This window comes from Streptomyces atroolivaceus (assembly GCF_000717025.1).
Taxonomy (GTDB): Bacteria; Actinomycetota; Actinomycetes; order Streptomycetales; family Streptomycetaceae; genus Streptomyces; species Streptomyces atroolivaceus.
Genome location: NZ_JNXG01000001.1, coordinates 458,755 through 516,270, shown reverse-complemented (window position 1 = coordinate 516,270; position 57,516 = coordinate 458,755). Strand labels below are relative to the sequence as shown.

Sequence of the window (57,516 nt, the reverse complement as noted above, 5' to 3'; positions counted from 1 at the left end):
CTGAGGCCTCTTCCAGCAGTTCGTTTGCCGCTCCGAGTTGGACCGCTTCCATGCCATCGGCAAGGCGGGACATGTAGCTCTCCGGGTCGCCAGTGCTCAGGTAGCAGGGCCTGCCCCCGGGGCCCGACCCACAGGAGGAGTCGAAGTTCGTTCGGTGTTGTCATCCTTGGGTTGGCCTCTCGTTGAGCACGTGGTGGGCGGTGAAGGCGGCGTCGACTCGGTCTCCCGGAAAGGCCAGGAGCGCGGCTTCTACGACGCGGCCGTTGGTGTCGGTGGCGATGCGCGTGATCGCGAGAACGGCCATGTTGTTTCCGATGCGGAGGGCCGACGCTTCGTCTGGGGTGGGAGAGCGGGCGGAGACCGTCTCTCGGATGGTGGCCGGCGACGGGCCGAGGACGGCGAATCGCGTGGCTGCCTCCCGGCACACGGAGTCGTCGTCGAGGGCTCCGGCGGGGGCCAGGTCGCGCGGGATGTAGATACGGGCCAGGCCCTGCGGTGACCCGTGTTCGAGGCTGAGGCAGGTGTACTCCGCGAGAGGGCTGCCCGTTGGCACCTTCAGCAGCGTCGTCAGGTGCACGGAGGCCGGAACCGTGGTGCTGCGAACCGTGATGCGCAGCGTTGGCTCAGCCGCGGTCCAGGGGTCCAGCGTGCCCCAGCCTCCGACGTACATGATCTTGCGACGTGGGCGACGAACAAAGTTGCCCTTGCCGTGGATCTTCTCGACGAGTCCTTCGCCCTGGAGCAGGGCGAGAGCGCGTCGCAGGGTCACCGTGCTGACCCTGTACCTGGCGGCCAGACCGGCTTCGGACGGGAGGCGTTCGCCAGGCTTGATGCTGCCCGTCGTGATCTGGTGGCGTAGGTCGTCAGCGATGTCGTGGTGGCGTCGAGGCACTGAGCCGGTCACCGCCTTCTCCGGAGACGCAGGGCGATGAGCCGGGTGCGGGCGTGTAGGGCCAGTAGTTCGCCCGACTCGAAGACCAGTTGCTTGGCCCCCTGGGGGAGCTGGAAGAGGTCGCTCACCTGGCAGGCTCGGCCGCCGAGTTGGATGATGTCGCCGCGCTGCACGGTTGCCGCGGTGACCTCGACGGGGGAGGCCAGCGCACCGACGAGGGCTCGGTCCCTCACGCCGTCACCTCCACGTGCACCGACGAGTCTGGCATCGAGTGGCACGGGCAGTCACACACCTCATAGATCACCGGTACGTCAGTCGGTGCCAGAGCCGGGGAGGGCTCGATGCAGGAGTGGTGTGTGCCGATCCAGCACGCGATCGAGCGGTACGGGACGGGAGCTGCGCCCGTGGGGTGTGGTTGTCGGCGAGGTGGCATCAGTGGGCCCCCGCGAGGGCCGACCAGGCGTCGGCCGGCAGATGGGGGGCGACGAGCACTGTGCGCGTCCGGACTCGCTCTTCCCACGCCAGCAGGTACGGACGGACAAGCGCGACGTCCTCACCCCTCAGCGGGTAACGGTGGACCGCGCCGGCCGAAGCCCGACCCAGGGCGACGGTCGAAGCGTCAGCGGGCACAGGGAAGGTGAGAGGAGCCAGCGGCCGCGAGGGCGTTAAGGGGCGGCGATGCCGGCCCTTAGGGAAGCACCGCACTCTGGTGCGTGAGATGGCATGGCGGATACGGTTGAGCATGCTGTTCAGCTCCTATCGCTGATAGCCCGGTCCCCCGACGTCGCCTGTCGTGGGGACCGTTTTACGTACGACCGCCCATAAGGTGCGGCCGTGCAAGCTGGTGGCCAGGAGCCCGAATCGATCGGCCACGGCCACCGCATCCAGGACCTCCCGCCATGAATCGGCGGAGAGCGTGTCCGGTACTTCTGCCTCGACCGTCGTGAACTGGGTGTGCTCCTCCACGCGCGGGCGGAGGCCAGCGGCAGACAAGCGGGCGGCGATAGCCGCCGCGGTCTCTCCCGAAGCGGACACAGCGCAGCCTCCGTCACCAGCGATCACTTTCAGTGAAGCTAGTTAACTAGATTAGGGCTAGTGGACTAGATTTTCCATATGTCTGAGCAACCGCCGTATCTCCGCATCGCCGACGAACTCCGGCGGCGCATTGCGGAGCACGTCTGGGGGCCGGGGGAACGCCTCCCCTCCCGCGCCCAGATCGGCCAGGAGTGCGGCGTGGGCGAGAACGTGGTGCGCCGGGCACAGGAGCTGCTGATCTCCCAGGGCGTGCTGGAAGGCCGCGCCGGATCGGGTACATACGTCGCCGAGCCCCGGCAGCGAGTACGGGTCGTCCGGTCAACGGCGCGCGAGCAGCCTGGCGGAGCTCCGTTCCGCCAGGACATGAAGGCGCTCGGCAGACAGGGCGACTGGGAGAGCCGGACCGACGCGAAGGTGCCGGCCCCGGCGGAGATCGCGGCGCGGCTCGGGGTGGCCGAGGGCGAGCTGTGCGTGAAGACGACGTACGAGTTCCTGGCGGACGGCAGGCCGGTGCAGCTTTCGACCAGCTGGGAGCCCTACGACCTCACCGCTGGCACACTCGTCGTCCTCCCCGAGGGAGGGCCGCACGCCGGGGCAGGTGTCGTGAACCGCATGGCCGCGATCGGAGTCACCGTCAGCCACGCGGTGGAGCAGCCCGAACCACGGCACGCGACCGCCGAGGAAGCATCGCTACTCGGCATCCAGAAAGCCGCACTCGTGACGCACATCCGGCGGACGTACTACAGCGACGAGGGCCGCCCCGTGGAGACGGCGGACATCGTGGTGCCCGCAGCGCACTGCGAGATCGTCTACGAGATCCCGATCAGCCGCTGACGAGCTGACCCCGGCCGCTCCAACGCCGTGGCCCAGCCGTGCCCCCCGCGTGCCCCTTCCGTGCCCGAACGAGCGGGAAACCAGGGGGAACAGCGGTGCCCGACGGGATACGGGCATGGCAAAGGCCCCCGACCATACGTAATGGTCAGGGGCCTCTCGCCCGCGGTGGGTGTGGGATTTGAACCCACGGTGACATCGCTGCCACGACGGTTTTCAAGACCGTGCAGCCCAGACAACTAACACCGCGCTGACCTGCACTTACATTCAGGGGGTCTTCCCCGACATAAAGCTTGGCCCGCACATGGCCCACGCCTGGCCATGTGGCCGGCCCTCGCTGCGATCAACGCCACGTGTGGGCCATGCGATCGCCCCCCTCATCGCGCTGGCGGTGGCTTGGTGCATGAAGCGCCTCAGGTGGTCGCGACGAACCTATTCCGCCTCCGTCTCAGAGGTGCCCTTATCCACCAATGGGACTTCCTTGAGCACTTTGGGGCCCGTAGGTGCCGCGAACCAAGAAACCTCGTTAATGTCAAATAGCGGCACATTGAATTTTTTCGCAACGCGCAAGTCGAAGTCACCTACAATTCGTTTCGTGCATTTCATTACTTCTGGGAGCATGGATGGGGGAGACACGTAGCGTTCACCCGCAACTAGTGACACACCAAAGCTCGCCATGCTCCGAATGAAGCGCTCGTCAATTCGGGATCTGCGATGAACGATTAGGTTGCGAATTGCCACGGCTCGCTTAACTGTCTCCCAGTCGTCACGATTCGTATGCACCGGCAAGCCTAGGCGTTTCGCGATGTACTCAGCGATTTCCGATAGCCCCTTGAATGAAAGTCGTGCGACGTGTTGTTCAGCAGCCCAGTGAACAAATTCCTCGATGGAAGAATGCTCAAGAACGTCAGCCATCGTGACCTGCTCTTGCGACTTCAGTAGTTGAGGACATGCGATCATAGCTTCGGTCAGAACATCGGTAATGTAGCAAAGAAAGTTTTCAACCGTTCTGACGATCGCCACTTCTGCGCGAGTCGCTCGCGTCTCATTAATCTGCTCCCGGTAAGCCATCGTCTTAGAAAGATGCCTGCGCAAAGCTTCGGGATCGAAACCGCTTTGGTTGAATTCCCCGCGCGGCGAGAGAAAGAATTTTTCATGATGATTAGCCAGAAGTTCACTCGCACTAAAAAGCAACATATCGGACACATGCTGCTTATGAAACTCGGAGGAAGACTCCGTAACGTAGTCCGGAAAAGTGAGAAGCTCGCTCTCGCCCACAGTTAATCCCCATTGCCAGTTGATGCCGATTGGCATTGATACTAAATGACCGGGGGATCACGTGCGGGGGTTTGTCAACACTACGCTGCGCGTAAGCCCTGGATCGTGCCGGTGAGATCGAAGCGCAGAGCATTCTCGATCTGACTTCCTGACTTTCCGTCATCACGTCTGCCCCAAGCGACCACCCTCTCCTGCTCCCCTCCCGGCGGTTCTCAACCCACACGTCTGCTCGGCTCTACCCGGGTCGACCGGTGGACAGGGTGAGATGGGAGCCCACCATGCTCGCGGCCGGGAGCGGCGCCCCGTCAACATCCACCGTCCGAGACGTGCAATGCCTGGAAGAGAGAGTGCCGCATGGCCGAGGCATCCGTTCTACTCCACCGATACGCTGACGGTCACCAGACAACGACCCGGGAGAGTGCGCTGAGGATGGGACCCAAGACGCAGAGGGTCTACGAGACGATTCGAACCTGGATCGAGTCGGGCCGATACAGCGCCGGCGACAAGCTGCCGTCTGAGCGGGCGCTGAGTGCCGAGCTTGGAATCGGGCGCACGGCGCTGCGTCAGGTATTGGCGCGACTCGTTGGCGAGCACTTCATCAAGGCCCATGACCGCAGCTCCTATCGGGTTCTCGGCGGCGGCACCGCGCCCACGCCGACCGAGGGTGAACCCTGGAAGATCCATGGCTCCCGCGCCGTCTACGAGAATCCCTGGGTCACTTTGGATCTCGTCGACGTGGAGCCGCCCGGGGTGGAGCGCTTCGAGCATCACGTTGTCCGGCTCTTTCGCGTGGCCGTCACGGCCGTGATCGACGAGCAAGACCGCGTACTCATGCTGTGGCGGTACCGCTTCGTACCGCAGCAGTGGGGATGGGAGCTCCCCGGGGGCATCGTGGACGCCGGTGAGGATGCGGCCGCCACAGCTGTCCGCGAGACGGAAGAGGAGACGGGTTGGCGCCCGGGGCCCGTCGAACACGTTGTGAGCTATCAGCCGATGATCGGCATGGTGGACTCCCCTCACGAGATCTTCATCGCTCGGGGTGCTGAGAAGGTGGGCGACCCCACCGACGCGGAAGAAGCGGGGGAAGTCGCCTGGGTGCCCCTTGATGACATTCCGCGGCTGATGTCCGAGGGCAAGCTCATGGGATCCGGCACGCTCGTAGCGCTGCTCCACATCCTGGCGGCCCGCCCTAGAGGCGCCCAGTAAGAAGCTCCACACGTCGGCGATACCGCACGGAACCTGTGCGGTTCGCCAGCATCCTCGCCCGCTGCAGATGCACCCTCGCGTCTTCTAGCTCTCCCCGGGCCAGATGCGCCTGGGTGAGATCACAGTGCAGCCCGGAATTGGCGCGGACGAACGACGCATCCGTGCCAGTCAACGAGGTGTACAACTCCTCCATGGCAGAGGCGTCCCCCAGCTTCACAAGAACGTTGCCGCGCCACCGCGCCAAGTGATCCGTGTTGAGGAAGATGCTCAGCATGTCCGTGTCACGTAGCTCCCCATCATCGGGCAGCAAGGATGTCGCCCGATCGAGGGCCGCCCGTGCCTCTGACTCGTATCCGGCGGTCGCGCACAGCTCAGCCTCTGTGGCGGCAAGCCACGCCCGCAGTCGCGGCGACTGACGCTCTGGGTGCACGCGTTGCGCCTCTCTTGCCAGCTCAATTGCTAGCTTGGGACGGCCGGCCTCAGCGAGGACGTACGCCTGCTCACCCATGGCATGGGCCAGGTAGAGCGGAGAGTCAGCGTCCTGAGCCGCCTTCTTGGCTACCTCATACCTTCGCCAAGCCCTGTCCACGGCACCGCTGTCGAGCGCCTGCCATGCGGCCAGAGTGGACGCCCCCGCGAGGGCGGCGGCGATGGGCTTCCGCACGCCAGGCAGCACCGCGAAAGTAAGCGCGTCTTCCATAGCCGCCAGGTGGCCGGCCATCTGGTCCACCAAGCCCGCGGCGCCCATCTGACGGTCCATTGTGCGAAGCAGCTCGGTCTGAGCCAGGAACGACGGGATCAGGGACTCGCTAAGACTGCCCGCGGCATCGATTCGACTTAGCAGGTCCGCGTAGCCGTCGGCCTGCAACTCCTCGATGTCGGCCACGCCGCGCAGCTCGCTGTCCGTGACCCCCAGGAGCGGCCGGAGGATCGATGCGTACCGGTCCGTCACGGTGCGGCGCCCGTTCTCCCACTCCGACACGTACGTCTTGAGGCTCGCGGCCGAAGCGACGTCTAACAGTCGTTGCTCTGCGAAGCGTCGAATCTCGTAGACCAACCGGTCTTGCGACCACCCGCGCCCGATCCTGGCGATCTTCAGCCCGTTAGTCACGTCGCCTCCGAAAAGCGCAGGTGAAAGCCGGTTAACACCTCTGAGGTTAACCCCAGTTGGCTACCGAGGCACCCACCTTTGGCCGTTCTCTTGAGACACGCACCGACACCGACTCAGCACCAAAGGTTGCATCTGGTGCGCACCAGATGCCATTCTGTTGGTGCGCACCAGATGGGAATTCGGTTCCCAAGTGTGTCGCGCCTACAACTCCACAGCGTGATCCACCGCAGTACGGCGGCCGTGACCGTTCCGGCCGAGGCGAGTGGAGACCAGCCGATCGAGAACCGGCCCCCTTCACACCGGGGCCCACACCCCCTGACCGGGGAACGCCATCGGCTCTAAGAACCGCACGGCACACCTTCGAGACTGCGACGACTTCCGGGATTTCGGATCTCCCCGGAATGAGCAGCGCCGTGCGACATCAGGAGAACCGAAGCACCAGCGCTCACGGTGCCCGACACCGCAGCCCGCCCTACCGGCGGGCTGCGGTGTCGGGCCGCCGCGGTCGCTCGTAGCCCACGAACGACCCCAGACGGCACGAGGCCCCGGTGCGGACACACCGGGGCCTCACTTCGGGCCGTCCCACCACGCGAGGAGAAAACGACCCATGAAAAACATCGTTGCTGGTCGCGAGCCTGTTACCGCGACCGAGTTCATCGAGCTGGCTCTGGGCATCGACCTGGAACTGTTCACCGGTTCGGCCACGGAGTCCGCGATGGAGCGGGCGGCGCGGCTGGACGTCGCCCACGAGGTCCTCGCGGACCTGTGGGAGGACGACCCGGAGACCGCGGCCTACGCCGCGAGCCTGCTGCGGACGCTCCCGCTGATGACGCAGCCGCACGGCCGGCGTCCGCGCCGTACGGGCCGCCGCCAGCCCGCGACGGGTACCCGTACCGGGCTGGCGGCGGCCGCATGAGCGAGCACACCGCGCAGGTCTCCATCCGTGGCGGCCGGTGGTGCCTGTACGTGGCACTGATGGGTGTTCCGGTGTCGCAGTGGCCGGAGCACTCCTTCGGCCGGGCCGTTCAGGTGCCCACGGTGGACGAGCGTTCACGGGCGCTTACCGACCTCGGGTTCGTGTTCACGGACGGGGCCGAGTGGGAGTGGACGGAGTACAGCGAGAGGCCGGACGACGACACGTCGCCGGTGCGCCTGCTGGCTTCGGTTCAGGTGCGTTCACTGGACGGGGGCGCGCCGTGAACAGTGTTCAGATCCGTTCAGCGGAGAAGGCGCTGTCGGTCGGTACGTGGCTGATCGTGGCCGGGGCCATGCTCTTCTCCATCCTCACGGTGACCCCGCTCATGGCGCGACACACCCCGGACGGATGGAAGTGGACCGCGCCGATTCTGCCCCTGGTGGTGGACGCCGCGGTCGTGATCGTGGTCCGCCTCGATGCGGTCCTGGCCCGCCTCGGCGGGCACGGGGGCAGGTGGCCGGTGGTCCTGCGATGGATGACCGGCTGCATGACCCTGGCCCTGAACGTGGCCGACTCCGCTTTGAAGAAAGAGCTGGTCGGGGTAGCCGTGCACGCGGTCGCACCCCTCCTGCTCATCGTCACTGCGGAAACCGGGCTCGCCTACCGTCACGCCATCACCGCCGCCCAAGTCGCGCAGGAAGCCCGACAGAAAGCCGAGCAGGCTGAACGCGAGCAAGCCGCCACCGAACGTCGCGAGGCAGCCGAGCGGCGCGCCCGCGAGGAGCGCGAGCACGCCGCCCAGTTGGTGCGGGAGCAGCGTGAGCACGAAGCGCTCCTCGCCCGTGAACAGACAGCGCGGGAGGAGGCGGCGCGGCGTGAGGAGCGTGAGCGGGCCGAGGCTCGGGAGCGTGCCGAGCGTGAGGTTCGTGAACGCCGTGAACGAGAGCGTGAACAGCAGCAGGCCGAGCGTGAACGCCTCGAACGAGAGGGTGCCCAGCGTCGCGCGGCTGAGCGTCGTGAGCGCGAGGAGCGTGCACGACGGGACGAGGACGAGCGCCAGGAGCGGGCCGAGCGTGAACGCGCCGCGCTCCTCGCGGCCGGCCCCGCCACCGGGAAGCAGCCCGAAGAGCAGGCCCGGGCCACCGCCCGAGCCGCGTTCCAAGCCGAACTGTCGGTACGCGCCGCGGCCGAGCTGACCGGCTGGTCGATCGGCTGGATCTCCAGCCGCTACCAGGAACTCCGAGAAGAGTCGGCAGCCCGGAGGCTTGAAGGCGCGCACCAGTGAGCACGGTGCCGGTCTACCGGTGGCGCCTCGCGCCGCCCGGCTACGCAACCTTCCGTCAGCTCCGGGCCCAGGGGTTGCGGCCGGGCGGGCAGGACGTCGCCGCCGTGCTCGAGCGCCCGCGCAGGCGCCGCGGCCCGCTGGTCGCCTACCTCTACCGCGTCGACCGGGCCAAGCCCGTCCGGCCGATGACCCCGGCCCGGTGGGCGGCACTGGCCAAGGCGAACGCCGCCCAGCAGGTCTGCCCGAACTGCCACCAGGACGCCGGATACCGCATCCCGACTTCGCTCGGCATGTGCGTGACCTGCGCCTACCCCGAAGAACAGTGCGCCGCCTGAAAGTTCGCAGGGCCCGGCCCTCTCCACCACAGATCACGCCGGGCCCCTTACTCCGTGAAGGAGTGCACTCAGCATGACCGACACCACCATCACCCCGGTAGTGGCCCCCGAGGCCGCACCGGACACCCCGCCCCCCACGCCCGAGCCGAAGCCCGCGCCGGCCGATGCCGGGGTGGAGCACACCCCGGGCGGCTGGCCGGTCGTCCCGCTCGCGGTGACCGGCACCAACGCCACCACCTCCCTCCTCGCTGCCGCAGCCCTCGTCGGAGGCCCGGCCGCCCTGGCCGTCGCCGCCACAGGCGCCGTCGTGCTCGGCACGGCAGCAGCGACCCGCAAGCACCGCGACAAGAAGAAGCCCCACAGGACCACCGGCCGCACGTCCCGCTCCACGACCGGTACCGGATCGGCTGGCCGGAGCGTCCGTCACGGCGGGTCAGGTCGGGCGCCGGGTCAGGGCCGTAACGGGAGCGCCGGCACCAGTAAGAGCGCAGGTCGCGGCCGGGGTAAGTCCGGCCGCGGCGCCGCCGGTTCGCTGCTCGGCTCCGGCAAGTCGAGCCACCGGAAGAGCAGGCCGACCAGCCTGCGTGAGACGTCGGCCAAGCACGCTTCCGCCGGGGCTGCCCCGGGGAAGTCGGGGGGCCGTGTGGGGCAGGTCAGGGCGCTGCGCGAGTCGGCCCGCACGTCGCCCTCGTCCCGGTCGGGCCGCCGGTCCGAGACCACCGGGGCGCGTCGCTCTCTGGCGGATGCCCGCCGGGGTGCCAGGACGGCGGCCCGGTCGGCGTCCATGGACCGCAAGGGGCCGGTCGGCCGGTCGGTGAGCAGGGCCGCGGGTCGGGTCGGTGCGGCCAGGGGCAGGGCGATCGAGCGCAACCGCCAGGCCCGCGACCAGCGGGCCGCCGGGCAGGTCGCCGCACGGCGCGACGGCGTGCGTAAGGCCCCGGCCAGGAAGAAGGCGCGCAAGGCGCTGTGGCGGTCCGCCGCCCGGTTCCAGGGACGGCGCCTGTTCGCCGCCCTGCTCGCCGGAGCCCTCGGGCTCATCGGGATGGTCTCCACCCCGTTGGGCCGGAAGCTCGGTTGGGCCTGGCTCCAGTACCCCGGGCGCCGCCTCTACGCCCGCCTCACCCGTACCGCCGAGGAACAGCGCGAGGAGCGGGACGACGCGATAGTCGCCGCCCTGCAGGACGACGAAGCCACCGCCGACCAGGAGGCCGCAGAGAACAACGGGCAGATCAGCGACACGGTCGAGCGGCCCGAGGGTCCGACGCCGGCAGCACCCACCACCACCCCGGATGAGGGAGAGAACGTGTCTGGTTTCCGGTTCGAGGAGTACGCGGCCGAGATGGAATCCGCCGCTGGTCAGTACGACCCCGAGAACGCCATGGAGATCCTGGCCATGGTCGAAGGGCTCCCGGCCGCGCTCACGAGCGTGGCGAACGTGATGCGAGTCCTGGCCGAGCGCGCCGACAGCGAGTTCCCGCTGGAGAAGGACGTCGCGGACGGCTTCAACGACATCTTCGGCGCCGTCATGAGCGCGGTCGCGGTCGCCGAGGACATGGGCCCGCTGTTCCGCCAGTCCCACGAACAGGACATCGCCCGCCACGAGGACCCGCGCAACGGGTCCGAGGCCGAGAAGGGATGGAACGTCTGAGATGACCACCACCACACAGGCCAACAACGGGCCGGTGTGGGACTGGGCTGCCGGTCACGGACCCGTGACCGGCGCCTTGTCCGCCACCACCGGATGCCTCGCTGTCGCCACCACCGGAGCAGCCACCGGCATGCCCGCAGGCTGGGTCCTGACCGTGGGTGCGGCCGGGGCGATCGGCCACACCATCAGCAGCCTGCGCGAACGCCTCTCCGCCCGCACCATCGCCATGCGCTCAGCCTCCTGGCTCATCGGCGCCGGATGGACGACGTGGGCCATGACCACCGGACCGCTCACCTGGGCGGCCCTCGGATCTCTCGCCACGATCGGTGTCGGTATCGGCGCTGCAGCGCGCTCGACTCTCCTGTTCGAGGAGGCGCGGGAGCTGGAGGCCATCGCCGCCGATGAACGCCAGGTGTCCCGCGAGCTTAGTGCGGAGCGTCGGGCGATCGCTGCGGAGTGGGTGGACCGGGTGCAGCGGGTCTGCAACCTCACGCTGCGGATCCTCGCGGTGGAGATCTGGCCCACCGGCACCGGGTTCACGATCGACGCTGAACTCCCCGCCGGCGGGACGACGTACGACCGGATCGCGCAGCACTCGGCCGCGCTGTCGGCCGATGCACGCCTGCCTCACGGGTGCACCGCGGTCGCCTCGCAAGGGGTGCACCAGGGGCGGGTGCTCATCGACGTGACCACGGTCAACGTCCTGTCCGAAGAACGCACGTACCCCTCGGACTACAGCGCGCTGTCGATCTACACCGGGATCCCGTGGGGCTACCGCACCAACGCCGAAGAGATCTGCGTGTTCCTGCGCGAGCAGTGCGCCCTGGTCGTCGGCCCCACCGGATCCGGGAAGACGAACATGGTCCACGTCATCCTGGCCGGGTTCGCCCGCACCACCGACGTCCTCACCTGGGTCATTGACCTGAACGCCGGATCCGCCGGCCTCCCCTGGGCCCGCCCCGCGTTCGACCCCAACGGGGCACCGGTCGACGGGGTGCGGCCGGGCGTTGACTGGCTGGCCTCGACCCACGAAGAGGCCGCGCGGATGCTCGATGCCGCCCTGGCGATCGGCATGCGCCGCAAGGTCGCCTACCAGGACCTCATGGCCGAGCGGAACACCGACCAGCTCCCCATCAGCGCCAAGATTCCCCAGATCATGCTGGTCGTCGACGAGGGTGCGGAGATCCTGACCAGCACCGACCGGTCCATGAAGGATCTCGCGAAGAAGATCCTCGAAGTGATCCGCATGCTCCGAGCCATGGGCGTACGCACCGTCCTCACCGCGCTCGGTGCCACCGGGTCCGTGCTGGGGAACCTGATGATCCGCCGCGAGGCCAAGGCTCGGGTCTGCCTCACCGGCGGGGAAGTCGAAGGAATGGACCTGAGCAAGGTCTTCCCCGGGGCCCGGGGGCTCCGCGTGGACCAGGCTCCGTACAAGGGGGCCGGGTTCATGGGGACGCCGGAGTCCGCGGCGGCGCTGTTCAAGAACTGGCGGATCCTGCCCAACCAGATCCGCGACATCGTCCACGCCACCACCGACATGCACCCCACCCTGGACGACGTCTCGGCCAAGGCCGGGGGCGACGCCTACGCGAACCGATGGGCACCGGACCGCACCGCATGGATGCGAGACACCGCGCATGCCCCGACTGCCGGCACCGGAGCGGCCGAGCAGCCTACGGCCGGTAGAGGGCTGAACCTGTCCGCGCTCCGCAGCGACAAGGCGGCGCCGGTGACGGATGAGGACGCGGCTGTGCGCGCGTTCATGGAGCAGATCGACGCCCAGTTCGCCACCGCCCCCGAGCCCGGGACCGAGCCGGAGCCCTCGGCCGCGGCACCCGGGCTGAACCTGTCCGCACTCCGCGACAGCGACGACGACGGCGGCCCGACGTGGGTGGCCGACGCGGTCGCCGCGATCAAGGCAGCGGGCCCGGCCGGCATGAAGCCGTCCGCTGTCGCCGATCTCGTCCGCCGCAGCCGCCAGGCCGTGCGGGCGGCGCTGAAAGCGGCGGCCGAGCGGGGCGAACTGGTCTACCGGGACAACGGCCCGCACTCGGTCTACGTCCACCCCGATCACGCCTGAACGGCTCACAGAGCGCTACTGGCTACTGGTTACTGGTTACTTGCCACTAGCCAGTAGAAGCCCCTCCTACTGGCAACCAGAGGCTTCAACAGGGCCTTTTCTGCTTGCCAGTAACCAGTAGCCACTAACCACTACGACCACGCACCGTCACAACACGTCGGGCGGCATCCACCACCACGGGTGCCGCCCGGTCGCGTTGAAGGGAGCCCTTTGTGTACCCGGAGACCGCGTACGAGATCACCACCCTCACCCCCCAGCAGCCCACCGCACACCCCGCGATGCTGCCCCACGAGATCCCGCCCGGAGTCCAGATGGTCACCCTCCCCGGCGGCATCCGAACCCTCGCCTACACCCCACAGCAGGCCCCGCCCGCCCCGCCGGTACCGGTCGCGCAGCCGATCCCGACATGGGCCAAGACCACCGCCCTACTCACACCGACGATCGGCGGGGGCGTCGCCGCCGCCGGTGTCGGACTCTCCTACGCAGCCCCGGGACTGATCGCCATGAGTGAAGCCCTCTGGGCCGCCGTCGCCCTCATCGCCGCCGCAGCCATCGGCGTCCCGGTCCTGCTTCGGCTCGGCCGTAGCGCGGCCGGCACGGGGCGGGGCACGACGCACATCACGCAGAACATCAGCGCGACCGGGATGTTCGGCAAGGCCAACGGCACCATCAACCACCACTAACCCGGGGGTCGGTCGTGCCGCTCCTGGACTGGCGGGACGCCCGCCACTTCGACGCCTCCCGGAACCTGCCGTGCGTGCTCTGCGGCAAACCCACCCCCATGCGCTCCCACGACCGCGAACCGGTCCACAAGGTGTGCGCCGAGGACTGGTGCGACCACAACCCGACGTCCAACCGCTTCCACAACTGACCGAGGAACCGATCCATGCTCCGACTTCGCCTCCAGCGCGCCACCTGGCCACGCAACGCGCTGATTCTCACCGACACCCCCAACCCCGACTGCCGCACCTGCGGGGGATACGGCGGCATCGAGCACGAGTACGGCCACCCCGAGACCGGCGAGTACGACGGCAGCGACTGGGAGCCCTGCCACTGCTGGGACGAGACGCGCCGCTGGACCCTGCTCCCTCTCCCCGATCGGCCCAAGTGGCTGCGCCGACACCGCACCCCCACGGACCCGTGGGCCAGCAACGAACCGCCCTTCTAGGTACGCCGAGGGCGGCCCCCTCTCACGCCAATGAAGTCGGGGCCGCCCTCGTCTGCCAGCACCTGTCACAGAACTGGAGACATCCAGCATGACCCACCCCGTCCCGATCCGGCGAGCCCCGGACCACCGGCTCCGCTTACTGGATCTCTTCTGCTGCGCCGGCGGCGCGGCCATGGGCTACCACCGGGCCGGGTTCGAGGTGACCGGCGTGGACATCGCCGACCGCCCGAACTACCCCTTTACCTTCCACCGTGCAGACGCCCTCGAATACCTCGCGGCCCTCATCGCGTCCGGCGAGATCGAGCAGTACGCGGCCGTGCACACCTCCCCGCCCTGCCAGGCCGGATGCGCACTCACTGTGGGCACCAACGCCTCACGCGGCTGGGGCCGTACCCACGTCCAGCTCATCCCCGAACTCCGCACCCTGCTCGACGCGTCCGGCCTGCCGTACGTCATCGAGCAGCCCACCGGGAAAGCCCCGGTCCGGCGGGACGTGTGGCTGTGCGGGGAGATGTTCGGTCTCGGTGTCCTGCGCCACCGCAACTTCGAGCTGGGCGGCTGGCGCATGCCGCAGCCGGCACACCCGAAGCATCGCGGCTACGTGCGCGGCCACCGGCACGGCGTCTACCGCGACGGACCCTACGTCGCCCCGTACGGCGCCGGCGGCGGCAAGGCCACCGTCCCGGAGATGCAGCAGGCCATGGGCATCACCTGGACCGACGTCCGCGAGGAACTCACCGAAGCCATCCCGCCCGCCTACACCGAGCTAATCGGACGCACGTTCCTCAGCCGTACCCGGACCGGAGAGGTCGCAGCATGAGCACCCACCTCCTGACCGCCGCCCTCGACGCGGCCGAACGTGGCTGGCACGTCTTCCCGCTCCGGCCGGCCGACAAGCGGCCCGCGCTCCACGGTGAAGCCGTCTGCCCCCTGATCGGGGACTGCGCGGGCGGTCACCGCAAGTGGGAGGACCGGGCCACCATCGACCCGGACCGCATCCGCCGAGCGTGGGCCGACCGCCCGTTCAACATCGGCATCGCCACCGGCCCGTCCGGGCTGGTCGTCGTCGATCTCGACATGCCCAAGCAGAAGAGCAGCACGGGCACGCCTTGCGGCGTGACGACCTTTGGGGCGCTCTGCGAGCGCGCCGGACAGGCCGTCCCGACCACCTACCGGACCCGGACCGCGAGCGGGGGATACCACCTCTACTTCACCGCCCCGCCCGGCGTGCGGCTGGCGAACAGTGCGGGCAGGCTCGGCAAGCTCATCGACACCCGCGCCCACGGCGGATACGTCGTCGCCGCCGGAAGCTTCACCGCTACCGGCCCCTACACCGTCACCGACCCCACCCCACCCGCCCCTCTCCCGGACTGGCTGTACGCCCTCCTGGCACCCCGTCAGTCCTCACGGACCCTGGTGGCTGTGCCGTCGTCGTCGAAGTCGTCCCGGTACGCCGCAGCCGCGCTCAGGGCGGAATCCGCAACCGTGCGGGCCGCACCCCAAGGGGAGCGCGACTGGACGTTGTTGTCGGCGGCGCGAGCCCTGGGGCGGTTCATCGCGTGGGGCGACCTTCCCCGATCGGTGGTCGAGGAGGCTCTTCAGGAGGCGGGGGAGTCGGCCGGCCTGTCATCTCGCCAGTGCCGCTCGACCGTGCGCAGCGGTCTGAACTGGTCCATCGCACGCAACCCGCAGCGGAGGACGGCATGAACACCCCGCCCCGCCCCGCCCTGAAGAGCCTCCCTCCAACCACCACCGGCCCCCGCATCGCCGAACCGGCCCCGGGTGGATCCGGCAGTGGTGCGGCAAAGGTCGTCGCCGAAGGCGTCCGCGCTGCTGTTCTCCCTGACCCGCGCACGGTCACCGGCATCCGGCCCGGTCTGAGCGTGCGCGGGCTGGAGCGTCGCGGGTTCCCCGTAGCGGACTGGCTGTGCACCTGTGGCCACTACGAACGGGCCCGGGGCCGGAAGGCCGTCGCCGAACTCACCACCCGCGCATGCGTCCAGCAGTGCCCGCACACCGTCCCCACCGAATCCAGGAGGAGCGCCGCATGACTGCCCCCGCACAGACCACGGAACCCATCGACGGGGCCGCGCTGCTCAACGAGGTGGAGGCGTTCCACCGCCGGTTCAACGTCTTCCCCCGCGAGGCTGCCTACGTGGCCGTCGCACTCTGGGACGCCCACGCCCACCTTCTGGACGCGTTCGACTCCACCCCGCGGCTCGCGTTCCTCTCCCCGGAACCGGGGTCGGGGAAGTCCCGGGGACTGGAGATCGTGGAGACCTTGACCCCGAATCCCATGGTCGCGGTCAATGCGAGCGCTGCCGCGCTGTTCCGGGCCGTCTCCAGCTCGGAAGGGAGGCCCACGATCCTCTTCGACGAGATCGATACCGTCTTCGGCCCCAAGGCAGGAGACAACGAGGAACTCCGCGGCTTTCTCAACGCCGGACACCGGCGCTCCGGGGTCACCTACCGGTGCATCGGCGACGGCGGCAACCAGAGCGTGCAGGCGTTCCCCTCCTACACCGCCGTCGCGGTCGCCGGGCTCGGCTCCCTCCCGGACACGATCCTCACGCGATCCGTCATCATCCGCATGCGGCGCCGGGCCAGGAACGAGAAGGTCGAAGCGTTCCGGCAGCGGATCCACGAGAAGGAAGGCAATGCGCTGCGCGACCGCCTCGCCATCTGGGCCGATCAGGTGTGCGAGCAGATCACCGGAGCGTGGCCCGACATGCCCGAAGGAGTCACCGACCGGCCCGCCGACGTGTGGGAACCCCTCCTCGCCGTCGCCGACGCCGCCGGTGGAGACTGGCCCGCACGCGCCCGCACAGCGTGCGTGGAACTGGTAGCCGCCGCCCAGGTCGACGACAAAGGCTCACTCGGCATCCGGCTCCTGACCGACCTGCGCGACCACGTCATGGTCGGCGTCGACAGGCTCCCCACCATCGCCGTCATCGACCGCCTGAACGCGCTCGATGACGCCCCTTGGGCCGACATGGGCGGTCGCCCGCTGGACTCACGCCGCCTCTCGAAGATGCTCCGCGAGTACATGAACGGCGACAACGAACCGATCGTGACCCGCAACATCCGCACCGCCGGCGGCATCCTCAAGGGCTACTTCGCCGCCGACCTTGCCGACGCATGGGCCCGCTACTGCCCGCCCGCCCCCCAGCAAGCGCTACATCCGCTACAGCCGCTACACCCCAGCTCAGAAGGGGTGCCCGCGTAGCGGCAACCAACAGATGTAGCGGCTACGCCCTCGACCCCGTTCAGGCGCGTAGCCGCTACATCACGCACGTCCGCTACAAAAAACAACACGCTGACCTGCGATGTAGCGGATGTAGCGGATGTAGCGGACTTCCAAGAGGGGGCCGAGGAGCCCCAAGCCACTTCCCCAAGGAGTGCACCGCCATGGCACGCCCACAGATGCTCAAGCTGCCCGAAGTCCTCGCCGAACTCAACATGAGCCGTGCCGCCTTCTATCGCCTGCGCGCCCGGGGCCTCGCCCCCAAGCTCATCAAGCTTCCCAACCACCAGGTACGCGTACGCCGCGCCGACCTTGACGCCTGGCTCGCCAGGTACGAGGAAGCCGCCTGAGTCCGCACCGACCAGACCCGAGAGGGCCCGCTGCGGCGGGCCCTCTCTTCATGGAGAGACATGCTCACCTTCGAAGTCGTCATCTGGTCCATCCGGCAACGCAAAGGCCGGCCGAAGCCCTGGGAGGTCCGTTGGCGTGTGGGAGTCGAGGGCCATTCAAAGAGCTTCGCCCTTAAACCACAGGCAGACGGTCGCCGCTCCCAACTCATGGCCGCCCTTCGGGCAGGGCAGCAGTTCGACGAGGAAACCGGGCTCCCGGAGAAGGAGCTTGCCGCCCTCGCGATGCCGACGTGGTACGAACACGCCAAGGCGTATGCCCTGATGAAGTGGCCGGGAGCGGCAGCGAAACACCGAGCGAGCATCGCGGAATCCCTTGCGGTTGTGACGCCGGTCTTCACTGCCGGCACTGGCACACGCCCTGATACCCGAGTACTCCGTGCCGCCCTCTATCAGTGGGCGTTCCGGGCCGTAGACGGACCGAAGGGTCAGCTCGTCTCGCGAGCCGACGCCCAAGAGCCTCCCGACGACGTCCGGAAGGCGTTGGAGTGGGTGGGTCAGCATTCGATGCGGGTGAACGAAGCAGCGAAGCCCGAGCACGTGCGCGCGGCGCTGACGGCCCTCTCCAGGCTTCTGAACGGGAAGCCCGCGGCGGAGAACACTACGAACCGGAAGCGCATGGTGCTGAGCAACGCCTTCCGGTACGCGGTGGAGGAGCGAGGGCTCCTCACTCGTCACCCGTTCCTGTCAGTGGACTGGGCGGCTCCTAAGACCTCAGACGAAGTCGACTTCCGTTGGGTGCCCGGTCCTCGGCTCGCTCGGGCGCTGCTCGCCTCCGTGGCGGAGCAGAGTGACCGTGGCGAACATCTGAAGGCGTTCTACGGGGCCGTCTACTACGTGGCGACGCGCCCCGGTGAGGCCGTGGCGCTGCGGGAGTCGGATTTCGTCCTGCCCCCGGAGACCGAGCCGGAGGCATGGGGGGAAGTGCTGGTGTCGGAGAGTCATCCCGAGGTTGGGGGCGGCTGGACCGACAGCGGGAAGTCTCACGACGAACGCGGCCTGAAGCACCGGGCGCGGAAGGCCGTACGTGCCGTCCCAGTCCCGCCGGTCTACGTCCGCATGATCCGCTCCCATATCGAGCGCTTCGGTGTCGCGCCGGACGGCCGGTTGTTCCGGGCGGCACGTGGCGGTCGCCTCACGTCGAACGAGTACTCCGAGGTCTGGAGCGAGGCCCGCAAGACTGTGCTCAGCGACCAGGAGCTGCGCAGCCCGCTCGCGGACGTCCCCTACGCACTGCGGCACGCCGCGATCTCGCTGTGGATCAAGTCCGGCATGGATCCGGTGGAGGCCGCCTCCCGCGCCGGCCACAGCCTCGCGGTGCTCTACCGGTTCTACGCCAAGCTCCTCAAGGGCGGATCGGCAGCGGCTAACCGGCTCGTTGAGCTGGGGCTTCGCGCCGAGGAGTAGGACCGATCCTGGCCCGCGCATGGCCCACACGCCCCGGTCGGCATCGGGAATCAGGGGTATGGGGTGAGACAAGGTGAACACAGAGGGCGGGCCCCCGTACCGGAGACCCGCCCTCTGACCTGCTACTTCTCTGACCTGCTGCGGTGGGTGTGGGATTTGAACCCACGGTGACTCGCGCCACGACGGTTTTCAAGACCGTTCCCTTAGGCCGCTCGGGCAACCCACCCCGCGTCGGCGCCGGGCCCGGTGGCCGGGCCGGCTCGATGCGTGGGACAGCCTAGCCGGTCAGCTGTCGCCCTTGCGCTCGCCCAGGGTGAGTTCGGCCGTGGAGGTCTTTCCGTCACGGGTGTAGGTGAGCGTGACCTTGTCGCCCGGCTTGTGGGTCCAGATCTCACCGATCAGCGTCGGGCCGCTCTCGACCGTCGTGCCGTTGAACTTGGTGATCACGTCGCCGGCCTTCAGACCTGCCTTGGCCGCGGGCCCGTCCGGAGTCACGGCCGGGGTGCCGCCCGCGCCCTCTTCCGAGATGACGGCGCCGCCGGTCTTCTCCTCCATCGTCACCGTCGCGCCGATCACGGGGTAGACGGGCTGGCCCGTCTTGATCAGCTGCTCGGCGACGTTCCGGGCCTGGTTGACCGGGATCGCGAAGCCGAGACCGATGGAGCCGGCCTGGGACTGGCCGACGCCGCCACCGCTGGTGGACTGGATGGCCGAGTTGATGCCGATGACCGCGCCACCCGCGTCCAGCAGCGGCCCGCCCGAGTTGCCCGGGTTGATCGAGGCGTCGGTCTGCAGGGCGCTCATGTAGGAGTTCTTGTTGCTGGACCCGTCACCGGAGGCGACCGGGCGGTCCTTCGCACTGATGATGCCGGTGGTGACCGTGTTGGAGAGACCGAACGGCGCACCGATGGCGATGGTGGAATCGCCCACCGCGACCTTGTCGGAGTCTCCCAGCGCCAGCGGGGCCAGCCCGTCCGGCGCGTTCTTCAGCTTCAGCACGGCCACGTCGTAGCCCTGGGCCCGGCCGACGACCTCGGCGTCGTACTTCTTGCCGTTGGAGAACGTCGCGGTCAGCTGGCCGCTGTCCGCCGCGGAGGCCACCACATGGTTGTTCGTGAGGATGTGGCCCTCCTTGTCGTACACGAAGCCGGTGCCCGTGCCGCCCTCGCCGTCGCCGGCGCCGGACTGCGCGTCGATGGTGACCACACTGGGCAGCGCGCTCGCCGCGACGCCCGCGACCGTGCCCGCCTCGCGCTTGAAGTCCTTCGGGCTGTTGGAGGCGGCGACCGTGGTCGATCCGGACGAGGAGCCCGAGTCGTTGCTGTCGGCGGCCCAGTAGCCGAGGGCCCCGCCGACGCCGCCGGCGACCAGAGCGGCCGCCGCCACAGCGGCGACCAGACCGCGCGCGCGGCGCCTGCGCGGGGGCTCGGGCTCCGAGGGCGCCGGGGCTCCCCAGGCGGGAGGGCTGCCGCCGTCGGCGTACGAGGGGATGACGGGAGGGGGCGGCGGCCAGGCGGCCGAGCCGGCCGGAGGCTGCTGCGGCGAAGGCGGCGCGTACGGATACTGCTCGTGCCCGGCGGGTGACGGCTCCGCGCCCTGCTGGGGCGTCGCGGCCGGACCATGGGCCGTCGGCGCGTCCGCGGGAGCGGCAGGCGGGACCTCCGGCACGGAGTGACCTCCCTGCGGGGTGCTCTCAGGAGCGGCAGCCGGCACGGGAGGTACGGACGGAACAGACGGTACGGACGGACCCGCGGTGCCCTCGTTCTCGGTGCTCACAGCTCTTTACTCCTCGGTTCCACTCGGCATTCGGCAAGAGATCCGCTGTGCACGTGTCTGCAGTCAGCTTTTCCCACAGCACGTCAGGCCACTGTAAGCAGGACCTGTGCATCCGCACGCCAATCTTTACATCAGGCAAAAAGGTCCTACGCAACCAGATGTCGGCGCCCGGCACGTCTCGGTGACACGATGTCGCGGTGACCCACGCACGCCTACCCTCTCAACAGCCTGCCATCCAGGTCATCGCCCACCGCGGGGCCTCCGACGACGCTCCCGAGCACACCCTGGCCGCGTACCGGAAGGCCATCGAGGACGGGGCGGACGCCCTGGAGTGCGATGTGCGTCTCACGGCGGACGGGCAGCTCGTCTGTGTGCACGACCGCAGGGTGAATCGCACGTCGAACGGCCGGGGTGCCGTCTCCGCCCTCGAGCTCGCCGATCTCGCCGCGCTCGACTTCGGTTCCTGGAAGGACCACGAGGAGTCCCCCGACTGGGACCCGGTGCCGGGTGAGCTCACGTCCGTACTCACCCTGGAACGGCTCCTGGAACTCGCCCACGAGGTCCGCGCGGCCGGCCGGCCTCTGCAACTGGCCATCGAGACCAAACACCCCACACGCTGGGCCGGCCAGGTCGAGGAGCGGCTGCTCCACCTGCTCAAGCGGTTCGGCCTGGCCACTCCGCAAGCGGACGGCCCCTCCCCCGTCCGCGTCATGAGCTTCTCCGCGAGGTCCCTGTACCGCATCCGAGCCGCCGCCCCCACCCTGCCCACCGTCTTCCTGATGCAGTTCGTCTCACCGCGGCTGCGCGACGGGCGGCTCCCCGCCGGCGCAAGGATCGCCGGCCCGGGGATGCGGATCGTACGCAACAACCCCGGGTACATCGAGCGGCTGCACCAGGCGGGTCACCGGGTGCACGTCTGGACGGTGAACGAGCCGGAGGACGTCGAGCTCTGCGTGAGCCTCGGGGTGGAGGCGATCATCACGAACCGCCCGAAACAGGTTCTGTCGCAGCTTGGCCGCTCTTCACATTAGTTACAGGGGGTGCTCCGGCGCATTCGCTCCGCAATCGAGCGTTACGAGTGCATCACTGACAGGGCTTTGGCCGGTTTCCGGCGCAGTCCAGGAGGGCATCCAACCCGTGGCGTGGGGCAAAGGAGGTCTCGGGGGTGGCGTTTGTGGTGGCACAAGAAGTGCCGACGTCGTCGAGCATGGCTGTACCCCATGGCCCTGCGGGCGTGGGACAGGCGCGGCACCGTATGCGCGAGCAGCTGCGCAGCAACGGGGTCTCGGACACCGTGGTCGACGACGCTGTACTGATCCTTTCCGAACTCCTCAGCAATGCCTGCCGGCACGGCAGACCGCTGGGGCAGCACTCGGAGGTGGGGGACGGCGACATCCGCGCCGCATGGCGCGTGGACAGGAGAGGTGACCTGACCGTCGAGGTCACGGACGGCGGCGGGCCCACGAGGCCGGTGCCGGCCACACCGTCGGTCACCGCGCGTGGCGGGCGCGGACTCAACATCATCAGCACCCTCGCCCAGGAGTGGGGGGTACGGGACGACACCGTCGGTGAGGTCACCGTCTGGGCCCTGGTCTCCGCGGGCCACGGAAACGGCGGCTTCCCGACCGCGGTCCCGGGCCCCACGAGGTCCGCACGCCGCGAGCGGTCCGGGCTGAGCGGCCTGGACGGACTGAACGGCCTGAACGGCCTGGACGGACTGAACGGAATCAGTGGGTTCGGCTCCCTCGACGGGCTGGACCTCGCCGACGCTCTCGACGCCTTCGACGACGCGGACTGAGAGCGGTTCGGCGCGCGGCACGGCGGAATGGGCCGGGGGAGTGCCACGGCAGGTGTCCCCCGGCGATGACAGGGACGGCTAGGCTCGCGCCCGAGACCGCACTGTCGCAATCGGGAGATCGCCCACCATGGCCAAGAAGCGCCCTCAGTCCAAGGCCGGGAAGCCGCAGCTCAAGGACGGTGAAATCCCGGTCGTAGGGGCCCGTGAGCCCTGCCCGTGCGGTTCGGGCCGCCGCTACAAGGCGTGTCACGGACGAGCCGCCGCCCACGCCGTGACGGAGCTGGTCCAGCGTCCCTTCGAGGGAATCTCCGGAGAGTGCGACTGGATCGCCCTGCGCGAGCTGGTCCCCGCCGCCACCGTCGAGCTGACGCTGAAGGGCGGGCTGCCCGAGGGCGTGCCGTCCGTGTCGCTCGCGACCGTGCTTCCGATGGCATGGCCGGCACTGCGCCGTGACGACGGCTCCGTCCTGCTCGCGCTGCAGAACGACACCTCGTCCGGCGACCTCAGCCGCGATCTCGCGGACACCCTGCACCGTGCGCTGGAGGCCGATCCCGGGTCTCCGGTCACCGCCCGCCGGGTGCCCGCCGACGGCCCGCGTCTGCAGGACGTCCTCGACCCGGACGCCCCGTTCGAGCCGGTCGTACACACAGGCTTCGAGTTCTGGGTCCCGGACGCTTCGAACGCCACGGCGGAGGTGTCCGCCTCCCTGGAGCGTGCCAACGCGGCTGCCATCCCCACCACCCGGCTCTCCGGGGTGGACGCGGCCTACTGGTGCGAGACGCCGGAGAAGAACCACCTGCGCTGGGTCATGCCGCACCCCGAGGAGCAGCTCCTCGACGCCCTCGCCCGGCTGCACGCGGCGGGCACCTCTTCCCTCGGCGAAGGGACCCGTCTGGTGGGCTCGTTCCGCGCCCACGGGCTGATGGTCCCGGTCTGGGACCTGCCGAGCGCGATGGGAGCCGAGGAGTGCGAGAAGCCCGCGGCTCAGTTCGCGGAGCGGCTCGTGGAAGCCCTCGCCTCGGACGCTCCGCTGACGGGCGAGGAACGCCGGGCGCGCGGCGGGCTCACCAACCGCCAGGTGACGCTCAGCTGACGGTGACGAGAGCCGGGGAAGCGGCGGTGACTCCCGTCACAACTCCCCGTACCCGTCGGTAAATCGCTGTCCGAATAGGCGAGATCGAATTTGCTAACGGCAGATCTCTTGTTACGGTTCTGGAAGTCCGGTCGCTGGTGCATCCCCCGTCGCCAGCGGCCGGACGTCCTCGTTTCCGGGCCCGGACGCCTGGGGAGGACCCCGGAACGCTCAGCGCTTCGGCGGCCTGCGGCGACTTCCTCCCGCTTCTGCCTCCCGCCCTCGCGCGCCCGCCCCGCCGCAGGGCCGCTTGCCGGCAGCCACTGCTCTGGGGGCCGGTTCCGCTCCGCGCGCCTCAGCGACGCGAGCGACGGGCCTCCGGGCGTTCGCTTTCGGACAGAAAACCCTTCACCCCGCCGGCGCGTGGCGTGGGCCCGCGGCGTCCGGGAAGCGTCCACGCCGGCACCGGCGCGCGCCCCACTCCCGGCACCTGCGGAAAGGCAGTCAGGAAGGGCGCCTGCAAGGGTGTTTCGGGGGAAAGGAACTTCGGGGGACGGATGATGACATCACGGCCCACGTCACCCGCCCGGCCACGCGGGACCGGGCGGCCTCACACCTCTGGACGAGTGAGCCGCCCACGGTTCCCGCGTGAATGCACCGCCGGCGCTCAGTACGCGAGCCGGCTACCGCCGTCCGGCGCGCTGTTGCTCGCCTCGACGAGCGCGTCCAGGACCGATTCCACGTCCGGGAGCCACGGCGCGGCGTTCCCCGCCTCCGGCGCACGCTCCCAGCGCACCTGCCCCGCACCCACCTCGCAGGGAGGCAGGACGAGGTAGCCGCCCTCCCCGTGGAACCGCAGGGAGCTGGGCACCCGGTCCTGGGCGTGCAGCAGTTCGCCGAGCCGTTCGAGGGTGTACGGGGCGACCAGCAGCGACCATCTGGTCGGGGTCGCCACCACGGGGCCGAGCCGCAGTCCCATGCCGTCCAGTGCCGTCAGCGCCCGGGCGCCGGCGACAGCCGGCAGGCTCAGCGCGCACGGTGCCTGGCCGCCGGTGGCCAGGACGACGGGAGCGGTGGGCCGGTTGGTCCACCACCAGCGCACCATGCGCGCGTCGGTGGTCGCCGCGAGGAGACCGGGGTCGAAGGGATGTGCGCCGGGTACGGCGCACTCGGGGTCGGGACAGGCGCAGCCGCGGCCGCGTTCGCCGCGTACGGCTCCCGTCGCCAGGCCTGCTCCGGGGAGCACGGGCCACTTCCGGGCGGTGGCACAGATCAGCGCCGCGTCGAGCTGGGCGGAGCTTTCCTTGCGCCGTGGCCGGTGCCTGCGTCGCCTTCCGAGGATCTCGCGCATGAGCGCTCGTTCCTTTCCGTTGAACGCCGAGGTCCACATCGCACCACGCGTTCGTTACACCACGTGTGCGTCTCTTCGCCGTGCGCGCTCGCTCATCGGGCCTGCGGCACGGACGAGTGGCCGGGGCCGAGCGTGAGCCGAGCAGAGCAGAGTGGAACCGAACAGAATGGAGCTGAACCGAGTTGAACCGAGCCGAGTCCAGTCAAAACATCGCGCGGCCGGCGTGCGCATCGCGCGTGCCGTCCCTTGTGCAACCCCGCCGTCGGGGGTCGGCGGGCGGCCGTCACCAGTGAGGACGCCCGGGCTCGCTGTCGGGTTCCGGGGCGGTCGCAACCACCCCTGGCCATCCACGATTACGTACCCCGCATGCCCGGGATGACGCTCCCTCCGGCATTTCACCCCGAGGGTGCCCCTGTACAGCGCACCCAGTCGATCGCAAAAAGCGGCCCGGGGGTGCATTTTTCGGCCAAGTTAACTGTCTCACGGACACCATAAATACCGTAAGGACAATGCTGGACATCAGCTTACTTCTGCGTGTACATGTGGGTGCGTGTACATGTGGTTGCACCGATAGCGGCGCAGAGCGACATGGGGGTTTGCGATGCTATTCGACAGAACGCACCGGTCGGAAAGCCGACTGCCATGAGCGCGCCCCACCCTCCGAAAGTGGCTGGAATCGACCCCATGGTTCCCGTTTCAACGCACACTGCCGCGCCCCCGGAAGGTATGTCCTCCGCGCCGGGAGCCTTCATCCAGGACCGGCTGGCCGGCTGGGTCTCCGACCTGACCACACTGCACGAACTCACCGAGCGGCTGTCCGGAACCAGCACCCTCGACAGCGCCCTTCCTGAAGTCCTGGCAGCAGGGGCGGCCCTCGTGGGAGCCGGCCGGGGTCTCCTCGTTCTCGAACCCGCCGATGGCGGCGGGCCGTCCCGGACGATCGGGCTCGGCCTCACCCACGCCGAACTGGGACACATCGAGACGGTGCCCCGCAGCGCCACCGCGTACGGGCGTTTCCTCGAGGGCCTGCCGGATACCGACGGCCCCCTGGCCAGCCCCGACATCCTCGGTGAGGCCGGCCTCGACCCCCGCAGCCGCGAGGTCGCCGCCCGGCTCGGGTACGCCGCCAGCTACGCGCAGCCACTCGGCACCGAAACCGCGGGCCGGCTCGGTGCGGCCGTCTGGCTGTACGACGAACCGGCCGAACCGCTGGAACGCCAGTGCCATCTCGTCGGGGTGTACGCCCGCTACGCCGCCGGACATCTGACCCGTCTGCTCGAACTGGAACGCGCCAGGGCCGACATCGCGGTCATCGCCGAGGAACTCCTCCCCAGCAGGCTCCCCCGGATTCCCGGAGTCCGGCTGGCAGCCCGCCACCGGGCCGCACCCCAGGGGGGCGGCGACTGGTACGACGCGCTGTCCCTCCCGGACAACGCGCTCGGCCTGTCCGTCGGCTCGGCCGGCGGCTCCGGGCCGACCGCCCTGGCCGCCATGGGCCGGCTCCGCGCCGGACTGCGGGCCTACGCCGTGATGGAGGGCGAGGACCCCGTCGCCGTACTCTCCGATCTCGAACTGCTGCTGCGGCTGACCGAACCCGCCCGCGCGGCAACCGCCCTCTACGCGTACTGCGAACCCGACCGGCGGACGATCGTGCTCGCGGGCGCGGGGCACACCCCGCCGCTGGTGACCGGCGAGCGGCGCACCGAATTCGTCGAGACGACTCTCTCCGCGCCGCTGGGCATGCTCTCCTGCTGGGAGGCGCCGAGCGTGGAGTTCACGCCCCGCTCCGGCGAAACGGTGCTGTTCTACACCGACGGGCTGCTGCGCCGCACCGGAGCCACCATGGACCGCGCGTTCGCGCGCCTGCGCTCGGTGGCGGCGGGCGTACCGCAGGCACTGCGCCAGGATCCCGGAGCCCTCGCGGACCACGTCCTGCGCGCCGTGCTGCCCGACGGGACGGACCGGAGCGAGAGCGCCGAGGACATCGCACTGCTGGCCGCGCGCTTCGACTGAGGACGCTCACGGCTGCCGGGAGCGGCTCCGGAGCTGTAAGAGGTCTTCCGGCACTGGGCCCCCTTCCGTACGCCCGTACGATGGAGGGCGTCCAGTGTCGTACAAGGAGGACAAAACGTGTCTGAGGAGCTCGCCCCGGAGACCCCGGAAACAGCAGAAGCAGAGCCGATCAAGCAGCGGAAGAACGGCCTGTACCCGGGCATCTCCGATGAGCTTGCCGAGAACATGAAGTCCGGCTGGGCCGACACCGAGCTGCACGGCCTGGAGCCGATCGCCCAGGCCTCGTACACCGCCGCGCGCCGCGCCGCGCTCTCCGCGCGCTTCCCGGGCGAGCGGCTCGTCATTCCCGCGGGCAACCTGAAGACCCGCTCGAACGACACCGAGTACGCCTTCCGCGCCTCCACCGAGTACGCCTATCTCACCGGTGACCTGACCCAGGACGGCGTCCTGGTGCTCGAGCCGGCCGAGGGCGGGCACGAGGCGACGGTCTATCTGCTGCCCCGCTCCGACCGTGAGAACGGCGAGTTCTGGCTCGACGGCCAGGGCGAGCTCTGGGTCGGCCGCCGCAACTCCCTCACCGAGGCCGAGCAGCTGCTCGGCATCCCGGCGAAGGACGTCCGCGAGCTCCCCGCCGCGCTGACCGAGGCCACGGGCCCGGTGCGCAACGTCCGCGGACACGACGCGGGCATCGAAGCGGCCCTCACCGACAAGGTCACCGCGGAGCGCGACGAAGAGCTGCGCGTCTTCCTGTCCGAGGCCCGCCTGGTCAAGGACGCCTTCGAGATCGCCGAGCTGCAGAAGGCCTGCGACGCGACGGCACGCGGCTTCGAGGACGTCGTCAAGGTCCTCGACAGGGCCGAGGCCACGAGCGAGCGCTACATCGAGGGAACTTTCTTCCTGCGCGCCCGCGTGGACGGCAACGACATCGGCTACGGCTCGATCTGCGCGGCCGGCCCGCACGCCACCACGCTGCACTGGGTCCGTAACGACGGAGCGGTCCGCTCCGGTGAGCTCCTGCTGCTCGACGCGGGCGTCGAGACGAACGAGCTGTACACCGCCGACGTGACCCGGACGCTGCCCATCAACGGCACCTTCTCGCCGCTGCAGCGGAAGATCTACGACGCGGTGTACGAGGCCCAGGAGGCGGGCATCGCGGCTGTGAAGCCCGGCGCCGCCTTCCGTGACTTCCACGACGCCGCCCAGCGGGTCCTCACCGAGAAGCTGGTCGAGTGGGGCCTCCTCGGCGACCTGACCGTGGAGAAGGTCCTGGAGCTGGGCCTGCAGCGCCGCTGGACGCTGCACGGCACCGGTCACATGCTCGGCATGGACGTCCACGACTGCGCCGTCGCGCGCACGGAGTCGTACGTCAACGGCACCCTGGAGCCGGGGGTCTGCCTCACGGTCGAGCCCGGGCTGTACTTCCAGGCCGACGACCTGACCGTGCCCGAGGAGTACCGGGGGATCGGGGTCCGGATCGAGGACGACATCCTCGTGACCGAGGACGGCAACAGGAACCTCTCCGCCGCGCTGCCGCGCCGGTCGGACGAGGTCGAGGCGTGGATGGCCCGGCTCAAGGCCTGACACCGCCGGCGCGGAAGGCCGCGTCCCGTACGCCGGAGGGCGCGCCGCTCAGGACACCATGAGCAGCGCGCCCTCCCGCCATTTCAGGACCTTGTCGAAGCTCACCACCGCGCCACGGCCCGGCCGGTTGCCGAAATGGACGTGATCGGCGAGCTCCTCGATCAGGCAGAGTCCACGACCGCTCTCCGCCGTGGCCGGTGGGTGGACCGCGGTGCGCCCGTACGAAGGGTCGCCCGTCCTGTGCGCGGCGGGCGACGGCGAATTCCCGGCGGACTGCTGTGCGGCGGTGCGAAGCGTGTTCCGGGAGCCGAAACCGGGCCCCGAGTCGGCGACTTCGATACGGCACTTCTCGCCGTCCAGATAGGCGGTGACCCGGTACTGCCCGCAGGTGGGTCCGGACTGCTCGTCACCGGCGGGGACGGAACCCGCGTCTCCGGCCTTACCCACGTCCCGTCGGTCACCGCCGTGTTCGACGGCGTTCGCACAGGCTTCGCTGAGTGCGACCGAGAGGTCGTAGGAGATGTCCGGATCCACCCCCGCGGTCTCCATGGTGCCGAGGAGAAAGCGACGGGCGAGCGGAACGCTCGCAGCTTCGCGCCGCAAATGGAGTGACCACCACATGCTCATGCTCCAGCCTCCTGGCTGCGGCTCGACATAACGTTACGTATTGCCGCGATGAGTACGTCGTAAGCACGAATCCGCTGTGACAGCGCTCATTCGGCGGATGCGGATATTCCGTTCACGGGTGTATGTCCGGCCCGGATCACGGCCCGGGGCACCCATGAACAGGTGCAACACCGTCTGATCACGCCCTGATGCGGACGGATGCCGACCTTCCGGACCTGCCGTACGGAGACCGGGGGCTCAGTGGGATGATGACCCGGCCATGTCTATGCCTGTCGCACGCGCCGGAGCCGGTATGCGGCTTTTGAGGACCGCGGTGTTCACCGCGGTCTGCGTCGTGCTCGCTGCCGCCGGACATGGCATCGCCGCGGGCGGGAGTGTGTCCGGGTGGACCCTGCCGGCCGGTTTCGCCGGAGTGTTCGCCGTCGCGGCGGTGCTCGCCGGACGTGAGCGGACCCTGCTCTCGATCACCGGCGCCCTCGCGGCCGGACAGCTCGCCCTGCATGTCCTCTTCGGGCTCGGGCGCCACGCGCCGGCCGCCGCGGCGGGGTCCGGGGACGACTCGCTGATCCGCTTCGCCGCCGGGCTGGTCTGCGGTGCCGGGCCGGGGCAGCTGAGCGCCGGTGAGGCCCATCGCATCGTGACCACCGCGGGCCTGGACCCCGCGGCCGTGGCCCAGGGGCACACACACCTGTCCGGAGCCTCCGCCGCCCCGGACGCCGCTGCCGCGACCGACCCCACGTTCCTGGCCACACTGCTGACCGGTCTGCCCAGCCTGCCCATGTTCCTCGGGCACCTGCTCGCCGCGCTCGCCACCGGCTGGCTGTTGCGCCGCGGCGAGATCGCGCTCTTCAGGCTGGCCAGGCTCTCGGCTCAGGGAGGCCGCCAGCTCGCGGCCGGGGCCCGGCTCCGCGCGCTGCGAGCCGCGATGGCCCTCGTACGCGCACTGCGTGCGGGGCTGCCGGGGCGGGCCACGGCCGGGCCGCGCACCTTCCGCGACGTCTTCGACGCTCCCGCGCCGGCCACCGGGGACGCCCTGCAGCACATGGTGATCAGGCGCGGGCCGCCGCCCGTATACGTACGCGCAGCCTGACGCGACCCCTCCGCCGGGACCGGTGAAGAGGTGGTCGTGACGCCGTCGCGCCTCCGCGCGCCGGACCACCTTTTCCTCGTACCCGTGGAGTGATCCCTGCCATGAACGTTTCCCGCATCGCCCTCGCCGGTGGCGTCGCCGCCTCCACCGTCCTGCTGCTCGCCGGCACCGCCTCCGCGCACGTCAGCGTGCAGCCGCAGGGCGAGGCCGCCAAGGGCGGCTACGCCACCGTCAACTTCAAGGTCCCCAACGAGCGCGACAACGCCTCCACCGTCAAGCTCGAGATCAACTTCCCGACGGACCACCCGCTGGCGTCCGTCAGCCCTCAGCCGGTGGCCGGATGGAAGATCGACGTCACCAAGAGCAAGCTGGCCGAGCCGCTCGAGGTGCATGGCAAGAAGATCAACGAAGCGGTCTCCAAGGTCACCTGGACCGCGGACGGCAGCGGTATCGCGCCCGGCTTCTTCCAGCAGTTCCCGCTCTCGGTCGGACAGCTGCCCGAGGACGGCGACCAGCTCGTCTTCAAGGCGCTCCAGACGTACAGCAACAAGGAAGTCGTCCGCTGGATCGAGGAGCCCACCGAGGGCGGCGAAGAGCCCGAGAGCCCCGCCCCCGTCCTCGCCCTGACAGCCCCCGCGGCCGACGCCCACGGCGCCGCGGCGGACGACAAGAGCGGCGAGGCGGAGGAGGCGAAGGAGACGACGGCGTCCTCGGAGGACGCGTCCTCGTCGAACACCGACAGCACCGCCCGCGTCCTCGGCATCGTGGGCATCGTCGTCGGCGTCGCGGGGGTCGCCTTCGGAGTCCTCGCCGGCCGCCGCCGCAGCGCCTGATCCCACCGGCTCCACCACCCGTAACAGACAGATCAGGAATCAGTTCCATGCACAGCAAGAAGACGGTGCTGGCCGCGGCGTTCGCCGCCGTGGCCGCACTGACCCTGTCGGCATGCGGCAGCGGTGGGGACTCGGCCGACGACTCCGTCGCCGAGGTCTCCACCGGGACCGAGGCCAAGCCCGCGACCGTGCTCGACCAGCCGTTCACCAAGCCCGACCTCGTCCTCACCGACACGCACGGCAAGAAGTACGACCTGCGCGAGCAGACCAAGGGCAAGCCCACCCTCATCTACTTCGGGTACACCAACTGCCCCGACGTGTGTCCGCTGACCATGAGCAACATCGCCATCGCCAAGCGGGCCCTGCCCGAGGCCGACCAGGACAAGCTCCAGGTCGTCTTCGTCACGACGGACCCCGAGCGGGACACCCCGGCGTCCCTGGGCAGCTGGCTCAAGGCTCAGGACCCCGATTTCACCGGCCTCACCGGCGACTTCCCGACCATCCAGGCGGGAGCGCGGCAGATCGGCATCGGCATCGACCCGCCGAAGAAGGAGAAGGACGGCACGATCGTCTCGATGCACGGCGCCCAGGTCATCGCCTTCTCCCCGAAGACCGACAAGGGGTACGTGCTCTACAGCGAGGACACCACGGCCGAGGACTACACCGAGGACCTCCCGGAACTCGTCAAGGGGGAGACCCCGTGAACCGCCGCACGGCCGTCGCCGGGGCCCTGGCCCTCACCACCGGACTGGCGCTGACGGCATGTTCCTCGGACAGCGTGCCGCGGCTGGAGGTGACCGGCGCCTTCATGCCCCAGCCCGTCAGCGACATGGCGGCCGGCTTCCTCCTCGTGAAGAACAGCGGTGACACCACCGACCGGCTCACGTCGGTGACCAGCTCCCTCTCGGACCACGTCTCCATCCACGAGACGAAGGACCGGACGATGCGGATGGTCACGTCGTTCGAGGTGCCCGCCGGCGGGCAGCTCGATCTCGAACGCGGCGGCAACCACATCATGTTCACGGACCTGAAGCAGCGGCCCAAGCCGGGAGAGACCGTCTCCGTGGAACTGCACTTCGAGAAGGCCGACCCCATAACGGTCGACATTCCCGTGAAGGAGACCACCTACAACCCGAAGAAGCAGTGAGGTACTGACGCCCCATGACAGCCACCGCCCCGCGCTTCGGGCCCTCCCCCGTACGACGGCCGCTCGCCGCGGTCGCGCTCCTCGCCGCGCTGACCAGCCTGCTGTTCGGCCTGGTGCTGGCCGGCGCGAGCCCCGCGTCCGCGCACGCCGCTCTCACGGGGAGCGATCCGCAGGACGGGGCGGTGGTCGCCACCGCCCCCGAGGAAGTCACGCTCACGTTCTCCGAGCAGATCGCCTTGGACGACGACTCCATCCGGGTCCTCGACCCGACCGGGGAGAGGGCCGACACCGGCGCTCCCCGTGATCTGACGAGCGGCGGCGCCGTACGGTACGGCGTCCAGCTCCACAACGGCCTCCCCGACGGCACGTACACCGTGGCCTGGCAGGCCGTGTCCGCCGACAGCCACCCGGTCTCGGGAGCATTCACCTTCTCCGTCGGGGCCCCGTCGGAGACCACCGTCGCCCTGCCCTCGGGCGAAGCCGGCGGCGGTCTGGTGGGGGCGCTCTACGGCATCGCACGCTACGCGGCGTACGCCGGATTCATCCTGCTCGCGGGCGGGTCGGCCTTCGTGCTCGCCTGCTGGCAGCGCGGGGCGGGCGCCCGGCCGCTGCAGCGGCTCGTCGTACGCGGCTGGGTCACGCTCACCGCGGCCACCCTGGCCATGCTGTTCCTGCGCAACCCGTACACCGGCTCCGGCAAGCTCGCGGATGCCTTCGACCTCGACGGCCTCCAGTCCGTCCTCGACACGAAGCCGGGCGCGGCACTGGTCTCCCGGCTGCTGCTCCTCGGCGCGTCCGCGCTGTTCATCGCCGTACTGTTCGGGGCGTACGCCAAGCGGGAGGACGAGAAGGAGAAGCGGGACCTCACCTTCGGGCTCGCGACAGGCGGAGCGGTCATCGCCGCGGGGATCGCCGGTACGTGGGCCCTGGCCGAGCACGCGTCCACGGGGATCCAGCCGGGCATCGCCATGCCGGTCGACGTGCTCCACCTGCTCGCCGTCGCCGCCTGGCTGGGCGGGCTCACCGCGCTGCTGGTCGCCCTGTACCGGACGCCGGACGTCCCGAGTGCCGCGGTACGGCGCTTCTCCCGTGTGGCGTTCAGCAGTGTGGTCGTCCTCGCCGCGACCGGTCTCTACCAGTCCTGGCGGCAGGTCGGTTCGTGGTCCGCGCTGACCGGCACCCGGTACGGGCAGCTGCTGCTCGTCAAGGTGGCGCTCGTCGGCGTGCTCATCGGTGTCGCCTGGATATCCCGGCGGTGGACGGCGCGGCTGACCGAGCGCTCCGGCTCCGCCGACGACGCCGATAGCGCCGATGACGCCGATGACGCCGATCCGGCAGTTTCCCGGCCGCCGGGATCGGCTGATTCGGCTCCCCCGGCGGGGCCGTCGGTACCCGAGTCCGAGGGTGCCGAGGCCGTCGCCTCCGTCGAGGCCTCCGACGCTCCCGGGTCCGCGGGGGCCGACGAAGGGGTGGCCCCGGAGCGCGCCGCCCAGCTCTCCCGGCAGCGCGCCGCCCTGACAGCGACGAAGGAGAAGCGCGCGCGCGACGCCGACCCGGACCGCTCCGGTCTTCGGCGTTCGGTCATGGTGGAGACGGGCATCGCCGTGGTGCTCCTCGTGGTCACGACGATCCTGACGGCCACCGAGCCCGGCCGCACCGAGGAGGAGGCCGCCCGGGGAAACTCCACGGCGGCGGCCGCGCCGGTGACCGGCGGACAGGTGAATCTGAGCCTGCCCTTCGACACCGGCGGGCAGAGCGGCAAGGGGACGGTCCGCCTGGACATATCACCCGGTGGAACCGGCTCGAACAGCGTCCACCTCTGGATCGACGGGCCGGACGAACGCCCGATGGACGTCCCCGAGGTGAAGCTCGCGTTCACCCTGGAGTCCAAGGACATCGGTCCCCTGCCCGTCGTCCCTGACCGCCTCACCGAGGGGCACTGGTCCGCGAGCGGCGTACAGATCCCGATGGCGGGCGACTGGAAGGTCTCCGTGACGGTGCGCACCTCGGACATCGACCAGACAACCATCGACAAGAACGTGAAGATCGGCTGAGCAGGTTGAGCACGAAGAAGGACGACTCCAGGGGAAACGGCGCCGCCGCCCACCGCGACGGATCCGGTCCGGCCGGCGTCGGTGACGTCTCCCGGCGCCGGCTGCTCGGCAGCGCCGGAGCGGCCGGTGCGGCGGGCCTTGTCCTGGGCGCCGCGGGCGGCGCGGGCGTATATGCGGCGACGCGCAGCGAGGTGCCGACGCCACTGACCGCAGTCGGCTCGACCGAGGCGATGTTTCACGGGAAACACCAAGCGGGGATCACCACTCCGCTTCAGGCCCGCGGTCACCTGATCGCTTTCGACCTCGCGCCCGGCGCGGGGCGCAAGGAAGCAGCCGCTCTGATGCGCCGCTGGTCGGACGTGGCCGGGCGACTGATGGCCGGTGAACCGGCGGACACCGTCCAGGGGCACGACACCGGGGTGGCCCTGGACGCCGGACCGTCCTCCCTGACCGTCACCTTCGGATTCGGACGGACCTTCTTCACACGCACCGGTCTGACCGGACACAGGCCGCCCGCCCTTGACCCGCTGCCGGTCTTCTCCTCCGACCACCTCGACGCCAGACGCTCCGACGGCGACCTCTGGGTCCAGATCGGCGCCGACGACGCACTCGTCGCCTTCCACGCGCTGCGCGCCCTCCAGAAGGAGGCCGGCTCGGCGGCGCGGGTGCGGTGGCAGATGAACGGCTTCAACCGCACTCCGGGAGCCACCGGCCGGCCGATGACCACGCGCAACCTGATGGGCCAGGTCGACGGCACCAACAACCCGAAACCGGGCGAGAGCGACTTCGAGAAGCGGATCTTCGTGCCGGCCGGCGGATCGTCGGCGCACGCCTGGATGGCGGGGGGCTCGTACGCCGTCGTCCGTCGGATCAGGATGCTCCTGGACGACTGGGAAGAGCTCACCGTCAAGCGGCAGGAACAGGTCATAGGGCGGCGCAAGGCGGACGGCGCCCCGCTCAGCGGCGGCTCGGAGGACACCTCCATGGACCTGGACAAGGCGGGGCCGGACGGAAAGCTGCTGATCCCCGGCAACGCACACGCCCGGATCTCCTCTCCCGAGGAGAACGGTGGCGCGGCGATGCTGCGCCGCCCGTTCTCGTACCACGACGGCATCTCGGAGGACGGCACCCCGGACGCCGGCCTGCTCTTCATCTGCTGGCAGGCCGATCCGTTCAAGGGCTTCATCCCGGTCCAGCGCAAACTCGACCGCGGAGACGCGCTCTCCCCGTTCATCCGGCACGAGGCGAGCGGTCTCTTCGCCGTGCCCGGAGGTGCCGCGTCCGGAGAGTACGTAGGGCAGCGGCTGCTGGAGGCCTGAGCCGCCGCGGCCCCCGCCCGTCAGCAGGCGTGAGGCACACAGGCCCGCCCGTCGGCCCATTAGGGTGACCGTATGTCAGCCACGCGCTACGCCTACCTCGGTCCCGAAGGCACCTTCACCGAGGTGGCCCTCCGCACTCTCCCCGAAGCCGCCACCCGCGAACTCGTCCCGATGGTCTCGGTGCCGGCCGCGCTGGACGCGGTGCGCAACGGGGAGGCCGCGGCGGCCCTCGTCCCCATCGAGAACTCCGTGGAGGGCGGAATCACCGCGACGCTCGACGAGCTGACGACCGGCGCTCCGCTGATGATCTATCGTGAGGTGCTGCTCTCCATCACCTTCGCGCTGCTGGTGCGGCCCGGGACGAAGCTGTCGGACATCAAGACCGTCACCGCCCACCCGGCCGCGCAACCTCAGGTACGCAACTGGATGGCGGCCAACCTGCCCAACACGGTGTGGGAGTCCGCAGCCTCGAACGCCGACGGTGCCCGGCTGGTCCAGGAAGGGCGCTACGACGCCGCCTTCGCCGGTGAGTTCGCGGCGGCGACCTACGGGCTGGAACCGCTCGTGACGGAGATCCACGACGCGGAGAACGCCCAGACCCGGTTCGTGCTGGTGGGGCGCCCGGCCAGGCCGTCCGCGCCTACGGGAGCCGACAAGACCTCCGTGGTCATCTGGCTCGGCGACGACCGTCCGGGCGCCCTCCTCGAACTGCTCCAGGAGTTCGCCGTCCGCGGGGTGAACCTGATGCTGATCCAGTCCAGGCCCACCGGGGAGGGCATCGGGAACTACTGCTTCGCCGTGGACGCGGAGGGGCACATCGCGGACCGCCGGGTCGGCGAGGCGCTGATGGGGCTGAAGCGGATCTGCCCGAACGTGCGGTTCCTCGGTTCGTATCCTCGCGCAGGGGTGACGCCCGAAGAGGTGAGCGCCCTGCGCATCGGGACGTCGGACACGGACTTCACCGAGGCGTCCGACTGGCTCGCCCGCAGTCAGGACGGCAGGGTCTGATCCCTGCGGGCGAAGACCGGACCGCTTCCGGCCCACGCTCCCCTGCGGATCCTCGCCTCGCGCAAAAGTTATCCACAGGGCACCCCTGTGGCCTGGGGACAAGTCGACACCGCAATGCGACATGGTCGACAAATCACCCCAGTGTCCGTGGATCGCCCGTGAAGTCACAGCTCCCCCATGTCCCTCCAATTACGTTGATCAACTCATCGAGGTGCGGAATACCCACCCGAATGAGTGCACAGGTCAGGTTTGAGTCGCGAATCCCTGTCCCGTCATGTCGCTTTCGGAACGATCTCCTCCGGCATCCACAGATCTTCTTCACAGCCTGTGGATAACTAATTGGATCGACCGCATCCTGTGGACAACGCACCCCCCTCCCGGCTCCCCAACTCGCCGCACACGGACCGGCGATGCGCCCGGAGATCCGGAGCACTCACCCCTTTTTCGAGGCGATGGACCCATTCGGCGACGTTCCCCGCCCTCCGGCCGGACGGCGATTCTCCCCAGACTTATTGATTCCGGCAATTCGGGCAAAGCGCCACGCTCGGCAATATCGGTTCGAGTAGCGGATCCGCGCACCGGTAGCCTTGAGGGGTGATTGACCTTCGCCTGCTTCGTGAGGACCCCGACCGTGTTCGCGCCTCCCAGCGCGCCCGTGGAGAGGACGTCGCGCTCGTCGACGCCCTGCTCTCCGCCGATGAGCTACGCAGGTCGTCCGGCGTCCGCTTCGACGAACTCCGTTCCGAGCAGAAGTCACTCGGAAAGCTGATCCCGAAGGCCACCCCCGAGGAGCGTGCCGAGCTCCTCCAGAAGGCCGACCGGCTGAAGGCCGAGGTCAGGGCGGCGGACGCCGCACAGGACGAGGCCGACGCCGAGGCCAAGCGGCTGCTGCTGCTCCTCGGCAACATCGTCCACGAGGATGTGCCGGTCGGTGGCGAGGAGGACTTCGTCGTCCTCGAGACGCACGGCACGATCCGTGACTTCGGCGCGGAGGGCTTCGAGCCGAAGGACCACCTGGAGCTCGGCGAGGCGCTGGGCGCCATCGACATGGAGCGCGGCGCCAAGGTGTCCGGATCGCGCTTCTACTACCTGACCGGCGTCGGCGCGCTGCTCGAGCTGGCGCTGGTCAACGCTGCGATCGCGCAGGCCACCGAAGCCGGCTTCGTCCCCATGCTGACCCCCGCGCTGGTACGTCCACGCGCCATGGAGGGCACGGGATTCCTCGGCCAGGCCGCGGAGAACGTGTACCACCTGGAGAAGGACGACTACTACCTGGTCGGCACGTCGGAGGTGCCCCTCGCGGCGTACCACATGGACGAGATCATCGACGCCGACAAGCTGCCGCTGCGGTACGCGGGCTTCTCGCCCTGCTTCCGCCGTGAGGCGGGCACGTACGGCAAGGACACCCGGGGCATCTTCCGGGTCCACCAGTTCGACAAGGTCGAGATGTTCTCGTACGTCGACCCGGCGGACGCCGAGGCCGAGCACCGCAGGCTCCTGGACTGGGAGAAGCAGTGGCTCACCGGCCTTGAGCTGCCGTTCCAGGTGATCGACGTCGCGACCGGTGACCTGGGGTCCTCGGCCTCGCGGAAGTTCGACTGCGAGGCGTGGATCCCGACCCAGGGCAAGTACCGCGAGCTGACCTCCGCGTCGAACTGCGACGGCTTCCAGGCGCGCAGGCTCTCCGTCCGCATGCGGGACGGCAAGAAGGTCCAGCCGCTGGCCACGCTGAACGGCACGCTCTGCGCCGTACCGCGCACGATCGTGGCGATCCTGGAGAACCACCAGCTGCCCGACGGCTCGGTGCGGGTGCCTGAGGTTCTCCGTCCGTACCTGGGCGGGCGCGAGCTTCTGGAGCCGGTCTCCAAGTGACGTTCTCCTACAAGCTCGTCGCGACCGATCTCGACGGCACCCTGCTGCGCGACGACCACACGGTCTCGGACCGCACGAAGGAGGCGCTGGCCGCGGTGACCGCGGCCGGCGCCGCGCACATCGTCGTCACCGGTCGTGCGGTGCCGTGGACCCGGCACATCCTGGACGACCTGGGTTACGAAGGCCTCGCGGTGTGCGGTCAGGGTGCGCAGGTCTACCACGCGGGCGAGCACAAGCTGCTGACCTCCCTCACTCTGGACCGGCAGCTCGCAGGGCTGGCGCTGTCCAAGATCGAGGCGGAGGTCGGCCCGCTGGCCCTGGCGGCGAGCCGTGACGGGCTCGAGGGCGAGGTGCTGGTCGGGCCCGGTTACCAGGTGCAGGAGGGTCCGCTTCCCGCCCTCTACATGAGCGACCCCGCCGAGATGTGGACCGCTCCCCTGAACAAGGTCTACATACAGCACCCCGAGCTCGACGACGACGCCCTTACCGAGGCCGCCCGGCAGGCCGTAGGCAGCCTGGTGAACGTGGTCATGGCAGGCCCTGGTGTGGTGGAGATCCTGCCCCTGGGACTGAGCAAGGCCACCGGGCTCTCACTCGCCGCGCGCCGTCTGGGACTCAAGGCGGCGGACACGCTGGCGTTCGGTGACATGCCGAACGACATCCCCATGTTCGGCTGGGCGGAGCACGGCGTCGCCATGGCCAACGCGCACGACGAGCTGAAGGCCGTGGCGCACGAGATCACCGCGTCGAACGAGCACGACGGCATCGCGGTGGTACTGGAGGAGCTGCTCCGGACGCCCACACGAGCCTGAGCGGGCCGGTTCTTAGAGCTCCGGCGGAGGATGCGCGGATCGAACGCGCGCGGGGATGTGCCCCGACGACGGCTTAGCAAGCCGCTGCCTTACCACTCGGCCAATCCTCCGGGGGGGGGTGGCCGCGCGCGACGCGCGAAGGGCCACCCGGGGGTCCTGCCGCGGGCGACTGCGGGCAGCTGATGAAGCTACCGCGGTGCCGGCTGCGGACCGCCCTGTCGGGAACACGACGGACTCGGACTCCTGGTCATCGCCGCACTCCTCTCCCGGTCTGTGAAACGGCGCCTTCCCGCACCGTCCCCCTCACTGTGCCCGAGACCGGCGTCCGGGGGCCACCCGTTTTCCGGTGGCCCCCGGACGGAGGTCAGCCGCTCGCGCGGCGGCCCAGATCCCTCAGCCGGTGCGCGAGGTCGTCCATGCGGGCATCGAGGCGGATGACGTCATGGGATACGTCGGTGAGCCGGGTGCTGATGGCACCGACGACCTGATGCGTGACATCGAGTTTCCGGTCGAGGGAGTCGAGCCGCTGCGACATCCGGCCGAGCACGGGGCCGAGCTCCTGGAGCGCGCTTCCCACGCCGGCGTGGCAGCCCTCGATGCGGGTGACGCGCCGGTCCAGCGAGACGTAGGAGGCCCTGAGGTCCTCCTCCGCGTCGAGCAGGTGGGTCCGGACGCTGCGCGCGATGTCGCTGTCGCGAAGAAGCAAGGCGACGTTGAGCACGGTCCTGCGGGTGTAGAGCCGGAGCTGCGTGGCTGCCTGTGGATAACTTCCCGCCCCCTCGCCCTCCCATCGCGACACCATGTCGCTCTGGAAGGAGTGCAGCTCAGCACCTCGCAGCACCCTCATGCCGTTGCTGACCAGCTCCTTCTGGTGCCGGTCCGTCAGCCTCCTGACAGAGATTGTGGATACTTCGAAGTAGCGAGCCACTTCCTCTGTGCGAAGGTGAATTCCATCCGGGAGCATGACAAGGCTCTTGACCTTGTCGAGGACTTCGACGCGCCCCATCTGTTCGACCCGGAGGGCTTGGGATTCGAGCAGGGCGACTTCCGTGGGCATGGGTGTGCCTCTCGTACGGGGAATGGCAAGGAGAGCCCTGTCCCCGGGCTGCGAGGGCGGAGGTCGCTCACGGTTGCCACTACTCGATGACCGGTCGGGCGGGCGATCGCCTCACCGCTGCCGGCATTCCCCGCATTCACGAAAGCTCGACGCCACGGATTCCAGTTGCCTCCACGCGCCCTGTACAACGAGCCGACAACCGTACAGTCACGCGATCCGCCCGCCGCACACGGAACAACCCCCGCCCGGTGGGCGGGGGTTGCAGGGGGTACACGGCGGCCGGTCTCACTCCTCGCCGGCGAGCTTCAGCGCCCGCAGCTTCTGACCCGCGTACCACGTCGCCGCGACCGTGACGCCGATCAGCAGGACGGTCGCGAGCGGCAGGCCCACGTCCGAGGTGACCACTCCGTCCCCTGCGACCTTCTCGGCGACCGAGAGGGACCACTGCTGCACGCTGAGCGTCCGGGCTCCCGGGACCAGGCTGCCGAAGAGCGCCTCCCACACCAGGGCGTACACGAGGCCGAAGACCACGGCGTGCCGGCTGACCGTGCCGAGCAGCAGGAACAGAGCGCTGTACGCGATCGAGGCGACCAGCGCCGCGATCGTGTAGGCCACGGCGATCTGCCCGCCGTTGCCGTTGAGGATCAGGCCCGCGACGAACGTGGGCAGCGCCGAGAACAGCATCGTCACGGCGACGGCGACGATCAGCTTGGTGAAGATGATCGTGGGCCGCTTCACCGGCTTGGCCAGCAGGTAGACGATCGAGCCGTCGTCGATCTCCGGTCCGATGGCACCCGTCCCCGCGATGACCCCGATGAGCGGGACCATCGTGGCGATGGCGAAACCGCCCAGCACGCCGGAGGCGACGCCGTCATCGGCTCCGGCGAACGCCCGTACCGCCACGGCGATGGCCACCAGGAGGACCGGCAGGACGAACAGGATGGCGGCCCGGCGCCGGCCGAGCAGGGCCCGGTAGGTGAGCCGGGCGACTGTGGGGTCGTACATGACGCTTCACAGCTCCTTTCAGGCCACTACTCAGGCCGCTACGAGATAGGAAAAGACCGATTCGAGGGACTCGTCGGACGGGGAGACGGTGAGCAGCCGGATGCCGTTCTCGCGCGCGACCTTCGGCAGCAGCGTCGTGAACCGCCCGAAGTCGACCGCCTGGATGCGCAGGGCCTTCTCCGTCACGTCCACCTCGATCCCCGCAGTCGAGGGGTCCGCGATGAGCGCGGCCGCGAGGGCACGGTCGTCGCTGGAACGGACGAGGTAGCGGTGCGGCCGGTCCGTCATCAGCCGGCGGATCTTCCGGAAGTCACCGGACGCGGCGTGGCGGCCCGCCACGATCACCTCGATGTGCGAGGCGAGCTGCTCGACCTCCTCCAGGATGTGGGAGGAGAAGAGCACCGTGCGGCCCTCCGCACCCATCCGTCGCAACAGCTCCATCAGCTGCATCCGCTGACGCGGGTCCATGCCGTTGAACGGCTCGTCGAGGAGCAGCACCGACGGGTCGTGGACCAGCGCGGACGCCATCTTCACGCGCTGGCGCATGCCCTTGCTGTACGTCGAGATCTTGCGGTCCTGCGCGTACTCCATCTCGACCGTGGCCAGCGCCTTGTGCGCGGCCGCGTCGCCGAGCCCGTGCAGCTCGGCGTTGGCGACGACGAACTCGCGGCCGGTCAGGAAGTCGTACATCCCCTCCCGCTCCGGCACGATCCCGATCGACTTGTAGACCGTCTCGTTGCGCCAGATCTGTGTGCCGTCGAGCGTCACCTTGCCGGTCGAGGGCTCCAGGAATCCGGCCATCATGTTGATCAGCGTGGACTTCCCGGCTCCGTTGGGGCCGAGCAGCCCGGTCACTCCGGGGCCCACGGTCATGCTCACGTCGTTGACGGCGACCACGTTGCCGAACCAGCGGGAGGTGTGGTCGATCTCGATGGTGGTCACAGCCCGACCCTCCGGTAGCGGCGCATCAGGACGGCGTACGAGCCGGCGACGAGCGCGAGGACAACGATCAGATAGACCACACCGGCGGCGGCTCCGGGCCCTTCACCGCCGGGGAAGGCGGATGAGGCGCCGAGGAAGGCCGTCTGCACCCCGTCGATCAACGTGATGGGCGAGAACAGTCCGAGCCAGGTGACGGCACCGGCCGAACCGGTGTCCCAGGCGATGGCCTGGACGGTGGAGACCGCGCCGTACGTGATGGTCAGTACGGCGATCACGGCGGCGACTCCGAAGCCCCGGCGCGGTGTCAGGGCGGCGACCACCAGTCCGAGACCGGCGAACAGCACGGAGAGCAGTGCCACCGAGACCATCCCCTGTCCGAAGCCCTCGGTCTGATCGGCGAGATCGAACTTGGCCAGCAGCGCACCCACGTAGAGGATGACGAGGGGCAGCCCGGTGAGGATGAGCAGGGCCGACGCCATGGCGGCGAACTTGGCGAGTACGTAGTCGACGCGCTCGATCGGCCGCGAGAAGTACAGCGGCACGCTCTTGAACCGGAGGTCCCTCGACACCGACTGAGGCGCCTGGGACGCGATGAAGAGTCCGATCACGGCCTGCAGGTAGATCGCGAAGTCCGTGTACCTGATGGGGAGCTTCGTCATGTTGGGCGTGGCGATGGCGACCGCGACGAGGATCAGCGCCACCAGGCACATCACTCCGCACAGAAGCATCGGCAGCACCTTGGACTTGGCGGACCTGCCCAGCCCGAACGAACCCCGCAGGGACTGCGAGTACAGCGACCGGCGGGCATAGGCCCGGCCCAGGCGGGCCCCGTCGTAGGAGCGGTATCCGATGTTGTGGATCCGGGAGGTTTCGCTCCCGGCCGCGGTCCCGGTCTCAGTGCTCATCGCGACCGCTCCCCTTCTGCTCTCCGGCACCCGCTGTCGCGGCCACGGCCGCCCGCGGTGCCTCTTCGGTGCGGAAGACCTCGGCGATGTGGTGGCGCCGCTGTTCCATCCGGATGAGACCCAGCCCGAGGCCGGCGACGCTGTCGCGGACCACGTCGTACGTCTCCTCGCCCGTAGCCTCCACCAGGAGGATGTGGCCGGCGCCCGGCAGCCCCTCGGCGTCGAGGCCGTCGTGTCCGACGAGCTTGATCCCCGCCCCGGTGAGGGCCCTGCGCAGAGCGTCCGTGCCGTCCGGGTGGGCGTCGCTGTCGGTGACCTCGACCGCCAGCGTCGTGGTGGTCCGGGTGAAGTCGCTGGTGGAGCTGGAGCGCAGCAGCGCACCGCCGTCGATGACGACGACGTGGTCACAGGTCCGCTCGAGTTCTCCGAGGAGGTGCGAGGTGACCAGCACCGAGATGCCGAAGTCGGTGTGGACACGGCGGATCAGACCGAGCATCTCGTCGCGGCCGACGGGGTCCAGGCCGTTGGTCGGCTCGTCGAGGAGGACCAGCTTCGGGTCGTGGACCAGCGCCTGGGCCAGTTTCACCCGCTGCTTCATACCGGTCGAGTAGCCGCCGATGGGGCGGTAGCGCTCCTCGTACAGGCCCACGTGTCGCAGGGTGTCCGCGGTGCGCTCGCGCGCCGCGGTGGGCGGGAGCCCGGACATCCGCGCCATGTGGACGACGAACTCGGTCGCCGAGACGTCGGGGGGCAGGCAGTCGTGCTCGGGCATGTACCCGACCCGCTCCCGGATGGCGGCGCCCTCGGTGGCGACGTCGAGCCCGAGCACCGCGGCCCGGCCTTCGGTGGCGGGGGACAGACCCAGCAGGATCTTGATCAGTGTGGACTTGCCGGCCCCGTTGGAACCCACCAGGCCGGTTACGCCCGGTCCGATGTCCAAGGAGAGCCGGTCAAGCGCGGTCACCCTCGGGAACCGCTTGCTCAGGCTTTCGGTTGCGATCACAGTCACGTGTTCGAAGGTAGTGGTCCGCGCCACAGGAGTCGTCAGACCTGGCGGCTGTATCTGCGTCCGACTCCAGGCGTACGGACCCGTAGGGGGACCCCACGAAGGAGGAGAGTGACGCACGGGGCACCGGGAGCGGGAACGGCTGAAGGCCGCTGGGCAGGGAGGGGGGCAGGGGGAGAGCAGGGGGAGGCGACGGCTGACGGTGTGCGCGGGATGCCGACCGGTTGCCCGCACCGCACGGCTCCGGCTTGTCCACACGGTGTCGTCCACAGGTTCGGGGCATCCCTTGACGCGACCGTCCGACGGTTGCCACATTCAGCGGTGTCACGTTACGGGCGCGTTCCGCGACGTCGGGCACTGGACGAGGAGGCGGCGTGGAACCACGAGGCGTGCGTGAGCGCTGGGTGCGGACGGGCGGGATCGAGCTGTGTGTCGCCGAGTCCGGTGACCCGTCGAAGCCGACGGTCATGCTGGTGCACGGCTACCCGGACAGCAAGGAGGTCTGGTCCGAGGTCGCGGGACGGCTGGCGGAGCGGTGGCATGTGGTGTTCTACGACGTGCGGGGGCACGGCAGGTCGACGGCGCCCCAGCCGCTGCGCGGTGGCTTCACACTGGAAAAACTCACCGATGACTTCCTGGCCGTCGCGGACACCGTGAGTCCGGACCGGCCGGTGCATGTCGTCGGCCATGACTGGGGTTCGGTCCAGTCGTGGGAATTCGCGACGGTGGACCGGACCAAGGGCCGTATCGCGTCGTTCACCTCGATGTCCGGCCCCTCCCTCGACCACTTCGGGCACTGGATCAAGCGACGGCTGTCCGACCCGAGCCCTCGCCGGGTGGGGCAGTTGCTCGGCCAGGGTGCGAAATCCTGGTACGTGTACGCGCTGCACACGCCGGTTCTGCCCGAGATGGCCTGGCGCGGGGCGCTGGGCAGGCAGTGGCCGCGGATCCTGCAGCGGATGGAGAAGGTGCCCACGGACGGGTATCCGACGAAGTCGCTCCCCCAGGACGCGGCGCACGGAGCCTGGCTCTACCGTGACAACGTCCGGTCGCGCCTGCGACGTCCGCGTCCGGACGCGTACGCACATGTCCCGGTCCAGCTGATCACTCCGACCGGTGACGCCTTCCTCTCACCGTCGCTCCACGACGAACTGGACACGTGGGCACCCCAGTTGGTGCGCCGCACCCTGCCGGCGAAGCACTGGGTGCCTCGCACCAGGCCGGACCAGCTGTCCGCCTGGATCGACGACTTCGTCGGCGGTGTGGAAGACGGGCACCCGGAGGATTCCGCTGCGGCCGGCGCACCCGTCAAGGCGCCCACGGGTCCCCATGCGCACCGTTTCGGCGGCCAGTTGGTCCTCGTGACGGGAGCGGCTGCGGGAATCGGGCGAGCCACGGCCCTGTCGTTCGCCCAGGCGGGCGCGCGGGTGGTGGCCGTGGACCGGGACGCGGAAGGTGTTGCCCGGACGGCGGAGACGGCGCGGTCTCTCGGCGCCCCCGTCGCTCGGGGAGAGGTGGTGGACGTCGGGGACGAGCAGGCGATGGAGAAGCTCGCCGAGAAGGTCGCCGCCGAACTCGGCGTCGTGGACGTACTGGTGAACAACGCCGGCATCGGACTGGCGGGTTCGTTCCTCGACACGACGAGCGAGGACTGGCACAGGGTCCTCGACGTGAATCTCTGGGGAGTCATCCACGGCTGCCGGATCTTCGGCAGGCAGATGGCTGACCGGGGGCAGGGTGGCCACATCGTCAACGTCGCTTCGGCGGCGGCCTATCAGCCTTCCCGCGCGCTGCCCGCCTACAGCACGTCCAAGGCGGCGGTACTGATGCTCAGCGAGTGTCTGCGGGCGGAACTGGCCGACCGGTCGATCGGGGTCAGCGCCGTCTGCCCGGGCTTCATCAACACCGCCATCACCGGAACCGCCCACTTCGCCGGAGCCGACGAGGCGGAGGAGGAGCGCCTCCGAAAGCGCACGACCCGGCTGTACTCCCTCCGCAACTACCCGGCGGAGAAGGTCGCTAGGGCGATTCTCGATGCAGTGGTGCACAACCGGGCGGTGGTGCCGGTTACACCCGAGGCCCGCGGCGTACGGCTGCTGTCACGAATCAGCCCTCGCCTCCTGCGAGGCATCGCCCGGGTGAAGCCACCCCTGTGAGCTGATCGACGAGTTCGGGCGACGGCGCCGCAACGGCGCCCGCCGGACGCCGGGTTGAGCTGGCGCGCCACGGGCGGGACCCAACTCGGCGACGACGGCGCGTGGTTCGTTATTCGAGCCTGGCCGCAGTCGAGTTGTTTCACAAAGCGCCCAGAAACGCACATATAGCCTGCAATCGGGCGTAGTTGCACAACTCTCCCTTTTGCCCTTGCACTTGTCCACAGAGACGCCAAATTCCCTGTGGATAAAGCTAGTTAGCTGTGGATCAAACCTGGTCACGGCAACCGATGCCGCGAACGTCGGGTGAAATCGAGGTGCGCCGTGAGACGCGACGCGGGCACTCTGACGGGATGGACGAACGACGCACCGTCAAGGTGTCCAAGTATCTGTCGAAGCATCTGCGACACGAACCCGGCCGGATCGGAATCAGTCTGGACGCCCACGGCTGGGTGGCCGTCGACGAACTGCTGCGGGCCTGCGCCCAGCACGGCTTCGCCCTCACCCGGGAGGAGCTCGAACACGTCGTGGCGGTCAGTGACAAGCAGCGCTTCGCCGTGGCCGACGACCGCATCCGGGCGAACCAAGGCCACTCCGTCACCGTCGACCTCGGCCTTCCCCCGGCCGAACCGCCTGCGTACCTCTATCACGGCACGGTGGCACGCGTGCTCGACTCCATCCGCGCCGAAGGGCTTCGGCCGATGGACCGCCACCATGTCCATCTCTCACCCGACCGCGAGACAGCGGTCCGTGTCGGCGCAAGGCGCGGCGCCCCTGTGGTCCTGTCCGTGGACGCGGGAGCCATGCACCGGGCAGGCCATCTCTTCCATGTGAGCGCCAACGGGGTATGGCTCACCGACTCCGTACCGCCGGCCTTCCTGCGCTTGCGTGCCTGACACGCCGGGCAGGTCAGCGCTTCATGTCCCCGAGCCCCACCCTCAGGTCGTCGAGGTTCATGACCGGCGGGAGGCCGATCTTGGAACCCGCGTGGAACAGGGGCTCCAACAGCGGCGGCATACGGGCGGAGTCCTCACCGCGCAGATGGACACCGAGATCGCGAACCGCTCGGTGTCCGAAGGGACCATGTCCAAGGTGATGGAGGAGGTCGTCGAGCAGCTCAAGCCCGAGGCCGCGTACTTCACCGTCCAGAACGGTCAACCCACCTGTCTGATGGTCTTCGACATGGAGCTCGGCCCGGCCAGGCGCCCCGGCAACCACTGTCACCCTCCCCGGCAGCGTTCCTCCCGTGCGCCTCTCCGCCGGGGGACGACGGAGACAGCACCGGGTGACCGCCGCGCAGACGACGCCTGGCGGAGACACCCCTCGGCGGAGACCGCCGCCCGGCACTTCCGGACCACCGTGAACCTCTGCGAGCTCGCCGGCCCATCGTCTCTCGTAAGGTCGTCCCCATGCGACTGAGCACTGTGATCCTGCCGATCTACCGCTGGCACGACGAAGGCCGAGAGGTGTGGAGGCGCGCGCAGGAGCTCGGCTTCCACGCCGCGTACACCTACGACCACCTCTCCTGGCGCACTTTCCGCGACGGCCCGTGGTTCGGTGCCGTCCCGACCCTGACGGCCGCTGCCGGGGCCACGGACCGCCTGCGCCTCGGCACACTGGTCACCTCGCCCAACTTCCGGCACCCGGTGACGCTCGCCAAGGACCTCATCACTCTGGACGACGTCTCCGACGGGCGGATCACGCTCGGCATCGGCGCCGGCGGCAGCGGCTTCGACGCCACGACCCTGCGCGGGAAGGACGAGGAGCCGTGGAATCCGCGCGAACGTGCCGACCACTTCGACGAGTTCGTACCCATGCTCGACCAGCTCCTCCGGGAGCCCTCCGTGACGTGGGAAGGCCGGTTCTACGTCGCGAACGAGGCGCGGAACATCCCGGGCTGCGTACAGCGTCCCCGACTGCCGTTCGCGGTTGCCGCCACCGGGCCGCGCGGACTGAAGCTCGCCGCACAGTACGGCCAGGCATGGGTGACCACGGGTGATCCGAAGCTGTTCGAGGCAGGGACCGCTGAGCAGTCCGTGGCAGCCCTTCGCGGACAGATCGCCCGTCTCGGCACGGCGTGCGAGCAGGCGGGCCGGGACGTCTCCGCACTGGACAAGATCCTGCTCACCGGCTTCACCCCTGGCAACCCGCTGCAGTCCTTCGACGCGTTCGTGGACTTCGCGGGTACGCACTTCGACCTCGGGTTCACCGAGATCGTCGTCCACTGGCCGGTGCAGGACTCCGGCTTCGCTCTGGACACCAAGCTGTTCGAGCGGATCGCCACCGAGGCCCTGGCCCAGTTCGGCTGAATGCTCCCCGCCCTCTCCGGCCGGGGACGGGAGGGGCTCCGGGCCGCTCCAGGCCCGACGGGCGACGCCTTGACCTGGGGCGTCGCCCTCCAGGGCCATCGGCATATGCCCGCGTCAGGTTCCGCAGTTCAAGGACGCGCCCTCTCAGATGTGCGCCCCTCTGCACGCACGTGCGACTCCGTACGGAAGAATGACGGGGTGACCTCAGCTACCGACTCGCCTCTGCCTGCCGTGACCCGGCTGATCGCCACCGATCTCGACGGCACCCTCCTACGCGACGACAAGACCCTGTCGGACCGTACGGTCGCCGCTCTGGCCGCGGCGGAGGAGGCGGGGATCGATGTCTTCTTCGTCACGGGACGGCCCGCCCGTTGGATGGAGGTCGTGAGTCCTCATGTGCAGGTCCACGGCATGGCGATCTGCGCGAACGGTGCCGCGGTCGTCGATCTCCACGACGGCCGGCTGCTCGGGGTCCATCCGCTGGACCGCGCGATCGCCCTGGATGTGGTCGACGTCCTGCGCGAGGCCGCGCCCGGGGTGTCCTTCGCCGTCGAACTGGCCACCGGCATCCACTACGAACCGGCCTACCCCCCCTTCCACATGGACCCGGGTGCCACGGTCGCCGTCGCGGAGAAGCTGCTCCACGAGGAGGCCCCGGGCGCAGGTACGCCGGTCCTGAAGGTCCTCGCCCATCACCCCGAGCTGGCCCCGGACGCCTTCCTCGCCCTGGCCCGTGGCCTCGCGGGGGACCGCGCGTCGTTCACCCGGTCCAGCCCCACCGCGCTGCTGGAGATCAGTGGCCTCGGGGTCTCGAAGGCCCGCACACTCGCAGCGTGCTGCGCGGAGCGCGGGATCACCCCGGACGAGGTGGTCGCGTTCGGGGACATGCCCAACGACGTGGAGATGCTGAGCTGGGCCGGCGCCTCGTTCGCCATGGGCAACGCACATCCGGCCGCTCTGGCCGCCGCGTCCGGCGTGACACTCACGAACGACGAGGACGGCGTCGCGGTCGTCATCGAACGGATCCTCGCCGCGCGCTGAGGCCGCCGGCCCTGAGCGGCAACGCCTGACCACGCCACGGCCCGGAGCGCACGCCTGCCCACGCCGAAGCCGACGGCCCGGAGCGCACGCCTGCCCACGCCGAAGCCCCCCGGCGGCTGCCACCGCACACCGGACCGCGCCTCGAAGCAACCGGCTCGGAACTCACACCGGGGCGGCTCTCGAGGAGCGCACCTCGGGGCCGCGCATCCTGGCTCACCGCGTCGTCAGAGCAGTACCTCCCTCGTCAGAGCGGTACCTCCCAGGTCACCGTGGTGCCACCGCCGTCCTCCCCCGCCCCCGGCCCGAACCAGCTCGCGCCGCCCAGCGACTCGGCACGCCTGGCGAGGTTGCGCAGCCCGCTGCGACGACCGCCGTCCGGGATCCCCACCCCGTCGTCCGCGACCGTCAGACGTACCGCGTCCCGCCCGTCGGGCAGCACCGCGGTCGCGTCCACCCTCACGTCGACGCGTGAGGCTCTCGCGTGACGGAACGTGTTGGACAGCGCCTCACGGAGAGCAGCGATGAGGTTCTTACCGGCCAGCTCCCCCACCAGCGCGTCGACCGGACCCAGGAATCGGTGCGCCGGCATGAACCCCAGGGGCACGGCGGCCATGTTGATCTCCCGCAGCACCCGGGTCCGCAGCCCCGACGGCGCCTCAGCCGGCTCCTGCTGCAACGCGAAGATCGCGGTACGGATCTCCTGGATGGTCACATCCAGTTCGTCGACGGCCCGTCCGATGCCGGCTTGCACCGCGGGGACCGGAGAACGCCGCTGCGCGCCCTCGAGCATGATCCCGGTGGCGAACAGGCGTTGGATGACCAGGTCGTGGAGGTCCCGGGCGATCCGGTCCCGGTCCTCGTAGACGGCCAGCCTCTCCCGATCCTGCTGGGTCTCCGCCAGCTTCAGGGCGAGTGCGGCCTGTGCGGCGAAGTGAGTGGCCAGCGTCCGTTCCGCCTGGGTGAACGGCCGGCCGCCCCGGACCCGCGGGATGGAGAGGGCTCCGAGCACCCGGCCCCCGCTGCGCAGGGGCAGCAGCATGTGCGGGCCGAACTGGTCGGCCAGCCTGGTGATCATGCGTGGGTCCGTCGCCGGATCGTCCAGAAAGACCTCCTCGCCCCTCAGGAGCGCCGCCACGACGGGACTCTGCGGCGGGATGATCACCCCGAGGGAGGCGGACGGCGTCTCCCCGGCGACGGCGACGATCTCCAGACCGCCCTCCACGGCCGGAAGCAGCACGATGCCGACCGCTGCGTCGGCGAGACGGCGCGCCTGTTCGGCGACGACGGCAAGTGCCTCGTCGGCGTCCCCGCCCGAGAGGAGGGCGGTGGTGACGGCCACCGAGCCGTCGATCCACTGTTCGCGCTGACGGGCGGCCTCGTACGTCCGCGCGTGGCCGATGGCGATCCCCGCCTCCGTGGCCAGCACCCGGAGCATGTGCAGTTCGTCGTCCCCGAACGCGCCCCCGCCGTGCTTCTCCATCACATAGAGGTTGCCGAAGATCTGGCCCTGGACCCGGATCGGGACCCCCAGGAACGTACGCATCTCCGGGTGTGCGGGCGGGAACCCGGCGAAGCGCGGGTCGGCCGCCAGATCCTCCAGCCGAATGGGCACACCCTCCTGGATCAGTGCGCCGAGGAGACCGGTGTGGCCGTCGGGTGGGCGGCCGATCGCCCGGGCGGTCTCGTCCGGCACTCCATGGGTGATGAAGTCACTGAGGCTTTCACCGGGCCGCTCGACGACGCCGATGGCCGCATACCGGGCGTGGGCGAGTTCGGCCGCCGTCTCACAGATGCGTTCGAGGGTGGAGTGGAGCTCGAGACCCGTACCGACGGACCTCGTTGCTTCCAGCAGCTGCGGAACACGTGCGGTCAGCTCCGCGGAGAGCCCTCGCAGGGTTCCGGTCGTCTGCTGCGCCGCTCCGGGTGAGGCCTTCGGGTCCGGCTGGGACATGCCACGAGCCTAATAAGCGCCGGTCGGTCCGGAAAGTCGGCGATGGTCTGTGCTCGACGCCCTCAGCCCCGAACGGGCACCGCCCCCATCGGCCGCATCTGCTCCGGCCCGGTACGCACCGCTTCCTGCTCGCGTTCCAGCATGCGCCGCAGTGGGCCGTCCTGTGCGGCCAGGGCGGCGTACGGACCTCGCTGGACCACGCGGCCCCCGTCCAGCACCAGGACCTCGTCCACCGCGTCGAGCCCCGCCAGCCGATGGGTGATCAGCACGGTCGTGCGCCCCTGCGTGGCAGCCAGCAGGTCCACGGTCAGCGCGTCCGCCGTCGCCAGGTCGAGGTGTTCCGCGGGCTCGTCGAGCACGAGTACGGGGAAGTCGGCGAGGAGGGCACGGGCCAGCGCCAGCCGCTGCCGCTGGCCGCCGGACAGCCGCGCCCCGTGTTCACCCACCAGTGTGTCGAGACCGTCGGGAAGCGACTGGACCCAGTCCAGCAGCCGGGCCGCGGAGAGCGCGTCCCGCAGCCGGCCGTCCGTGGCCCCGGTGCGGGCGAGCCGCAGATTCTCGCGGATGGAACTGTCGAAGACGTGGGCGTCCTGGGCGCACAGCCCTACGAAGGTCCGGACCGTCTCCCCGTCCAGCGCGGAAGCCTCGACACCGCCGAGACGGTACGCCCCCTCCCGGACCTCCAGGAAGCGGAGCAGGACTTGGGCGAGCGTGGACTTCCCCGAACCGGACGGGCCGACGACGGCGACCCGCTTGCCGGGGTGCAGCGTCAGATCGACGGAGTGCAGCGCATCGCGCTCCATACCCTCGTACCGGGCCGACAGGCCTCGTACGTCGAGGGGGAAGGGCGAAGCCGGCGCCTCGGCCGGTTCAGCCGGTTCCTCGACCGGTACCGGCGCGTCCAGCACTTCGAAGACCCGCTCCGCGCTCCGCTCGATCCGCTGGCGGTACTGCACCGCGAGCGGTAGTCCGGTCACGGCCTCGAACGCCGCCAGGGGCGTGAGCACGACCACGGCGAGTTCCACGCCTTCCAGCCGTCCGTCCAGCACCGCGGGCAGCGCGACGAGCGCCGTGCCCACGACGGTGAGCCCGCATATCAGGGCGGAGAGCCCGCCCCCCAGTGCGGTCGCGGCCGCAGCGCGCGAGGCGATCCGCGTGAGGACGCTGTCCGCGGTGCGCACCTGCTCCTTACGGGCGGGCAGCGCACCCGCCACCGCCAGCTCGGCCGTCCCGCCGAGAAGATCGGCGACCCGTACGGCGAGTGCGGCCCGGGCGGGCGCCAGCCGGCGTTCCGCGCGCCGGGCGCAGGCACCGCTCAGCAGCGGCACGCCGACGCCGGCGAGGAGCAGCCCGGCGGCCAGGACGGCGCCTGCCTCGGGCAGCATCCAGCAGGTGAAGGCGACGGACCCCGCCCCGACCGTGAGCGCGGTTCCCGCGGGCAGCAGCCAGCGCAGCCAGTAGTCCTGCAACGCGTCCACGTCGGAGACCAGCCGGGAGAGCAGGTCACCTCGTCGCGTGGCCCGGAGGCCGGCGGGGGCGATCCGCTCCAGCCCGCCGTACACGGCCACCCTGAGCTCGGCCAGCATCCTCAGCACGGCATCGTGGGACACCAGCCGCTCCGCGTAGCGGAACACGGCCCGGCCGATGCCGAAGGCCCGGGTCGCGGTGACCGCGACCATCAGATACATCACCGGGGGCTGTTCGGAGGCGCGTGAGATCAGCCATCCGGAAACGGCCATGAGACCGACCGACGAGCCGACGGCGAGGCTCCCCAGCAACAGGGCCAGCCCCAGCTTCCCGCGCTGGGGCCCGGCGGCTTCCCGGACCCTGGCCAGCATGCGTCCGCCGGCCCGGGGGGCGGTCTCCTTGAGCAGCGCGGGCTCCCCCGCACTCAGACGTCCGGCGTCGTCCTCCACGCGTGAGACCGCGGACCCTGCGGAAGCCGTCCCACCGTCGGGCCGCGTAAGCCCGGCAGCCACCCTGTCCGGCCCCGGCTCCAGCGCCACCACACGGTCCGCGACCGAGAGCAGCGCCGGCCGGTGCACGACCAGCAGCACGGTGCGTCCCGCGGCCAGCCTCCGTACCGCGTCGACGATGCCCGCCTCCGTCTCACCGTCCAGGCTCGCCGTCGGCTCGTCGAGCAGCAGCAGCGGCCGGTCGGCGAGGAACGCCCTGGCGAGCGCGATCCGCTGGCGCTGGCCCGCGGAGAGCCCTGCGCCGTCCTCGCCCAGCGGTGTCGCGGCGCCGTCCGGCAGCGCGTCCACGAAGGCGTACGCCCCTGCTTCCCGCAGCGCGGCCATGACCGCCTCGTCGTCCGCGTCCGGACGCGCCAGACGTACGTTCTCCGCGATCGTGCCCGCGAAGAGATGCGGGCGCTGGGGCACCCAGGCGATCTGCTCCCGCCAGCGTTCGGGGGAGAGGGCGGACAGGTCGGTTCCGCCGACCCGCACGAACCCCTCGTCGGGCGCCGTGAATCCCAGCACCACGGAGAGAAGCGTGGACTTACCGACCCCACTGGGACCGACCAGGGCGACGGTCTCCCCCGGCTCGACCACGAGAGAGGCGGCGTCCAGCGACGGCTCGGTCCGGCCCTGGTGCCGGACCGTCACCCTCTCCAGCTCCAGCCGCAGGGACTGAGGTACGCCCTGGGTGCCGGCGGCCGGCGGCTCTGTCTCCAGCACCGCGAAGATCTCCTCCGCGGCCGAGAGGCCCTCCGCGGCCGCGTGGTACTGCGCGCCTACCTGGCGGATCGGCAGATAGGCCTCCGGCGCCAGGATGAGGACGACGAGCCCGGTGTAGAGGTCGAGCTCTCCGTGGACGAGCCGCATCCCGATCGTCACCGCGACCAGAGCCACGGAAAGAGTGGCCAGCAGCTCCAGAGCGAAGGAAGAGAGAAAGGCGATCCGGAGCGTCTTCAGCGTGGCCCGGCGGTATTGCGAGGTGATGCTGCGGATCGATTCGGCCTGCGCCTTGGCGCGGCCGAAGACCTTCAGCGTCGGCAGCCCGGCGACGACGTCGAGGAAGTGCCCGGAGAGCCGTGAGAGCAGTTTCCACTGACGGTCCATCCGGGACTGGGTGGCCCAGCCGATCAGAATCATGAAGAGCGGGATCAGCGGCAGCGTCACCACGATGATCGCCGCGGAGACCCAGTCCTCGGTGACGATCCGAGCCAGCACCGCCACCGGGACGACGACCGCGAGCCCGAGCTGCGGGAGATAGCGCGAGAAGTAGTCGTCGAGGGCATCCACGCCCCGGGTGGCCAGGGCGATCAGAGATCCGGTGCGCTGACCACTCAGCCAGTCCGGCCCCAGGCCGGAGGCCTGTTCCATGAGCCGACCGCGCAGTTCGGACTTGACCGCGGCACTCGCCCTGTACGCGGCCAGTTCGGTCAGCCAGGCCACGAACGCCCGCCCCAGCGCGACGGCGGCGAGCAGAAGGAGTGGCGTGCGGAGCGCGGCAGCGCTCAGTCCGCCCTCGAACCCGCCCACCACCACCTCGGCGACCAGCATGGCCTGGGCGATGACCAGAGCGGCCCCGACCAGGCCCAGCGCCACTACGGCCGCCAGGAAGAAGCGGGTGGCCCGGGCGTACCGGAGCAGACGCGGGTCGATCGGTTTCACGTGAAACAGCTCCCCAGTGAGCTCATGTCGTTCGCTCAGCCAGTTCTGTGCGCAGGGCACATTCAGTACGTCGCATACGTCGCATCAGCGAGACCACCGCGATTCGGCACGGGCGGTGCGGGACGGCGTGTTCGGTGCGCATCCGCGTGCTCAGTGCGCATCGGCGATGTGATGCGTCCCGATGCGCTTGCGGAACACCCAGTACGTCCATCCCTGGTAAAGCAGCACCACCGGGGTGGCGATGCCGGCGCACCAGGTCATGATCTTGAGGGTGTACGGGCTGGAGGACGCGTTGGAGACCGTCAGGTTCCAGGCGTCGTTCAGCGAGGACGGCATGACGTTCGGGAAGAGTGTCAGGAAGAGCATCGCGACCGCCGCGGCGATGGTCACACCGGAGAACGCGAAGGACCAGCCCTCGCGACCCGCCGCGATGGCGCCGATGGCCGCGACCAGGGACACCACGGCGATGATCATCGCCGTCAGGCTCCACCCGTTGCCGTTGTCCGCCTGGGTCCAGACGAGGAAGCCCAGAGCCAGTACAGCGGTGGCCAGACCCAGCTTGAAGGCCAGGCCGCGTGCCCGCTCCCTGATGTCCCCGACGGTCTTGAGAGCGGCGAACACCGCCCCGTGGAAGGTGAAGAGGAACAACGTGACCAGCCCGCCCAGGACGGCGTACGGGTTGAGCAGGTCCCAGAGGTTGCCGACGTACTCCATGTCGGCGTCGATCTTCACGCCGCGGACGATGTTCCCGAAGGCCACACCCCAGAGGACGGCCGGGATCAGCGAGGTCCAGAAGATCGCGTGCTCCCAGTTGGTCTGCCAGCGCTCCTCGGGCCGCTTCGCCCGGTACTCGAACGCGACCCCCCGGACGATCAGGCAGAGCAGGATGACCAGCAGGGGCAGGTAGAAGCCGGAGAACAGGGTGGCGTACCACTCCGGGAAGGCGGCGAAGGTCGCGCCGCCCGCGCTGAGCAGCCACACCTCGTTACCGTCCCAGACCGGCCCGATCGTGTTGATCAGAACCCGGCGTTCCTTGCGGTCACGGGCCAGCAGCTTGGTGAGTACCCCGATACCGAAGTCGAATCCCTCCAGGAAGAAGTAGCCGGTCCACAGGACGGCGATGAGCACGAACCAGACGTCGTGGAGTTCCATCTCTCAGCTCCGCTTGATCTCAGTAGGAGAAGGCCATCGGCCGGTCGGCGTCCTGGTCGTGACCGCCGATCCGGGTGGGCGGGTTGAGGTCGGCCTCGGTGAGCTCGGGCGGCCCGGCCTTGATGTACTTCACGAGGAGCTTCACCTCGATGACGGCGAGCACCGCGTAGAGCACCGTGAAGCCGATCATGGAGGTGAGGACCTCCCCCTGCGAGACCCCCGGAGAGACCGCGTCACGGGTCTGGAAGACGCCGTACACCACCCAGGGCTGGCGTCCCATCTCGGTGAAGATCCAGCCCCAGGAATTGGCGATCAGGGGGAACATCATGGTCCAGAGGGCGGTGAGCCAGTAGAGCCCGGCGAGCTTCGGGCTCAGCGCCCTGTTCCTGAACAGGACGAGATTCGGCACCTCGTCCTCGCCTGTGCGCAGCGCCGGCGGCAGCAGGAACTTCCGTCGCGTCAGCCACAGACCCAGCAGGCCGAGCCCGAAGGACGCCATGCCGAAGCCGATCATCCAGCGGAAGCTCCAGAAGGCGACCGGGATGTTGGGCCGGTAGTCACCGGGCCCGTAGGTCTCCTGCAACTCCTTGTTGATGTCGTTGATGCCCGGGACGTAGGAGGTGAAGGTGTTGTCGGCCAGGAAGGAGAGCACTCCGGGTATGGAGACCTCCACGTCGTTGTGCCCCTCGGCGACGTCCCCGACCGCGAAGAGCGAGAAGGGAGCGCCCTCCTCGCCCTCCCACAGGGCCTCCGCCGCGGCCATCTTCATCGGCTGCTGCTTGAACATCACCTTGCCGAGCGTGTCCCCGCTGACAGCGGTGAGCATGCCGGCGGCCACCACCGTGACCAGCCCGACCCGTAGTGAGGTGCGCATCACACGGATGTGCTTCCTGCGGGCGAGGTGGAAGGCGGATATCCCGACCATGAAGGCGCCTCCGACCAGGAAGGCCGCCGTGATGGTGTGGAAGAACTGGGTGAGCGCGGTGTCCTGGGTGAGCACCTTCCAGAAGTCGGTGAGCTCGGCGCGGCCGCGTTCCTCGTTGATGCGGTAGCCGACCGGGTGCTGCATCCAGGAGTTGGCGGCCAGGATGAAGAAGGTCGAGAGGATCGTGCCTATGGACACCATCCATATGCAGGCGAGATGGATCTTCTTCGGCAGCTTGTCCCAGCCGAAGA

General features: G+C 69.7%; 53 protein-coding genes, 3 tRNA genes and 1 pseudogene (2 of these 57 cut by a window edge). 36 read left to right on the top strand and 21 right to left on the bottom strand.

Annotated features, from left to right (window positions below):
- The 4 genes and pseudogenes from OO67_RS02310 to OO67_RS39500 form a co-directional block, all read right to left on the bottom strand.
- Positions 1-164, bottom strand: a pseudogene (locus OO67_RS02310) (hypothetical protein); it reaches 144 nt to the left of the window's first position.
- Positions 161-904, bottom strand: a complete 744-nt coding sequence (locus tag OO67_RS02305; protein WP_033296851.1) for a GntR family transcriptional regulator — start codon at positions 902-904, stop codon at positions 161-163. The pseudogene OO67_RS02310 and the gene OO67_RS02305 overlap by 4 nt, the downstream one beginning before the upstream one ends.
- The gene (locus tag OO67_RS02300) at positions 901-1,125 is read right to left on the bottom strand and encodes a hypothetical protein (RefSeq protein WP_033296850.1); all 225 of its coding nucleotides are present in this window, start codon (positions 1,123-1,125) and stop codon (positions 901-903) included. The genes OO67_RS02305 and OO67_RS02300 overlap by 4 nt, the downstream gene beginning before the upstream one ends.
- Before the next feature lie 523 nt (positions 1,126-1,648).
- Complete coding sequence (locus OO67_RS39500; protein WP_033296849.1) at positions 1,649-1,927, bottom strand: hypothetical protein; 279 nt, start codon at positions 1,925-1,927, stop codon at positions 1,649-1,651.
- Between the two features lie 78 nt (positions 1,928-2,005).
- Between OO67_RS39500 and OO67_RS02290 the strand changes: the two genes are divergently transcribed.
- The gene (locus OO67_RS02290) at positions 2,006-2,761 is read left to right on the top strand and encodes a GntR family transcriptional regulator (protein WP_033296848.1); all 756 of its coding nucleotides are present in this window, start codon (positions 2,006-2,008) and stop codon (positions 2,759-2,761) included.
- Positions 2,762-2,922: 161 nt separating this feature from the next.
- Here OO67_RS02290 and OO67_RS38515 read toward each other — a convergent pair.
- A tRNA-OTHER gene (locus tag OO67_RS38515) sits at positions 2,923-3,007 on the bottom strand.
- 183 nt (positions 3,008-3,190) lie between these two features.
- Positions 3,191-4,072, bottom strand: coding sequence for a hypothetical protein (locus OO67_RS38510; RefSeq protein ID WP_157841644.1), 882 nt, complete (start codon positions 4,070-4,072; stop codon positions 3,191-3,193).
- Positions 4,073-4,465: 393 nt separating this feature from the next.
- Between OO67_RS38510 and OO67_RS02280 the strand changes: the two genes are divergently transcribed.
- Positions 4,466-5,242, top strand: coding sequence for an NUDIX domain-containing protein (locus tag OO67_RS02280; protein WP_078597601.1), 777 nt, complete (start codon positions 4,466-4,468; stop codon positions 5,240-5,242).
- Here OO67_RS02280 and OO67_RS02275 read toward each other — a convergent pair.
- Positions 5,226-6,353: an NsdA family TPR-like regulatory protein gene (locus OO67_RS02275; protein ID WP_063746128.1), complete on the bottom strand. Its 1,128-nt coding sequence runs from the start codon at positions 6,351-6,353 to the stop codon at positions 5,226-5,228. The two genes, OO67_RS02280 and OO67_RS02275, sit on opposite strands and share 17 nt — an antisense overlap.
- Positions 6,354-6,960: 607 nt before the next feature.
- Here OO67_RS02275 and OO67_RS02270 point away from each other — a divergent pair.
- The 15 genes from OO67_RS02270 (at position 6,961) to OO67_RS02205 (ending at position 18,846) form a co-directional block, all read left to right on the top strand.
- Positions 6,961-7,269, top strand: coding sequence for a hypothetical protein (locus tag OO67_RS02270; RefSeq protein WP_033296847.1), 309 nt, complete (start codon positions 6,961-6,963; stop codon positions 7,267-7,269).
- The gene (locus tag OO67_RS02265; RefSeq protein WP_033296846.1) at positions 7,266-7,553 is read left to right on the top strand and encodes a DUF6303 family protein; all 288 of its coding nucleotides are present in this window, start codon (positions 7,266-7,268) and stop codon (positions 7,551-7,553) included. Before OO67_RS02270 ends, OO67_RS02265 begins: the two co-directional genes overlap by 4 nt.
- A complete protein-coding gene (locus OO67_RS02260) occupies positions 7,550-8,554 on the top strand; it encodes a hypothetical protein (protein WP_033296845.1) in 1,005 nt (334 codons plus the stop codon). Before OO67_RS02265 ends, OO67_RS02260 begins: the two co-directional genes overlap by 4 nt.
- On the top strand, positions 8,551-8,889 hold the full coding sequence (locus tag OO67_RS02255) for an RRQRL motif-containing zinc-binding protein (RefSeq protein WP_033296844.1): 339 nt from the start codon (positions 8,551-8,553) through the stop codon (positions 8,887-8,889). Before OO67_RS02260 ends, OO67_RS02255 begins: the two co-directional genes overlap by 4 nt.
- A gap of 73 nt (positions 8,890-8,962) precedes the next feature.
- Positions 8,963-10,537, top strand: coding sequence for a hypothetical protein (locus tag OO67_RS02250; RefSeq protein ID WP_033296843.1), 1,575 nt, complete (start codon positions 8,963-8,965; stop codon positions 10,535-10,537).
- Between the two features lies 1 nt (position 10,538).
- Positions 10,539-12,620: a P-loop NTPase family protein gene (locus tag OO67_RS02245; RefSeq protein WP_033296842.1), complete on the top strand. Its 2,082-nt coding sequence runs from the start codon at positions 10,539-10,541 to the stop codon at positions 12,618-12,620.
- A gap of 212 nt (positions 12,621-12,832) precedes the next feature.
- Positions 12,833-13,303 carry a hypothetical protein gene (locus tag OO67_RS02240; protein WP_033296841.1) on the top strand — a complete coding sequence of 157 codons (471 nt, stop codon included), beginning with the start codon at positions 12,833-12,835 and terminating at the stop codon, positions 13,301-13,303.
- A gap of 14 nt (positions 13,304-13,317) precedes the next feature.
- Positions 13,318-13,491, top strand: a complete 174-nt coding sequence (locus OO67_RS38875) for a hypothetical protein (protein ID WP_167748626.1) — start codon at positions 13,318-13,320, stop codon at positions 13,489-13,491.
- 15 nt (positions 13,492-13,506) lie between these two features.
- Complete coding sequence (locus OO67_RS02235) at positions 13,507-13,788, top strand: hypothetical protein (protein WP_033296840.1); 282 nt, start codon at positions 13,507-13,509, stop codon at positions 13,786-13,788.
- 88 nt (positions 13,789-13,876) lie between these two features.
- Positions 13,877-14,608, top strand: coding sequence for a DNA cytosine methyltransferase (locus tag OO67_RS02230; RefSeq protein ID WP_033296839.1), 732 nt, complete (start codon positions 13,877-13,879; stop codon positions 14,606-14,608).
- Complete coding sequence (locus OO67_RS02225) at positions 14,605-15,495, top strand: bifunctional DNA primase/polymerase (protein WP_033296838.1); 891 nt, start codon at positions 14,605-14,607, stop codon at positions 15,493-15,495. The genes OO67_RS02230 and OO67_RS02225 overlap by 4 nt, the downstream gene beginning before the upstream one ends.
- A complete protein-coding gene (locus OO67_RS02220; protein ID WP_244300000.1) occupies positions 15,492-15,839 on the top strand; it encodes a hypothetical protein in 348 nt (115 codons plus the stop codon). The genes OO67_RS02225 and OO67_RS02220 overlap by 4 nt, the downstream gene beginning before the upstream one ends.
- Entirely contained in the window at positions 15,836-17,014 is a 1,179-nt protein-coding gene (locus OO67_RS02215; RefSeq protein ID WP_033296837.1) for a DUF3631 domain-containing protein, read from the top strand. The genes OO67_RS02220 and OO67_RS02215 overlap by 4 nt, the downstream gene beginning before the upstream one ends.
- A 182-nt stretch (positions 17,015-17,196) precedes the next feature.
- Positions 17,197-17,382, top strand: a complete 186-nt coding sequence (locus tag OO67_RS02210; RefSeq protein ID WP_030329340.1) for a helix-turn-helix transcriptional regulator — start codon at positions 17,197-17,199, stop codon at positions 17,380-17,382.
- 60 nt (positions 17,383-17,442) lie between these two features.
- A complete protein-coding gene (locus OO67_RS02205) occupies positions 17,443-18,846 on the top strand; it encodes a tyrosine-type recombinase/integrase (RefSeq protein ID WP_033296836.1) in 1,404 nt (467 codons plus the stop codon).
- 141 nt (positions 18,847-18,987) lie between these two features.
- On the opposite strand, the gene OO67_RS02200 is transcribed toward OO67_RS02205, so the two are convergent.
- Positions 18,988-19,072: transfer RNA gene (locus OO67_RS02200), tRNA-Ser, on the bottom strand.
- 59 nt (positions 19,073-19,131) lie between these two features.
- Positions 19,132-20,622: a S1C family serine protease gene (locus tag OO67_RS02195; RefSeq protein ID WP_033296835.1), complete on the bottom strand. Its 1,491-nt coding sequence runs from the start codon at positions 20,620-20,622 to the stop codon at positions 19,132-19,134.
- Positions 20,623-20,819: 197 nt separating this feature from the next.
- Here OO67_RS02195 and OO67_RS02190 point away from each other — a divergent pair, with 197 nt between their 5' ends.
- The 3 genes from OO67_RS02190 (at position 20,820) to OO67_RS02180 (ending at position 23,513) form a co-directional block, all read left to right on the top strand.
- Positions 20,820-21,653, top strand: coding sequence for a glycerophosphodiester phosphodiesterase (locus tag OO67_RS02190; RefSeq protein WP_033296834.1), 834 nt, complete (start codon positions 20,820-20,822; stop codon positions 21,651-21,653).
- 224 nt (positions 21,654-21,877) lie between these two features.
- Positions 21,878-22,420, top strand: coding sequence for an ATP-binding protein (locus OO67_RS02185; RefSeq protein WP_033296833.1), 543 nt, complete (start codon positions 21,878-21,880; stop codon positions 22,418-22,420).
- A 127-nt stretch (positions 22,421-22,547) separates the two neighbouring features.
- Complete coding sequence (locus OO67_RS02180) at positions 22,548-23,513, top strand: DUF5926 family protein (protein ID WP_033296832.1); 966 nt, start codon at positions 22,548-22,550, stop codon at positions 23,511-23,513.
- A 646-nt stretch (positions 23,514-24,159) separates the two neighbouring features.
- On the opposite strand, the gene OO67_RS02175 is transcribed toward OO67_RS02180, so the two are convergent.
- Complete coding sequence (locus OO67_RS02175; RefSeq protein WP_033297014.1) at positions 24,160-24,843, bottom strand: bifunctional DNA primase/polymerase; 684 nt, start codon at positions 24,841-24,843, stop codon at positions 24,160-24,162.
- Positions 24,844-25,431: 588 nt separating this feature from the next.
- Here OO67_RS02175 and OO67_RS02170 point away from each other — a divergent pair.
- Together OO67_RS02170 and OO67_RS02165 are read left to right on the top strand one after the other, a co-directional pair.
- Positions 25,432-26,856 (top strand): PP2C family protein-serine/threonine phosphatase, encoded by a 1,425-nt coding sequence (locus tag OO67_RS02170; RefSeq protein ID WP_244300029.1) that lies wholly within the window; start codon positions 25,432-25,434, stop codon positions 26,854-26,856.
- 117 nt (positions 26,857-26,973) lie between these two features.
- Positions 26,974-28,437, top strand: a complete 1,464-nt coding sequence (locus tag OO67_RS02165; protein WP_033296830.1) for an aminopeptidase P family protein — start codon at positions 26,974-26,976, stop codon at positions 28,435-28,437.
- 48 nt (positions 28,438-28,485) lie between these two features.
- Here the strand turns inward: OO67_RS02165 and OO67_RS02160 are convergent, their stop codons facing one another.
- Positions 28,486-29,064: an ATP-binding protein gene (locus tag OO67_RS02160; RefSeq protein WP_033296829.1), complete on the bottom strand. Its 579-nt coding sequence runs from the start codon at positions 29,062-29,064 to the stop codon at positions 28,486-28,488.
- Between the two features lie 259 nt (positions 29,065-29,323).
- On the opposite strand from OO67_RS02160, the gene OO67_RS02155 reads away from it, so the two are divergent.
- From OO67_RS02155 to OO67_RS02115, 9 genes are all read left to right on the top strand, one after another.
- Positions 29,324-30,154, top strand: a complete 831-nt coding sequence (locus OO67_RS02155) for a hypothetical protein (RefSeq protein WP_051709074.1) — start codon at positions 29,324-29,326, stop codon at positions 30,152-30,154.
- Between the two features lie 101 nt (positions 30,155-30,255).
- A complete protein-coding gene (locus tag OO67_RS02150; protein ID WP_033296827.1) occupies positions 30,256-30,987 on the top strand; it encodes a YcnI family copper-binding membrane protein in 732 nt (243 codons plus the stop codon).
- Positions 30,988-31,034: 47 nt separating this feature from the next.
- Complete coding sequence (locus OO67_RS02145; protein WP_033296826.1) at positions 31,035-31,691, top strand: SCO family protein; 657 nt, start codon at positions 31,035-31,037, stop codon at positions 31,689-31,691.
- Entirely contained in the window at positions 31,688-32,134 is a 447-nt protein-coding gene (locus tag OO67_RS02140; protein WP_033296825.1) for a copper chaperone PCu(A)C, read from the top strand. The genes OO67_RS02145 and OO67_RS02140 overlap by 4 nt, the downstream gene beginning before the upstream one ends.
- Positions 32,135-32,148: 14 nt before the next feature.
- Positions 32,149-34,188 (top strand): copper resistance CopC/CopD family protein, encoded by a 2,040-nt coding sequence (locus tag OO67_RS02135; protein ID WP_033296824.1) that lies wholly within the window; start codon positions 32,149-32,151, stop codon positions 34,186-34,188.
- A 5-nt stretch (positions 34,189-34,193) separates the two neighbouring features.
- Complete coding sequence (gene efeB / locus OO67_RS02130) at positions 34,194-35,507, top strand: iron uptake transporter deferrochelatase/peroxidase subunit (protein WP_033296823.1); 1,314 nt, start codon at positions 34,194-34,196, stop codon at positions 35,505-35,507.
- A 72-nt stretch (positions 35,508-35,579) separates the two neighbouring features.
- Positions 35,580-36,515 (top strand): prephenate dehydratase, encoded by a 936-nt coding sequence (pheA, locus tag OO67_RS02125; RefSeq protein WP_033296822.1) that lies wholly within the window; start codon positions 35,580-35,582, stop codon positions 36,513-36,515.
- Positions 36,516-37,109: 594 nt separating this feature from the next.
- Positions 37,110-38,387 (top strand): serine--tRNA ligase, encoded by a 1,278-nt coding sequence (serS, locus tag OO67_RS02120; RefSeq protein ID WP_033296821.1) that lies wholly within the window; start codon positions 37,110-37,112, stop codon positions 38,385-38,387.
- Positions 38,384-39,199 carry an HAD family hydrolase gene (locus OO67_RS02115; RefSeq protein WP_033296820.1) on the top strand — a complete coding sequence of 272 codons (816 nt, stop codon included), beginning with the start codon at positions 38,384-38,386 and terminating at the stop codon, positions 39,197-39,199. The genes serS and OO67_RS02115 overlap by 4 nt, the downstream gene beginning before the upstream one ends.
- 24 nt (positions 39,200-39,223) lie before the next feature.
- Here OO67_RS02115 and OO67_RS02110 read toward each other — a convergent pair.
- The 6 genes from OO67_RS02110 to OO67_RS02085 form a co-directional block, all read right to left on the bottom strand.
- A tRNA-Ser gene (locus OO67_RS02110) sits at positions 39,224-39,309 on the bottom strand.
- Positions 39,310-39,563: 254 nt separating this feature from the next.
- Complete coding sequence (locus OO67_RS02105; RefSeq protein WP_033296819.1) at positions 39,564-40,256, bottom strand: hypothetical protein; 693 nt, start codon at positions 40,254-40,256, stop codon at positions 39,564-39,566.
- 285 nt (positions 40,257-40,541) lie between these two features.
- The gene (locus OO67_RS02100) at positions 40,542-41,261 is read right to left on the bottom strand and encodes an ABC transporter permease (RefSeq protein WP_033296818.1); all 720 of its coding nucleotides are present in this window, start codon (positions 41,259-41,261) and stop codon (positions 40,542-40,544) included.
- A 30-nt stretch (positions 41,262-41,291) separates the two neighbouring features.
- Positions 41,292-42,203: an ABC transporter ATP-binding protein gene (locus OO67_RS02095; RefSeq protein ID WP_033296817.1), complete on the bottom strand. Its 912-nt coding sequence runs from the start codon at positions 42,201-42,203 to the stop codon at positions 41,292-41,294.
- Positions 42,200-43,108, bottom strand: a complete 909-nt coding sequence (locus OO67_RS02090; RefSeq protein WP_033296816.1) for an ABC transporter permease — start codon at positions 43,106-43,108, stop codon at positions 42,200-42,202. Before OO67_RS02090 ends, OO67_RS02095 begins: the two co-directional genes overlap by 4 nt.
- Positions 43,098-44,111, bottom strand: coding sequence for an ABC transporter ATP-binding protein (locus OO67_RS02085; RefSeq protein ID WP_033297013.1), 1,014 nt, complete (start codon positions 44,109-44,111; stop codon positions 43,098-43,100). The genes OO67_RS02090 and OO67_RS02085 overlap by 11 nt, the downstream gene beginning before the upstream one ends.
- A gap of 377 nt (positions 44,112-44,488) precedes the next feature.
- On the opposite strand from OO67_RS02085, the gene OO67_RS02080 reads away from it, so the two are divergent.
- The 5 genes from OO67_RS02080 (at position 44,489) to OO67_RS02060 (ending at position 49,617) form a co-directional block, all read left to right on the top strand.
- Positions 44,489-46,270, top strand: a complete 1,782-nt coding sequence (locus tag OO67_RS02080; protein WP_033296815.1) for an SDR family oxidoreductase — start codon at positions 44,489-44,491, stop codon at positions 46,268-46,270.
- A gap of 350 nt (positions 46,271-46,620) precedes the next feature.
- On the top strand, positions 46,621-47,163 hold the full coding sequence (locus OO67_RS02075) for an RNA 2'-phosphotransferase (protein ID WP_033296814.1): 543 nt from the start codon (positions 46,621-46,623) through the stop codon (positions 47,161-47,163).
- A 145-nt stretch (positions 47,164-47,308) separates the two neighbouring features.
- Entirely contained in the window at positions 47,309-47,686 is a 378-nt protein-coding gene (locus OO67_RS02070) for a hypothetical protein (protein WP_033296813.1), read from the top strand.
- On the top strand, positions 47,677-48,576 hold the full coding sequence (locus OO67_RS02065; RefSeq protein ID WP_033296812.1) for an LLM class flavin-dependent oxidoreductase: 900 nt from the start codon (positions 47,677-47,679) through the stop codon (positions 48,574-48,576). Before OO67_RS02070 ends, OO67_RS02065 begins: the two co-directional genes overlap by 10 nt.
- Before the next feature lie 198 nt (positions 48,577-48,774).
- Complete coding sequence (locus OO67_RS02060) at positions 48,775-49,617, top strand: Cof-type HAD-IIB family hydrolase (protein ID WP_033296811.1); 843 nt, start codon at positions 48,775-48,777, stop codon at positions 49,615-49,617.
- 244 nt (positions 49,618-49,861) lie between these two features.
- On the opposite strand, the gene OO67_RS02055 is transcribed toward OO67_RS02060, so the two are convergent.
- The 4 genes from OO67_RS02055 to OO67_RS02040 form a co-directional block, all read right to left on the bottom strand.
- Positions 49,862-51,568: a sensor histidine kinase gene (locus tag OO67_RS02055; RefSeq protein ID WP_033296810.1), complete on the bottom strand. Its 1,707-nt coding sequence runs from the start codon at positions 51,566-51,568 to the stop codon at positions 49,862-49,864.
- A 62-nt stretch (positions 51,569-51,630) separates the two neighbouring features.
- Positions 51,631-55,188, bottom strand: a complete 3,558-nt coding sequence (gene cydD / locus OO67_RS02050) for a thiol reductant ABC exporter subunit CydD (RefSeq protein WP_051709073.1) — start codon at positions 55,186-55,188, stop codon at positions 51,631-51,633.
- A gap of 150 nt (positions 55,189-55,338) precedes the next feature.
- Positions 55,339-56,340 (bottom strand): cytochrome d ubiquinol oxidase subunit II, encoded by a 1,002-nt coding sequence (cydB, locus tag OO67_RS02045; RefSeq protein ID WP_033296809.1) that lies wholly within the window; start codon positions 56,338-56,340, stop codon positions 55,339-55,341.
- 19 nt (positions 56,341-56,359) lie between these two features.
- A protein-coding gene (locus OO67_RS02040) for a cytochrome ubiquinol oxidase subunit I (protein WP_033296808.1) crosses the window boundary here: on the bottom strand, positions 56,360-57,516 show its 3' portion. The gene runs 352 nt beyond the window's last position; only the last 1,157 of its 1,509 coding nucleotides appear in the window; its start codon lies beyond the right edge, outside the window — the gene reads right to left on this strand; its stop codon occupies positions 56,360-56,362.

What these genes read in the sequence shown, in the direction of transcription:
- pheA (WP_033296822.1), top strand. Translation starts at nt 35,580, where the DNA reads ATGTCAGCCACGCGCTACGCCTACCTCGGTCCCGAAGGCACCTTCACC.
- OO67_RS02180 (WP_033296832.1), top strand. Translation starts at nt 22,548, where the DNA reads ATGGCCAAGAAGCGCCCTCAGTCCAAGGCCGGGAAGCCGCAGCTCAAG.
- OO67_RS02230 (WP_033296839.1), top strand. Translation starts at nt 13,877, where the DNA reads ATGACCCACCCCGTCCCGATCCGGCGAGCCCCGGACCACCGGCTCCGC.
- OO67_RS02265 (WP_033296846.1), top strand. Translation starts at nt 7,266, where the DNA reads ATGAGCGAGCACACCGCGCAGGTCTCCATCCGTGGCGGCCGGTGGTGC.
- OO67_RS02090 (WP_033296816.1), bottom strand. Translation starts at nt 43,108, where the DNA reads ATGAGCACTGAGACCGGGACCGCGGCCGGGAGCGAAACCTCCCGGATC.
- OO67_RS02075 (WP_033296814.1), top strand. Translation starts at nt 46,621, where the DNA reads ATGGACGAACGACGCACCGTCAAGGTGTCCAAGTATCTGTCGAAGCAT.
- OO67_RS02065 (WP_033296812.1), top strand. Translation starts at nt 47,677, where the DNA reads ATGCGACTGAGCACTGTGATCCTGCCGATCTACCGCTGGCACGACGAA.
- OO67_RS02235 (WP_033296840.1), top strand. Translation starts at nt 13,507, where the DNA reads ATGCTCCGACTTCGCCTCCAGCGCGCCACCTGGCCACGCAACGCGCTG.
- OO67_RS02150 (WP_033296827.1), top strand. Translation starts at nt 30,256, where the DNA reads ATGAACGTTTCCCGCATCGCCCTCGCCGGTGGCGTCGCCGCCTCCACC.
- OO67_RS02225 (WP_033296838.1), top strand. Translation starts at nt 14,605, where the DNA reads ATGAGCACCCACCTCCTGACCGCCGCCCTCGACGCGGCCGAACGTGGC.
- OO67_RS02105 (WP_033296819.1), bottom strand. Translation starts at nt 40,256, where the DNA reads ATGCCCACGGAAGTCGCCCTGCTCGAATCCCAAGCCCTCCGGGTCGAA.
- OO67_RS02250 (WP_033296843.1), top strand. Translation starts at nt 8,963, where the DNA reads ATGACCGACACCACCATCACCCCGGTAGTGGCCCCCGAGGCCGCACCG.
- OO67_RS02145 (WP_033296826.1), top strand. Translation starts at nt 31,035, where the DNA reads ATGCACAGCAAGAAGACGGTGCTGGCCGCGGCGTTCGCCGCCGTGGCC.
- OO67_RS02170 (WP_244300029.1), top strand. Translation starts at nt 25,432, where the DNA reads ATGGGGGTTTGCGATGCTATTCGACAGAACGCACCGGTCGGAAAGCCG.
- OO67_RS02245 (WP_033296842.1), top strand. Translation starts at nt 10,539, where the DNA reads ATGACCACCACCACACAGGCCAACAACGGGCCGGTGTGGGACTGGGCT.
- OO67_RS02175 (WP_033297014.1), bottom strand. Translation starts at nt 24,843, where the DNA reads ATGCGCGAGATCCTCGGAAGGCGACGCAGGCACCGGCCACGGCGCAAG.
- OO67_RS02100 (WP_033296818.1), bottom strand. Translation starts at nt 41,261, where the DNA reads ATGTACGACCCCACAGTCGCCCGGCTCACCTACCGGGCCCTGCTCGGC.
- OO67_RS02215 (WP_033296837.1), top strand. Translation starts at nt 15,836, where the DNA reads ATGACTGCCCCCGCACAGACCACGGAACCCATCGACGGGGCCGCGCTG.
- OO67_RS02070 (WP_033296813.1), top strand. Translation starts at nt 47,309, where the DNA reads ATGGACACCGAGATCGCGAACCGCTCGGTGTCCGAAGGGACCATGTCC.
- cydB (WP_033296809.1), bottom strand. Translation starts at nt 56,340, where the DNA reads ATGGAACTCCACGACGTCTGGTTCGTGCTCATCGCCGTCCTGTGGACC.
- OO67_RS02270 (WP_033296847.1), top strand. Translation starts at nt 6,961, where the DNA reads ATGAAAAACATCGTTGCTGGTCGCGAGCCTGTTACCGCGACCGAGTTC.
- OO67_RS02055 (WP_033296810.1), bottom strand. Translation starts at nt 51,568, where the DNA reads ATGTCCCAGCCGGACCCGAAGGCCTCACCCGGAGCGGCGCAGCAGACG.
- OO67_RS02220 (WP_244300000.1), top strand. Translation starts at nt 15,492, where the DNA reads ATGAACACCCCGCCCCGCCCCGCCCTGAAGAGCCTCCCTCCAACCACC.
- OO67_RS02135 (WP_033296824.1), top strand. Translation starts at nt 32,149, where the DNA reads ATGACAGCCACCGCCCCGCGCTTCGGGCCCTCCCCCGTACGACGGCCG.
- OO67_RS02205 (WP_033296836.1), top strand. Translation starts at nt 17,443, where the DNA reads ATGCTCACCTTCGAAGTCGTCATCTGGTCCATCCGGCAACGCAAAGGC.
- OO67_RS02290 (WP_033296848.1), top strand. Translation starts at nt 2,006, where the DNA reads ATGTCTGAGCAACCGCCGTATCTCCGCATCGCCGACGAACTCCGGCGG.
- OO67_RS02280 (WP_078597601.1), top strand. Translation starts at nt 4,466, where the DNA reads ATGGGACCCAAGACGCAGAGGGTCTACGAGACGATTCGAACCTGGATC.
- OO67_RS02210 (WP_030329340.1), top strand. Translation starts at nt 17,197, where the DNA reads ATGGCACGCCCACAGATGCTCAAGCTGCCCGAAGTCCTCGCCGAACTC.
- OO67_RS02155 (WP_051709074.1), top strand. Translation starts at nt 29,324, where the DNA reads ATGTCTATGCCTGTCGCACGCGCCGGAGCCGGTATGCGGCTTTTGAGG.
- OO67_RS02185 (WP_033296833.1), top strand. Translation starts at nt 21,878, where the DNA reads ATGCGCGAGCAGCTGCGCAGCAACGGGGTCTCGGACACCGTGGTCGAC.
- OO67_RS38510 (WP_157841644.1), bottom strand. Translation starts at nt 4,072, where the DNA reads ATGCCAATCGGCATCAACTGGCAATGGGGATTAACTGTGGGCGAGAGC.
- OO67_RS02160 (WP_033296829.1), bottom strand. Translation starts at nt 29,064, where the DNA reads ATGAGCATGTGGTGGTCACTCCATTTGCGGCGCGAAGCTGCGAGCGTT.